Annotated in this window: 52 protein-coding genes (2 of these 52 only partly in view); 24 read left to right on the forward strand and 28 right to left on the reverse strand. The window is 55.0% G+C overall.

Annotated features, from left to right (window positions below; all coding sequences use genetic code 11):
* From BB497_11130 to BB497_11180, 11 genes are all read right to left on the reverse strand, one after another.
* Nucleotides 1-97: the 5' end (the start) of an anthranilate synthase component I gene (locus BB497_11130; protein AVI63208.1), read on the reverse strand. The gene continues 1,325 nt to the left of window position 1, outside the view; 97 of the gene's 1,422 nt are visible here — the first part of the coding sequence; it begins with the start codon at nt 95-97; its stop codon lies off the left edge, out of view.
* Nucleotides 94-372: a transcriptional regulator gene (locus BB497_11135; GenBank protein AVI63209.1), complete on the reverse strand. Its 279-nt coding sequence runs from the start codon at nt 370-372 to the stop codon at nt 94-96. Before BB497_11135 ends, BB497_11130 begins: the two co-directional genes overlap by 4 nt.
* 184 nt (nt 373-556) lie before the next feature.
* On the reverse strand, nt 557-1,126 hold the full coding sequence (locus BB497_11140; protein AVI63210.1) for a hypothetical protein: 570 nt from the start codon (nt 1,124-1,126) through the stop codon (nt 557-559).
* A gap of 43 nt (nt 1,127-1,169) precedes the next feature.
* Nucleotides 1,170-1,994, reverse strand: a complete 825-nt coding sequence (locus tag BB497_11145; protein ID AVI63211.1) for a ubiquinone biosynthesis methyltransferase UbiE — start codon at nt 1,992-1,994, stop codon at nt 1,170-1,172.
* 101 nt (nt 1,995-2,095) lie between these two features.
* Nucleotides 2,096-3,799: an AMP-binding protein gene (locus tag BB497_11150; GenBank protein ID AVI63212.1), complete on the reverse strand. Its 1,704-nt coding sequence runs from the start codon at nt 3,797-3,799 to the stop codon at nt 2,096-2,098.
* A 70-nt stretch (nt 3,800-3,869) separates the two neighbouring features.
* Entirely contained in the window at nt 3,870-4,778 is a 909-nt protein-coding gene (locus BB497_11155) for a hydroxymethylglutaryl-CoA lyase (GenBank protein ID AVI63213.1), read from the reverse strand.
* Nucleotides 4,779-4,788: 10 nt separating this feature from the next.
* Nucleotides 4,789-6,840, reverse strand: coding sequence for a 3-methylcrotonyl-CoA carboxylase (locus tag BB497_11160; GenBank protein AVI63214.1), 2,052 nt, complete (start codon nt 6,838-6,840; stop codon nt 4,789-4,791).
* Nucleotides 6,837-7,670 (reverse strand): enoyl-CoA hydratase, encoded by an 834-nt coding sequence (locus BB497_11165; protein ID AVI63215.1) that lies wholly within the window; start codon nt 7,668-7,670, stop codon nt 6,837-6,839. Before BB497_11165 ends, BB497_11160 begins: the two co-directional genes overlap by 4 nt.
* Nucleotides 7,671-7,682: 12 nt before the next feature.
* Complete coding sequence (locus tag BB497_11170) at nt 7,683-9,290, reverse strand: methylcrotonoyl-CoA carboxylase (protein AVI63216.1); 1,608 nt, start codon at nt 9,288-9,290, stop codon at nt 7,683-7,685.
* A 10-nt stretch (nt 9,291-9,300) separates the two neighbouring features.
* Nucleotides 9,301-10,470: an isovaleryl-CoA dehydrogenase gene (locus BB497_11175; GenBank protein AVI63217.1), complete on the reverse strand. Its 1,170-nt coding sequence runs from the start codon at nt 10,468-10,470 to the stop codon at nt 9,301-9,303.
* Nucleotides 10,471-10,476: 6 nt separating this feature from the next.
* Nucleotides 10,477-10,884: a MerR family transcriptional regulator gene (locus BB497_11180; protein AVI63218.1), complete on the reverse strand. Its 408-nt coding sequence runs from the start codon at nt 10,882-10,884 to the stop codon at nt 10,477-10,479.
* Nucleotides 10,885-11,217: 333 nt separating this feature from the next.
* Here BB497_11180 and BB497_11185 point away from each other — a divergent pair, with 333 nt between their 5' ends.
* From BB497_11185 to BB497_11225, 9 genes are all read left to right on the forward strand, one after another.
* Complete coding sequence (locus tag BB497_11185; protein ID AVI63219.1) at nt 11,218-12,006, forward strand: ABC transporter ATP-binding protein; 789 nt, start codon at nt 11,218-11,220, stop codon at nt 12,004-12,006.
* The gene (locus BB497_11190; GenBank protein AVI63220.1) at nt 12,003-12,752 is read left to right on the forward strand and encodes an ABC transporter ATP-binding protein; all 750 of its coding nucleotides are present in this window, start codon (nt 12,003-12,005) and stop codon (nt 12,750-12,752) included. The genes BB497_11185 and BB497_11190 overlap by 4 nt, the downstream gene beginning before the upstream one ends.
* Nucleotides 12,753-12,889: 137 nt before the next feature.
* Nucleotides 12,890-14,113 (forward strand): ABC transporter permease, encoded by a 1,224-nt coding sequence (locus tag BB497_11195; protein ID AVI63221.1) that lies wholly within the window; start codon nt 12,890-12,892, stop codon nt 14,111-14,113.
* A gap of 145 nt (nt 14,114-14,258) precedes the next feature.
* Nucleotides 14,259-15,146 carry an ABC transporter permease gene (locus BB497_11200; protein AVI63222.1) on the forward strand — a complete coding sequence of 296 codons (888 nt, stop codon included), beginning with the start codon at nt 14,259-14,261 and terminating at the stop codon, nt 15,144-15,146.
* A gap of 2 nt (nt 15,147-15,148) precedes the next feature.
* A complete protein-coding gene (locus BB497_11205) occupies nt 15,149-16,141 on the forward strand; it encodes an ABC transporter permease (GenBank protein ID AVI63223.1) in 993 nt (330 codons plus the stop codon).
* 221 nt (nt 16,142-16,362) lie between these two features.
* The gene (locus BB497_11210) at nt 16,363-17,517 is read left to right on the forward strand and encodes an acyl-CoA dehydrogenase (protein AVI63224.1); all 1,155 of its coding nucleotides are present in this window, start codon (nt 16,363-16,365) and stop codon (nt 17,515-17,517) included.
* Nucleotides 17,518-17,577: 60 nt separating this feature from the next.
* Complete coding sequence (locus BB497_11215; GenBank protein AVI63225.1) at nt 17,578-18,693, forward strand: enoyl-CoA hydratase; 1,116 nt, start codon at nt 17,578-17,580, stop codon at nt 18,691-18,693.
* Nucleotides 18,694-18,729: 36 nt separating this feature from the next.
* Nucleotides 18,730-19,629, forward strand: a complete 900-nt coding sequence (locus BB497_11220; GenBank protein AVI63226.1) for a 3-hydroxyisobutyrate dehydrogenase — start codon at nt 18,730-18,732, stop codon at nt 19,627-19,629.
* A gap of 113 nt (nt 19,630-19,742) precedes the next feature.
* Nucleotides 19,743-20,369, forward strand: a complete 627-nt coding sequence (locus tag BB497_11225; protein ID AVI63227.1) for a glutathione S-transferase — start codon at nt 19,743-19,745, stop codon at nt 20,367-20,369.
* Nucleotides 20,370-20,396: 27 nt separating this feature from the next.
* Here BB497_11225 and BB497_11230 read toward each other — a convergent pair whose 3' ends face one another.
* Nucleotides 20,397-21,317, reverse strand: coding sequence for a 2-dehydropantoate 2-reductase (locus BB497_11230; GenBank protein AVI63228.1), 921 nt, complete (start codon nt 21,315-21,317; stop codon nt 20,397-20,399).
* A gap of 566 nt (nt 21,318-21,883) precedes the next feature.
* On the opposite strand from BB497_11230, the gene BB497_11235 reads away from it, so the two are divergent.
* Both BB497_11235 and BB497_11240 read left to right on the forward strand, forming a co-directional pair.
* The gene (locus tag BB497_11235) at nt 21,884-23,179 is read left to right on the forward strand and encodes a hypothetical protein (protein AVI63229.1); all 1,296 of its coding nucleotides are present in this window, start codon (nt 21,884-21,886) and stop codon (nt 23,177-23,179) included.
* 124 nt (nt 23,180-23,303) lie between these two features.
* On the forward strand, nt 23,304-23,618 hold the full coding sequence (locus tag BB497_11240) for an aldehyde-activating protein (protein AVI63230.1): 315 nt from the start codon (nt 23,304-23,306) through the stop codon (nt 23,616-23,618).
* 241 nt (nt 23,619-23,859) lie between these two features.
* Here the strand turns inward: BB497_11240 and BB497_11245 are convergent, their stop codons facing one another.
* The 3 genes from BB497_11245 to BB497_11255 form a co-directional block, all read right to left on the reverse strand.
* Nucleotides 23,860-24,756 carry a transporter gene (locus BB497_11245; protein AVI63231.1) on the reverse strand — a complete coding sequence of 299 codons (897 nt, stop codon included), beginning with the start codon at nt 24,754-24,756 and terminating at the stop codon, nt 23,860-23,862.
* A gap of 73 nt (nt 24,757-24,829) precedes the next feature.
* Nucleotides 24,830-26,584: a long-chain-fatty-acid--CoA ligase gene (locus BB497_11250; protein AVI63232.1), complete on the reverse strand. Its 1,755-nt coding sequence runs from the start codon at nt 26,582-26,584 to the stop codon at nt 24,830-24,832.
* 395 nt (nt 26,585-26,979) lie between these two features.
* Nucleotides 26,980-27,984: a hypothetical protein gene (locus tag BB497_11255; GenBank protein ID AVI63233.1), complete on the reverse strand. Its 1,005-nt coding sequence runs from the start codon at nt 27,982-27,984 to the stop codon at nt 26,980-26,982.
* A 391-nt stretch (nt 27,985-28,375) separates the two neighbouring features.
* On the opposite strand from BB497_11255, the gene BB497_11260 reads away from it, so the two are divergent.
* The 4 genes from BB497_11260 (at nt 28,376) to BB497_11275 (ending at nt 31,743) form a co-directional block, all read left to right on the forward strand.
* Nucleotides 28,376-28,561: a hypothetical protein gene (locus tag BB497_11260; protein AVI64341.1), complete on the forward strand. Its 186-nt coding sequence runs from the start codon at nt 28,376-28,378 to the stop codon at nt 28,559-28,561.
* Between the two features lie 81 nt (nt 28,562-28,642).
* Nucleotides 28,643-29,050: a hypothetical protein gene (locus BB497_11265; protein ID AVI63234.1), complete on the forward strand. Its 408-nt coding sequence runs from the start codon at nt 28,643-28,645 to the stop codon at nt 29,048-29,050.
* Nucleotides 29,051-29,142: 92 nt separating this feature from the next.
* Nucleotides 29,143-29,739 carry a LemA family protein gene (locus BB497_11270; GenBank protein ID AVI63235.1) on the forward strand — a complete coding sequence of 199 codons (597 nt, stop codon included), beginning with the start codon at nt 29,143-29,145 and terminating at the stop codon, nt 29,737-29,739.
* Nucleotides 29,740-29,763: 24 nt separating this feature from the next.
* Complete coding sequence (locus BB497_11275; GenBank protein AVI63236.1) at nt 29,764-31,743, forward strand: peptidase; 1,980 nt, start codon at nt 29,764-29,766, stop codon at nt 31,741-31,743.
* A gap of 25 nt (nt 31,744-31,768) precedes the next feature.
* Here the strand turns inward: BB497_11275 and BB497_11280 are convergent, their stop codons facing one another.
* Nucleotides 31,769-33,691, reverse strand: coding sequence for a DNA topoisomerase III (locus tag BB497_11280; protein ID AVI63237.1), 1,923 nt, complete (start codon nt 33,689-33,691; stop codon nt 31,769-31,771).
* Nucleotides 33,692-33,918: 227 nt separating this feature from the next.
* Between BB497_11280 and BB497_11285 the strand changes: the two genes are divergently transcribed.
* Nucleotides 33,919-35,166: an ABC-1 protein gene (locus BB497_11285; protein ID AVI63238.1), complete on the forward strand. Its 1,248-nt coding sequence runs from the start codon at nt 33,919-33,921 to the stop codon at nt 35,164-35,166.
* Between the two features lie 98 nt (nt 35,167-35,264).
* A complete protein-coding gene (locus tag BB497_11290) occupies nt 35,265-37,085 on the forward strand; it encodes a zinc chelation protein SecC (GenBank protein AVI63239.1) in 1,821 nt (606 codons plus the stop codon).
* Nucleotides 37,086-37,092: 7 nt separating this feature from the next.
* On the opposite strand, the gene BB497_11295 is transcribed toward BB497_11290, so the two are convergent.
* Nucleotides 37,093-38,460, reverse strand: a complete 1,368-nt coding sequence (locus BB497_11295; protein AVI63240.1) for an AmpG family muropeptide MFS transporter — start codon at nt 38,458-38,460, stop codon at nt 37,093-37,095.
* A gap of 127 nt (nt 38,461-38,587) precedes the next feature.
* Between BB497_11295 and BB497_11300 the strand changes: the two genes are divergently transcribed.
* The 4 genes from BB497_11300 (at nt 38,588) to BB497_11315 (ending at nt 42,672) form a co-directional block, all read left to right on the forward strand.
* Nucleotides 38,588-39,106 (forward strand): peptidylprolyl isomerase, encoded by a 519-nt coding sequence (locus BB497_11300; protein ID AVI63241.1) that lies wholly within the window; start codon nt 38,588-38,590, stop codon nt 39,104-39,106.
* Nucleotides 39,107-39,824: 718 nt separating this feature from the next.
* The gene (locus BB497_11305) at nt 39,825-40,982 is read left to right on the forward strand and encodes a transposase (protein AVI63242.1); all 1,158 of its coding nucleotides are present in this window, start codon (nt 39,825-39,827) and stop codon (nt 40,980-40,982) included.
* Between the two features lie 266 nt (nt 40,983-41,248).
* Nucleotides 41,249-41,527, forward strand: coding sequence for a hypothetical protein (locus BB497_11310; protein ID AVI64343.1), 279 nt, complete (start codon nt 41,249-41,251; stop codon nt 41,525-41,527).
* An 89-nt stretch (nt 41,528-41,616) separates the two neighbouring features.
* Complete coding sequence (locus BB497_11315; GenBank protein AVI64342.1) at nt 41,617-42,672, forward strand: diguanylate cyclase; 1,056 nt, start codon at nt 41,617-41,619, stop codon at nt 42,670-42,672.
* On the opposite strand, the gene BB497_11320 is transcribed toward BB497_11315, so the two are convergent.
* The 6 genes from BB497_11320 to BB497_11345 all read right to left on the reverse strand — a co-directional run bounded on the left by BB497_11320 (nt 42,656) and on the right by BB497_11345 (nt 49,642).
* Complete coding sequence (locus tag BB497_11320; protein ID AVI63243.1) at nt 42,656-43,105, reverse strand: cyanoglobin; 450 nt, start codon at nt 43,103-43,105, stop codon at nt 42,656-42,658. The genes BB497_11315 and BB497_11320 overlap by 17 nt on opposite strands.
* A 56-nt stretch (nt 43,106-43,161) precedes the next feature.
* The gene (locus tag BB497_11325) at nt 43,162-43,998 is read right to left on the reverse strand and encodes a hypothetical protein (protein ID AVI64344.1); all 837 of its coding nucleotides are present in this window, start codon (nt 43,996-43,998) and stop codon (nt 43,162-43,164) included.
* 38 nt (nt 43,999-44,036) lie between these two features.
* The gene (locus tag BB497_11330; protein ID AVI63244.1) at nt 44,037-46,382 is read right to left on the reverse strand and encodes a diguanylate cyclase; all 2,346 of its coding nucleotides are present in this window, start codon (nt 46,380-46,382) and stop codon (nt 44,037-44,039) included.
* 38 nt (nt 46,383-46,420) lie between these two features.
* Nucleotides 46,421-47,101: a Cupredoxin gene (locus BB497_11335; protein AVI63245.1), complete on the reverse strand. Its 681-nt coding sequence runs from the start codon at nt 47,099-47,101 to the stop codon at nt 46,421-46,423.
* 222 nt (nt 47,102-47,323) lie between these two features.
* Nucleotides 47,324-47,896 (reverse strand): lytic murein transglycosylase, encoded by a 573-nt coding sequence (locus tag BB497_11340; protein ID AVI63246.1) that lies wholly within the window; start codon nt 47,894-47,896, stop codon nt 47,324-47,326.
* 12 nt (nt 47,897-47,908) lie between these two features.
* Nucleotides 47,909-49,642, reverse strand: coding sequence for a proline--tRNA ligase (locus BB497_11345; protein AVI63247.1), 1,734 nt, complete (start codon nt 49,640-49,642; stop codon nt 47,909-47,911).
* 266 nt (nt 49,643-49,908) lie between these two features.
* Here BB497_11345 and BB497_11350 point away from each other — a divergent pair, with 266 nt between their 5' ends.
* On the forward strand, nt 49,909-50,343 hold the full coding sequence (locus tag BB497_11350) for a hypothetical protein (GenBank protein ID AVI63248.1): 435 nt from the start codon (nt 49,909-49,911) through the stop codon (nt 50,341-50,343).
* 114 nt (nt 50,344-50,457) lie between these two features.
* Here the strand turns inward: BB497_11350 and BB497_11355 are convergent, their stop codons facing one another.
* Together BB497_11355 and BB497_11360 are read right to left on the reverse strand one after the other, a co-directional pair.
* Nucleotides 50,458-51,681: a hypothetical protein gene (locus BB497_11355; protein ID AVI63249.1), complete on the reverse strand. Its 1,224-nt coding sequence runs from the start codon at nt 51,679-51,681 to the stop codon at nt 50,458-50,460.
* Between the two features lie 114 nt (nt 51,682-51,795).
* Entirely contained in the window at nt 51,796-53,214 is a 1,419-nt protein-coding gene (locus BB497_11360) for an amidase (protein AVI63250.1), read from the reverse strand.
* Between the two features lie 159 nt (nt 53,215-53,373).
* On the opposite strand from BB497_11360, the gene BB497_11365 reads away from it, so the two are divergent.
* The gene (locus BB497_11365; protein AVI63251.1) at nt 53,374-53,961 is read left to right on the forward strand and encodes an XRE family transcriptional regulator; all 588 of its coding nucleotides are present in this window, start codon (nt 53,374-53,376) and stop codon (nt 53,959-53,961) included.
* On the opposite strand, the gene BB497_11370 is transcribed toward BB497_11365, so the two are convergent.
* Both BB497_11370 and BB497_11375 read right to left on the reverse strand, forming a co-directional pair.
* Nucleotides 53,931-54,791 (reverse strand): deoxyribonuclease IV, encoded by an 861-nt coding sequence (locus tag BB497_11370; GenBank protein ID AVI63252.1) that lies wholly within the window; start codon nt 54,789-54,791, stop codon nt 53,931-53,933. The two genes, BB497_11365 and BB497_11370, sit on opposite strands and share 31 nt — an antisense overlap.
* Before the next feature lie 8 nt (nt 54,792-54,799).
* Nucleotides 54,800-55,567 (reverse strand): glycerophosphoryl diester phosphodiesterase, encoded by a 768-nt coding sequence (locus BB497_11375; protein AVI63253.1) that lies wholly within the window; start codon nt 55,565-55,567, stop codon nt 54,800-54,802.
* Nucleotides 55,568-55,727: 160 nt separating this feature from the next.
* Here BB497_11375 and BB497_11380 point away from each other — a divergent pair, with 160 nt between their 5' ends.
* On the forward strand, nt 55,728-56,705 hold the full coding sequence (locus BB497_11380; GenBank protein AVI63254.1) for a quinone oxidoreductase: 978 nt from the start codon (nt 55,728-55,730) through the stop codon (nt 56,703-56,705).
* Between the two features lie 80 nt (nt 56,706-56,785).
* Here BB497_11380 and BB497_11385 read toward each other — a convergent pair whose 3' ends face one another.
* Nucleotides 56,786-57,671: the 3' portion of a silent information regulator protein Sir2 gene (locus tag BB497_11385; GenBank protein AVI63255.1), read on the reverse strand. 11 nt of this gene lie beyond the right edge of the window; 886 of the gene's 897 nt are visible here — the last part of the coding sequence; its start codon lies beyond the right edge, outside the window; its stop codon occupies nt 56,786-56,788.

Raw genomic sequence — 57,671 nt, forward strand, 5'->3', positions numbered from 1 at the left:
AGAAATCGCAGTCCGCCGCCAGCGTCACATAGTGAGGCTTGCGCGGTAGCGTAAACGGCTGCGGGCCTTGAGTAGAGTGCGTGTTAGCAGTGCTCATAAGTCATCATTCCGTGAAGAGGGTAGCGTCGTTAAAGCGCGTGACCCGCGTGAAACCGTAGCAATACCCACGCCGAGAGTTTCGGCAATTTTGCGGTGGGGCACGCCTTCGCGCAGCAGCTTAAAAATCTGCAGACGTTTACTGATTTCTTGGTACTCCGCGGGTGTCAACAGGCTGGCAAGCGCTTCGTGCATTGCCTTAGGCGAGTCAATGGCGAGCAAATGACGAACCAGCTCTGCTTGGAAATTATCATTTAAAGAAACGTTTGCAGGCACTGTTTATCACCGAGCCGTTATTTAATGTACTAGCGTACTAGTACATTAACAGCGTGAGATAAAAGGTCAATGCCTAATCGATGTCAGCGCTATGTTTTTGACGTTAGCGGGTTACAGAAGATGCTGAAAAGAGGGCTTTCTGGAAAAAGCGTGCTGACCAACACGGTTAGCAGATTTCTACACGCTAAAACGGCAGATGCAGCGAAGCGCTCATCATATTGAGATGGCTGAGGGTGGGGGCGTCGATACGTTCGTACTCAAGCCGACTCACTAACCGGTTAATTGTCATCGTCGCACCGAACCCTTGCAGTAGGGCAGTGCCACCGCTGTCGGCTAGGGGTTGGTCGGTTTCACCCCGCCACTCGGTAAAGCCGGATTTAGCATATACGCTGAAAGACCCCATGCGAACGCCGGCAACAACAGCACCGCCTAGACTAAGGGTGTCCATTATCAGTGGGGAAACGCTGTTAGAGATGGGGACTTCTTCACTTTCCCGGTAGGCAATCTCAGCGCCAATATCCAAACGGGGCAGGTGTGATGGGCTAAACCCAGCGGTGAGGCGAAAACCCGTGGTGTAGGTATCCAAACTGTTTAAGTCGCTACCTTCCAGTACCACACCATTGGCGAGTGTGATGAGTTCGCTTTCAGTGGCGGCATAGGCCATAACGGGAGTGCCGTCATTGGCAGCGCAGTTCATAAAAGGGAGCATGGTGCCAAAAGCGCTAAAGAGCAGGGTGCTTGCCAGGCGATTCATTGGCGTTCCTCTGTCCTTTTACATGGAAGTCATCCTAACCAGCCTAGCAACGGGCGCTAATTTCCACCACGTTAATTGCGTTATTAGCCAAATTTTCTAGCAGATTTTTTCCCATTTTCAAAAAGCGCTCGCCAAATATCCACTGAGGAGAGAGCACGGCCGTGTGTGGCGTTTGCTCTTTTTGTCGCTGCCGCTGTCGCCATTCAAGCGCGGTTCTGCTCCAATCTTCGCAATGTGATAGCTGAAAACCGTTCGTCTCAAGTAGCTTGGTTAGCTCGGCTATGGTGAGTAGGTGCGAATGTTCTGGCGTTGCCGCCCACGGCACGGGGTAGCGGAGGTCGGCAATGTTTTCGCCACTGACCACCTCGTGCATTACGAGCTTTCCGCCGGGACGAAGAACGCGGCGGCACTGCGCAAGCACGTGGGCAGGGGCAGGCATGTTCATTAAGCTGTGTTGAAACAGGACGGCATCGAATGTGTGTTCTGAAAAGGGCAATGCGCATGCATCTCCGGTCACACAGCGAAGGGGCGGGTTGGCCGAATGAAGCGATAAATCAGTCAGCGCCTGGTTAAGTACGTTAAAGCGGTAGGTGATATCCAGCCCGGTGATATGAAACCCAAGCGCTGCCCCTTGACGCATTAACCCGCCTACGCCTGAACCAATATCCAGCACGTGTTTATGCGTTTGTGGGTCAAGCAGGCTAAGCAGTTTTTTTGACGCGGCGATACCGCCAATATGCAGCTGATCTAACGGGGCGAGCTGGTGCAGGGTAGGGCCATCGGGGTAGTGAGTGCGAATTTGAGTGAGAATATCGCCATCGCGCAGCCCTTGGTGGTAGTGCTCGGTTAGCGGCTGGTGAGTGGCCATGTCAGTGTCTCGTTATAGAGGAAGTTATATGAATAAAGTGAAACGCCGACCGGGGGCCGGCGTTCATTAAAACGATGTTTGAAAAACAAGGCTTGATGGAATTATGTTTGATCCTCAAGCCCAAGCTCTTGGATAGAAATTTCGCGCATTTTGAATTTCTGGATTTTACCCGTTACTGTCATGGGGAATTCATCGACAAACTTAAAGTAACGCGGAATTTTAAAGTGGGTGATTTTGCCTTTGCAGTAGTTACGCAGCTCTTCACCGGTGACGTCACCTGAGCTGCTGTTGAGCTTCACCCAGGCGATTAACTCTTCGCCATATTTCTTATCCGGCACGCCGGTAACCTGTACTTCAGAGATTGCCGGGTGAGCGTATAGAAACTCCTCAATTTCTTTGGGGTAAACGTTCTCGCCACCGCGAATCACCATATCTTTAATACGGCCGACGATTTGGATATAGCCCTCTTCGTCCATGGTGGCTAAATCACCCGTGTGCATCCAGCCCGCTTCGTCAATGGCCTCGGCAGTGGCTTTTTCGTTTTTCCAGTACTTGAGCATGACGCTGTAGCCACGGGTACACAGTTCGCCAATTTCACCGCGGGGCAAAATACCGCCGTTGCCGGGGTCGACAATTTTGCTTTCCAGATGGGGCTGAGTGCGGCCTACGGTGGAAACGCGCTTGTCGATGCTGTCGTTGGCGCCTGTTTGGGTAGATACAGGGCTTGTTTCGGTCATGCCGTAGGCGATCTGCACACCTTTCATGTTCATCTTGTCGATGACCTGCTTCATGATTTCAGCAGGGCAGATAGAACCCGCCATGATGCCGGTGCGTAGCGATGAAAAATCGGTGCTGGCAAAGTCCGGGTGCTCCAGCTCGGCGATAAACATGGTCGGTACGCCGTACAGCGCGGTAGCTTTTTGCTCGTGTACCGCCTTTAGCACCTTGCCAGGGTCGAAACCCTCATCCGGGTAAATCATCGCCGCGCCGTGGGTCATACAGCCCAGGTTACCCATCACCATGCCGAAGCAGTGGTAGAGCGGTACCGGGATGACCAAACGGTCTTCGCTGGTAAAGCCCATGCTTTCCGCCACAAAAAAACCGTTGTTCAGGATGTTGTGGTGGGAAAGTGTGGCGCCTTTCGGGAAGCCGGTAGTGCCCGAGGTGTACTGGATATTGATCGGGTCATCGAACTGCAGCGTGGCTTGTAAATCGTTGACGTCGGTTTGGCTGACCTTGCTGGCTTCATTAATGAAGTCGGCCCAGCGCCACATGCCGCTGTGCTTTTCGCTGCTTAAGTTAATCACGCACTCAAGCTCTGGCAGCGTTTTTGACTGAAGCTGGCCTTCCGCGCTGCTGTTGAGCTCAGGTGCTAACTCATAAAGCATGGCGGTGTAGTCGGAAGACTTGAAGCTATGGGCAGTGACTAGAAAACGAGCGCCCGACTGGTTCAGCGCGTACTCCAGCTCATGGGTGCGGTAGGAAGGGTTGATGTTGACCAGAATAGCGCCAAGTTTGGCGGTGGCGAACTGGGTCAGCGTCCACTCGCTGCAGTTGGGCGCCCAAATGGCAACGCGGTCACCTTTTTTAACGCCAATCGCCAGCAGGGCGCGGGCGCAGCGGTTTACCTCTTCCTGAAGCTGACGATAGCTCCAGTGGATGTTCTGATGCAGCGCAATCAGCGCGTCGTTATCCGGGTACTGTTCAGCAATTTGGTCAAACTTATCGCCAATGGTCATGCCCAGCAGCGGTTTATCGGCGGTGCTGCTGGTGTAACTGGGTAGGGTAAGAGCAGGTGATGCCATAATGTGTCTCTCCGATGTCTTTTTTTTATCTAAGCGGGACGTCAGGCGGTTCTTATTTATTATTGGACGGTTATTGGCGGCTAATGCCTTTTGCGAGAGCGACCTTTGCGCTTGGCTTGCGGCCTAACTCGTTGGTAATCCAGTAGCCCGTGTCGATCACCGCCTGAAGGTCGATGCCGGTGTTAATGCCCAGGCCTTCAAGTAAATAGAGTACGTCTTCGGTGGCCACATTGCCGGATGCGCCTTTAGCGTAAGGGCAGCCGCCAAGGCCAGCGGTCGCTGCGTCAATTACGCTGACTCCTTCTTCCAGTACGGCATATAAGTTAGCCAGGGCCATGCCATAGGTGTCGTGGAAGTGGGCGGCCAAGTGCTCAATAGGCACTTGCTGGCGGGTGGCTTCAATCATTCGCTTAGCCGCAAGCGGCGTGCCCACGCCGATGGTATCGCCCAGGGAGATTTCATAGCAGCCCATCTCATAAAGCGCCTTGGCCACCTCGGCCACTTTTTCGGGCGAGATGTCGCCTTCATAGGGGCAGCCCAGCACGCAGGAGACATAGCCGCGTACTCGAACGCCTGCCTCATTGGCCCGTGCGAGCACGGGTTCAAAGCGCTCAAGGGACTGCGCAATCGAGCAGTTGATGTTCTTTTGCGAGAACGCTTCTGAAGCGGCGCCAAACACCGCGATTTCCTCAACGCCCGCTGCCAGTGCGCCTTCCAAGCCTTTTAGGTTAGGCGTGAGTGCTGAGTAAACCACGCCGGGTTGGCGAGCAATGCCGTTCATAACGTCGGTGGCATCGCCCATTTGCGGCACCCACTTAGGCGAGACGAAGCTAGCCGCTTCAATATGGGTGAGGCCAGCGTTGGCTAGCCGTTCGATCAGTTCGATCTTGGTAGCGGTGGGCACCAGGGTGCCCGGTTCATTTTGAAGGCCATCGCGAGGGGCCATTTCAAACAGCTTAATTGACGTTGGCAGTGCCATAGTTCTGTTCCTATTCGCTGGGGGCGAAGTCGAGCAATACATCGCCCTGGCTTACGGTATCGCCGGCCTGGAAATGGAAAGACTCGACGCTGCCATCGGCAGGCGCGGTCATGGTGTGCTCCATTTTCATGGCTTCCATGACCATCAGCGGCATGCCTTTCTCAACTGCTGTGCCGGGTTCAACCAGCAGTGCTACCACGGTGCCATTCATGGGGGCGGTCAGGGTTGATTCCGCCTCATGGTGGCCGTGGTCGATGGCGTCAATGCGGCGCCAGAACAGGCGCGTTTCGCCGCTTGGTTCTGCCATCACCACAACATGCCCATCGCGGCGCGCTTGAAGGCGGCGACGGTGGCCGTTTAGCGTGACGGCAACGGCATCGCCCGTCAGCGATTGGAGGCTAGCGGTGAGCGTTTCATCACCAATGGTGAGGTTCCAAAGCGATTCGCCGCTCTCGCGCTTACCTTCCACAATCACCACCGCTTCGTCGCTGTCAGCCGCCTGAGCACTTGCCGGGTCACACAGCGCAATGCGGATGGTATGCGGGGCATTCAAACGGAAGCCGTCATGACGATCCCAGGGGGAATCACTTTCACACTCCTGCGCCAGCTGGTTTAAACCGATCAACGCAGCGCTGGCGTAGGCTTCAGTAGAGTAGCTGCGCGGGGCAAATAGCGTGGCTTCGTTGCGCTCGATAAAGCGCGTGTCCAGCTCGACATTTTTAAAGCCAGGGTGATTCGCAAGGCGCTGCAGGAATGCGCGGTTAGTCACCACGCCCTGTACATCCAGTGCGGCTAAGGCACGGTTCAGCGTGGCAAGCGCGGCGTCACGGTCAGCACCGTGAACAATCAGCTTGGCCAGCATGGGGTCGTAGTGCATGGAAACTTCGTCGCCGCTCTCTACGCCGCTGTCTAAACGCACCTGATCGCTGTCTAACCCTGCGCCCTCTAAATCCAGTGCAAAGCGAGTGAGCAGGCCGGTGGCGGGCAGGAAGTCCTGCTCTGGGTCTTCGGCGTAAATCCGCGCTTCAAAGCTGTGGCCGGTGATGGTTAGCTCGTCTTGGGTGCAGGGGAGTGGCTCGCCCATCGCCACGCGCAGCTGCCATTCAACCAAGTCTTGGCCGGTGATCATTTCAGTAACGGGGTGCTCAACCTGCAGGCGGGTGTTCATCTCCATGAAGTAGAACGAGCCGTCAATGTCTAACAGAAACTCGACGGTTCCCGCGCCCACGTAACCAATCTCTTTGGCGGCGCGAACGGCGGCATCGCCCATGGCCTGGCGCAGCTCCAACGTCATGCCGGGGGCCGGAGCTTCCTCAATGACTTTTTGGTGGCGGCGCTGAACGCTGCAGTCCCGCTCGAAGAGGTAAACGCCGTTACCATGGCGATCGCAGAACACCTGAACTTCCACATGGCGTGGCTGCACCAGATACTTCTCAATGAGCATGCGGTCGTCACCGAAGGCAGCCTTAGACTCTCGGCGGCAGCCATCAAGTGCTGCTTTGAACCCTTCGCCGCTCTCTACAACGCGCATGCCTTTACCACCACCACCGGCGCTGGCTTTGAGCATCACGGGGTAGCCGATTTTGTCGGCCTCTAAACGCAGCAGGTCATCGTCCTGATCATCGCCATGGTAACCCGGCACCAACGGTACGCCAGCGTTAGCCATGCGTGCTTTGGCGGCAGATTTGTCGCCCATGGCGGCAATCGCCGAGGCCGGCGGGCCAACAAAGGTAATGCCTGCCTGTTCAAGCGCTTTTACGAAGCCACCGTTTTCAGATAGAAAGCCGTAGCCGGGGTGAATAGCGCCTGTGCCGGTTCGCTTGGCGGCTTCAATGACCGCATCGACATTCAAATAGCTTTCGCGGGCGGCGGCGGGGCCTAAGCGCACGGCTTCATCGGCTTCGCGCACATGGCTAGCAGAGGCATCGGCATCTGAATAGACAGCGACGGTTTTAAGCCCCATGCGGCGGGCGGTGCGCATTACCCGGCAGGCAATTTCGCCGCGGTTGGCTACCAGCAGGGTATCGAATTTATGTGTTTCAGCGTTGTTTTCAAGCGTCATGAGCGTGGCTCCGCAGCGTTGTTCTGTTCTTGAAGGCTGGACGGTTGCGTCCAGGCGGGGCGGCGCTTTTCAAAAAAGCTGGATAAGCCCTCTTGGCCCTCGTGGCTCACCCGTAATTTAGCAATCACTTGGCAGGTGTGCTCCCGGGTGGTATCGCTGTCGGGCGCTTGGGCGACCCTTGCCAGTAGTGCTTTGGTGGCGCGTTGTGCTTGAGGCGAGCCGGCGAGAAGCGTATCCAGCATGGCGTCTACCTCGCCGTCCAATGCTTCGTGCTCTACAACCTTATGGGCTAAGCCGAGTGCCAGCGCCGTTGGCGCATCCATGACTTCTGCGGTTAAGGCGTAGCGGCGCATTTGGCGCTCGCCCAGCGCACGCTGAACGTAAGGGCTGATGACCGCAGGAGAGAGGCCAATTTTGACTTCTGAGAGGCAGAACTTAGCCTTATCAGAGGCGATCACCACATCGCAGCAGGCAGCTAACCCTACCGCGCCGCCAAACGCCGCGCCTTGAACCCGGCAAAGCGTGGGGCAGGGCAGGGTATCCAAGCCGTGCATTAACGCTGACAGCTTGCGGGAGTCAGCGAGATTATCTTCCAGGTCGTAATCGACCATGCGCTTCATCCAGTTCAGGTCAGCGCCTGCGGAGAAGCTTTTTCCCTCAGAGCCAAGTACCACTGCCCGAACATCGCCCGCATTGGCCAGTTGATGCAGTTCTTCAAGGTGCGCGTTTAGCTCGGCGATTAGGCTGTCGTCGAAGGCGTTATGCACCTCTGGGCGGTTCAGGGTCAGGCGCGCGATGCCGTTTTCAATCAGTAGCGTTGAGTAAGCCATGGTGTTCGCCCCTTACATCCGGAACACGCCGAAGCGTGTCTCTTCGACTTCGGCATTCATCGCGGCGGCTAAAGAAAGCCCCAGCACATCGCGGGTTTGCAGCGGGTCGATGACGCCGTCATCCCACAAGCGGGCGCTGGCGTAGTAGGGGTGGCCCTGGTGCTCGTACTGATCGCGGGTGGGCTGTTTGAACGCCTCTTCTTCTTCTTTCGTCCACTCGCGCCCTTCGCGTTCGTGCTGTTCGCGCTTCACCTGGGAAAGCACGCCTGCCGCCTGCTCGCCACCCATTACGGAGATACGCGCATTGGGCCACATAAACAGCAGGTTGGGATCATAAGCCCGGCCGCACATGCCGTAGTTGCCCGCGCCGAAGCTGCCGCCAATCAGCACCGTGAATTTGGGTACTTTGGCGCAGGCGACCGCCGTTACCAGCTTGGCGCCGTGCTTGGCGATGCCTTCATGCTCGTATTTAGAGCCGACCATAAAGCCGGTAATGTTTTGCAGGAACACCAGCGGGATCTTGCGCTGAGCGCATAGTTCAATAAAGTGCGCACCTTTTACAGCGCTCTCGGAGAACAGCACGCCGTTGTTGGCCACAATGCCCACCGGATAGCCGTGGATATGCGCAAAGCCGGTAACTAAGGTGTCGCCGTAGTAGCGTTTGAACTCGTCAAAGTCAGAGTCATCGACAACACGGCCAATCACTTCGCGCACGTCATAAGGTTTTTTAAGGTCGGTACCCACAATGCCGTAAAGCTCTGCTGGGTCGAGCTTAGGTGGTTTAGGCGCTTGCATGGCCAGCTTGCCGCGTTTTTGCCAGTTCAGGCGCGACACACAGGCGCGGGCTAGCTGCAGCGCGTGGGCGTCGTTTTCGGCGTAGTGGTCCGCAACACCGCTTATTTTGGCGTGAACATCTGCACCACCTAAGTCTTCAGCGCTGATACTTTCGCCAGTAGCTGCTTTTACCAAGGGCGGGCCGCCTAGGAAAATCGTGCCCTGCTCTTTAACGATGATGGATTCATCCGCCATGGCGGGCACATAGGCGCCACCCGCGGTACAGGAACCCATCACCACGGCGATTTGTGGAATACCTTCAGCGGACATGGTGGCTTGGTTATAGAAGATGCGCCCGAAGTGGTCACGGTCGGGGAACACTTCGTCCTGGCGGGGCAGGAAAGCACCGCCAGAATCGACTAAGTAGATGCACGGCAGGCGGTGCTTGCGGGCAATTTCCTGGGCGCGCAGGTGTTTTTTCACCGTCAGCGGAAAATACGTGCCGCCTTTTACCGTGGCATCGTTAGCCACAATCACGCACTCAACGCCAGATACCCGGCCAATGCCCGTCACTACGCCTGCTGCGGGTACGTCGCTATCGTAAACATGATGGGCTGCCAGTGCGGAAAACTCTAAAAAGGGCGAGCCTTCGTCAATTAAGTGGTCGATGCGATCACGCACGAATAGTTTGCCGCGGCTTTCGTGGCGCTCACGAGCTTTAGGGCCACCGCCTTGGGCGACGGCGGCGGTTAACTCGCGTAGCTTGGAAACTTCCGCCAGCATTGAGGCCGCGTTGGTTTGAAAGACATCGCTGCGGGGATTGATCTGTGTAGAGAGTGTGCTCATGGCGCGGCCCTTACTTTGTTTCGGTGAAGAGTTCGCGGCCAATCAGCATCCGGCGAATTTCGCTGGTGCCCGCGCCAATTTCATACAGCTTCGCGTCGCGCAGCAGACGTCCGGTGGGATACTCATTGATATAACCGTTACCACCGAGTAGTTGAATAGAATCCAGGGCGACTTGGGTGGCTTTTTCGGCACAGTATAGAATCACCCCAGCGGCGTCTTTGCGCGACGTTTGGCCGCGATCGCAAGCACCTGCGACGGCGTATAAGTAGGCGCGGCACGCATTCAGCGTGGTGTACATATCGGCTACTTTGCCTTGTACCAGTTGGAATTCACCGATGGATTGGTTGAACTGCTTACGCTCATGGATATAGGGCATCACCACGTCCATGGCGGCTTGCATAATACCGATGGGGCCAGCGGCCAGAACGGCGCGTTCATAGTCCAGGCCGCTCATCAATACACGCACGCCTTTACCCACGTCGCCCAGCACGTTTTCGGCCGGTACTTTGCAATCTTGGAACACTAGCTCGCAGGTGTTAGAGCCGCGCATACCCAGCTTGTCGAGTTTTTGAGCGGTGGAGAAACCTTCCATGCCTTTTTCGATAATAAACGCGGTAATGCCTTTAGAGCCTGCGTCCGGGTCGGTTTTGGCGTACACCACCAGCACATCAGCGTCAGGGCCGTTGGTGATCCACATCTTATTGCCGTTAAGGATGTAGTGATCGCCATCTTGTTTTGCGCGCAGCTGCATGGACACCACATCAGAACCCGCACCGGGCTCAGACATTGCCAGTGCACCCACGTGGTCGCCGCTGATCAGCTTGGGCAGGTACTTCTCTTTTTGTGCAGCGGTGGCGTTAATCTTAAGTTGGTTTACGCACAGGTTAGAGTGCGCACCGTAGGAGAGCGCGACTGAAGCGCTCGCCCGGGAGATCTCTTCCATGGCAATGCAGTGAGCAAGGTAGCCCATGCCGCTACCGCCATCCTCTTCAGACACGGTAATGCCTAATAGGCCCATATCGCCGAACTTCTTCCAGAGGTCGTTAGGGAATTCGTTGGTGCGATCAATTTCAGCAGCGCGGGGGGCGATCTCGCTAGCGGCAAAGGCATTGACCTGCTCGCGCAGCATGTTCAGTTCGTCGTCCAGGCCAAAATTAAGTTCTGAATAGTGTGAAAACATGGTCAATTACCTTGTCGTTGTTAAGGGATGCTTTTCGTTAAGTTCTTCAAGTGCTTGTCGACAGCGGATTTCGGCGCTTTCGAGCTCTAGCTGCACCATGGTGATGTCTTTCATTTGTTGTTCGAGAGCGGCGCGCCGCTCACCAATCTTGCTCAACATTAGGTGCAGCTGCTTTTCGCTGCCGCTACGGGTCTCATCCCATAGCTCAAAAAGTTCTCGAATTTCAGCGAGAGAAAACCCCAGCCGCTTGCCGCGTAGCGTTAGCTTTAGGCGTACACGATCTTTACTGCTGTAAATGCGCGTTTGACCCCGGCGGGCGGGGTGTAACAGCTCTTGATCTTCATAAAAGCGAATGCTGCGCGTGGTTACGTCAAACTCACTGGCAAGCTCGCTAATCGAGTATGTTTTGCTCATGATCGTTATTCTCGTCGATAGGGGGATGCCCCTATGGAACACTGACCATGAGGCTAAAACAAGTTTACGTTAACGTAAAGCTGGTATTGCTAAACGTCGATTACCGTTGAATCTGCATAAGTATCTGAAAAATTTATATATAAAGCGTTTAAAGCAGATTAAATTGAGTCTGCGTAGACCAAAGTTGTAATTGTAATACCCTGCAAGTGATTGCTAGTTTGCACCTACACCTTACGTTCAGGTAAGGGTGCGTCGCCGGCTAACGATTTTCCGCTCCAGAGTAAACTGGCTGGTGCAAAGTCAGCACAAGAACAACAAGAGGCTTACCACTTCATGCGTGCAGACGATGTAATTAATGGGCCAGTACTCGAAACGCGAGGACTGACCAAAGAGTTCCGCGGCTTTACCGCCGTTGATGACGTGAACCTTCAGGTTCAGGAAGGGCACATTCACGCCCTAATCGGGCCTAACGGTGCAGGTAAAACCACGGTATTCAATCTGCTTACCAAGTTTTTACCGCCTACCCGTGGTGAGATTCTCTATCGCGGGAAACCCATCACCAGTAAAAAATCCAACGAGATAGCCCAGCTTGGGTTAGTTCGTTCATTTCAAATCTCGGCGGTGTTCGCTCACATGACGGCGTTGGAAAACGTTCGTGTGGCGCTGCAGCGTCAGCTTGGTACCTCCTTCCATTTTTGGAAGTCGGAGACGTCGCTTAATCATCTTAACGACCGAGCCATGGAGCTACTCGATGAAGTAGGTCTAAGAGAGTACGCCGACACCCTAACGGTAGAAATGCCTTACGGTCGCAAACGTGCCTTGGAAGTTGCCACTACGCTGGCGCTTGACCCCACTATGATGTTGCTGGATGAACCTACCCAGGGCATGGGCGCTGAAGATGTTGACCGCATCGTGGCGCTGATTAAACGCGTCTCACAAGGACGCACGGTACTGATGGTTGAGCACAACTTAAGCGTGGTAAGCCGGCTATGTGACCGCATTACCGTGTTGGCGCGTGGCGCCGTGTTGGCGGAAGGTGACTATGAAGAGGTTTCCCGTAACCCGCTGGTGCGAGAAGCCTATATGGGTAGCGAAGCCGCTGAAGAGGAGGCTGCCGTATGAACACCGCCGAAGCGTATGAGACCAACGCTGCTACCGAGTCGCAAACCCTAGAAATGTTGCGGGTTAGTGATCTGCACGCCTTTTATGGCGAGTCGCATATCCTGCACGGCGTTAACTTTGATGTTAAACGCGGTGAGCTAGTGACCCTGCTAGGGCGCAATGGTGCGGGGCGTAGCACTACGCTTAAATCGATTATGAGTATGGTGGGTCGGCGTACCGGCTCTATCGTCATTAACGGTAACGAAACGCTGCGCATGAAGCCGCACCATATTCCTCGGCTGGGTATTGGTTACTGCCCGGAAGAGCGGGGGATTTTTGCGAGTTTGGATGTGCACGAAAACTTATTGCTGCCACCTACCGTGCGCTCAGGCGGCATGAGTTTAGATGAAATCTACGGCATGTTTCCCAACCTTTATGAGCGGCGCAGAAGCCAGGGGACAAGGCTTTCCGGTGGTGAGCAGCAGATGTTAGCCATGGCGCGTATTTTGCGCACCGGGGCAAGGTTATTGCTGCTTGATGAGATTACCGAAGGGTTAGCGCCGGTTATCGTGCAGAAATTAGCTGAGGTACTCATTCAGCTGAAAGAGCGCGGCATGACTATCGTGCTGGTCGAGCAGAACTTCCGCTTTGCGGCCCCCTTGGCAGACCGCCACTTCGTAATGGATCACGGCCAGATTGTTGAAGAGATCACCGCCGCACAGCTGCCTTCACGCCGTGATCACCTCAACACGATGCTGGGGGTGTAGCAAAGACCGGGGTTGGGGGTAATACCCACCAAGATTAATAACGTAGTAGCAAAACCTAGTACCAAAAACGCTGAACACTAAAGCACTTAAAAACGTCGTAACACAAAAACAAAGGCCTTAAGGGCCAGGAGACGAACATGACCTTCATTAAAAAAACACTCGCTACTAGCATCGCTGTTGCCGCTGCTTCCACCATGGCTATTTCAACCGCCCAGGCTAACATGAGCGATGGCGAAGTTCGCATTGGTTACTTGGCCGATATGTCCGGTACCTACCGCGACCTCGCGGGCCCAGGCGGCCAGCGAGCGTTGGAAATGGCCGTTGCGGATTTTGGTGGCAGCGTGAATGGTGCGCCCATCGTTGTCTTTAGTGCCGATGACCGCAACAGCGCAGACGTAGGGGCTAACACCGTACGTGAGTGGATTGACCAGCGTAACGTCGACATGGTGGCAGGCATGGTGGCGTCTTCGGTCACTATCGCGGTTACCCGCGTGCTAGAAGAGAACAACGGCCTGGGCATTATTTCAGGCTCTGCGGCGTCCAGTATCACCAACGAGCACTGCACGCCAAACCACATTCACTGGGTATATGACACGTATCCGCTGGCCAACGGCACGGCACAGGCCGTTGTAGAGCAGGGCGGCGACACCTGGTTCATGCTGACCGCGGACTACGCCTTCGGCCACGCGCTGGAAGGTGACGTAACGCGCGTCGTAGAAGAGAGTGGTGGTGAAGTAGTGGGCGGCGTTCGCCATCCGTTCCCCACCAGCGATTTCTCCTCTTACATTCTCCAGGCGCAAGGCTCTGGTGCCAAAATTGTGGGTCTGGCTAACGCGGGTGCGGATACCGTCAACGCGATTACCACAGCCAGCCAGTTTGGCCTTGTTCAAAGCGGTCAGCAGTTAGCGGGTCTGCTTATCTTCCTGAACGACGTTCACGCCCTAGGGTTAGAGGCTACCCAAGGCCTGCTGCTGACCACTGGCTGGTACTGGGACATGGATGAAGAGGCCCGCGAATGGTCTGAGCGTTACTACGAAGAGATGGGCCGGATGCCGACAATGGTGCAGGCAGGTATCTACTCCAGCACCATGCATTACCTAAAAGCGGTAGAAGCGGCAGGTACTGATGATCCTGAAGTTGTACGTGCGCAAATGGCTGAGATGCCCGTTGATGACTTCTTTGCCCGCAACGGCAGAATTCGTGAAGATGGCCGCATGGTTCACGATATGTACTTGGCCCAGGTGAAAACCCCCGAAGAGTCCACTGGTGAGTGGGACCTTTACGAAATCCTTAGCACTATTCCCGCCGAAGAAGCCTACCGTCCGCTTTCTGAGAGTCAGTGCAAGCTGGTTCAAAACTAAAACGGGCCTAGAAACGTTTGAAAGCATAGGGCCTATGGCAGCGGTTCAGGCTAGCCATTAAAAGCCTTGAAGCGTTATTACATAAGCAATATCCACGGGTGGCAGCAGGTGCTGCTACCCGCTTGGCGGCGAGGAGAGTCATACCATGACGATGATATTCGGCGTGCCACTGGCCGTGTTCATGGGCCAGCTAACGCTTGGGCTTGTGAACGGTGCCTTTTACGCACTGCTTAGTTTGGGCCTGGCGGTCATCTTCGGCCTACTGAAGATCGTCAACTTTGCCCATGGGGCGCAATACATGCTGGGGGCCTTCGCCGCGCTGTTAGGCTTTCGCTACTTAGGCATTAACTACTGGCTAGCACTGTTCTTAGTGCCGCTGGTGGTAGGTGGTTTTGGCATGCTGATGGAGCGCTTCTTGCTGCGTCGTATTGCCCATTTGGATCACCTTTACGGGCTACTGCTAACGTTCGGGTTAGCGCTGATTTTTGAAGGCACGCTGGTCAACTTCTTCGGGGTTTCCGGCGCGCGTTATGCCACCCCAGAGGTGCTTCAAGGGGGGCTCAATCTAGGCTTTATGTTCCTGCCTACTTATCGCGCCTGGGTGCTGGTAGCGGCATTGGCAATGTGTCTATTCACCTGGTTCATGATTGAGCGCACTCGCTTAGGCGCCTACCTGCGGGCGGGTACAGAAAACTCCCAGCTTATGCAGGCGTTTGGGGTTAACGTTCCGCTGTTAATTACCCTTACCTATGGGTTTGGTGTTGCACTGGCTGCGTTTGCGGGTGTTCTGGCAGCTCCGCTATATCCGGTTTCACCCACTATGGGCTCAAGCCTATTGATTGTGGTGTTTGCCGTGGTGGTTATCGGGGGCATGGGTTCAATCCTGGGTGCGATTCTTACCGGCCTAGGCATGGGAGTTATCGAAGGCTTAACCAAAGTGTATTACCCGGAAGCCTCCAATACTGTGATCTTCCTGGTGATGATATTAGTGCTCATGTTACGCCCCGCTGGGCTGTTCGGTAAGGAGGCTTAACCATGGCAGATTCTCAAGCAATCAAAGCACCCTCTGCGGTGCTGGAACGCCAAAAACGTGCCAATATGCGCCGCAATCTCTTCTATATAGCGCTTGTGGCACTGGGGCTGGTGGCGCCTTTCTTGGCGTACCCAGTGTTCTTAATGAAGGTTCTCTGCTTTGCGCTATTTGCCAGCGCCTTTAACTTGCTGCTGGGCTATGCGGGACTGCTCTCGTTTGGGCATGCCGCGTTTCTCGCGACAGGCGGCTATATAACCGGCTACTTACTGGCAAGTTACCCAGGCTTAACGCCTGAGCTGGGCATTATTGGTGGCACCCTGATGGCTACGGTGTTAGGGCTGCTATTTGGCCTGCTGGCAATCCGTCGCCAGGGTATCTACTTCGCCATGGTAACGCTGGCGCTAGCGCAGCTTGTTTACTTCATGTTTGTACAGGCGCCCTTTACCGGTGGTGAAGATGGCTTACACGGCGTGCCACGGGGTGAGCTGTTTGGTTTCATCAGCCTGCGCAGCAACTTGGCGATGTACTACTTCGTGTTTGCGATCTTCTTATTCGGTTTTGCGCTTATCCAGCGCACCGTGCATTCGCCCTTTGGGCAGGTGCTGAAGGCGATTCGTGAAAACGAACCCCGTGCGGTCTCGCTAGGCTACAACGTTGATGCCTACAAACTGTTGGCCTTTGTACTTTCTGCTGCCATCGCTGGGTTAGCGGGCTCCACCAAAACCGTAGTATTCCAGCTGGCTTCGTTAACCGATGCCCACTGGCACATGTCCGGTGAAGTTATTCTGATGACGCTACTGGGCGGTGTGGGTACGTTGTTAGGCCCACTGATGGGCGCGGGCATTGTGGTTAGCCTGCAGCATGTGCTGGCGCAGTCGCCACTAGGCAACTGGGTAAACGTAATATTAGGGATTATTTTTGTGGTCTGCGTGCTTAGCTTCCGCAGCGGTATTGTGGGTGAGCTTGGCAAGATGTATCGCAAAAACTTTAAGTAATGGGTTGAACCGGGTCTGTCCGTTGGGTGCCTATTGGCACCCTTTTTTTGCCCTTAAAATACGTCTACTCCAAAGGTAGTGGGGCTAAGCGGTTGCGTAGGTTAAGCTAAGTATATAAGTTAACGTAAACGTCAACATTGCCAATAACGACAAATAGCAAAGCCTGTGCCGTCCAACGCCGAATAACACGTTGCCCAGCCATGCTTGTACGGAGGAACGCTATGAATTTTGAGCTAAGCGAAGACCAAGTTGCCTTTTCCGATATGGCGCGGGCATTTGCCCAAAACGAGTTAGAACCCCATGCAGCAGAGTGGGACGCCGAATCCTTCTTTCCAGTGGATGTCATTCGTAAAGCGGGCGAGTTGGGCTTTTGTTCGCTGTACGCGCCGGAAAACGTTGGCGGGCTGGGGCTTTCCCGGCTGGATGCCAGCATTATTTTTGAACAACTTTCCATGGGCTGCACCTCTACAACGGCCTACCTCACCATTCATAATATGGTGACCTGGATGCTGGCGGACTTCGGCACGCCGGAAGCGGTGGAGCAGTGGGGTGAAAAGCTTGCGACGGGTGAGCTACTGGGCTCGTATTGCTTAACCGAACCCAATTCAGGCTCCGATGCCGCATCGCTTAAAACCACCGCTAAGCGCGACGGCGACGACTATGTGCTGAATGGCAGCAAAATGTTTATTTCCGGCGCGGGCAGCACCGATTTTCTGGTGGTGATGGCGCGTACCGGTGGCGAAGGCCCCGGCGGTGTTTCCGCGTTTGCGGTGGATGCCAAAGCCAGCGGCATTAGCTATGGCCGTAAAGAGGAAAAAATGGGCTGGAACAGCCAGCCCACCCGCATGATCACCTTTGAAGACGTGCGCGTGCCTGCTAACCACTTGCTGGGCAACGAAGGCGACGGCTTCAAAATTGCCATGAAAGGGCTAGATGGCGGGCGCATCAACATCGCTACGTGCTCTATCGGCACCGCCCAGCAGGCGATTAATAAAGCCCGGGAATACATGCTGGAGCGCAAGCAGTTTGGTAAGCGTCTAGCGGATTTCCAGGCGTTGCAGTTCCGCTTGGCAGATATGGTGACGGAGCTTGTAGCAGCCCGCCAGCTAGTACGTATGGCGGCCGCTAAGCTGGATTTAGGCCACCCGGATGCGACGGCGTATTGTGCTATGGCCAAGCGCTTTGCGACCGACGTAGGCTTTAAGGTATGCGACGAGGCACTCCAGCTTTACGGCGGTAACGGCTATATCAAGGAGTACCCCATGGAGCGCTACGTGCGCGATACCCGTGTGCACCGCATTTTGGAAGGCACCAACGAAATCATGCGGCTGATTATTTCTCGCCGCGTGCTGGCAAGCGGTGCCGCCGAGCTATAGTTAGCCACAAGGGCAGCCAGTCACAAGGACAATCATAAGGGCAATCACAAGGACAACGGAATGAGTTGCGTACTGTTTGCTGAACACGCCACCCAAGATGGCCATATCATTGGTGAGATCACCCTCAACGCTGAACGCTCTCTTAATGCGCTAACGCTTGAGATGATCGAAGAGATCCTGCCACGGCTGCAAGCCTGGCAGGCTGATGAGCGCATTGTAGCGGTACTGCTGGATAGCGCCGGTGAGAAAGCGTTTTGCGCCGGTGGCGATGTGGTCAACCTCTATAAAGCCATAACCGGCGACGGCGACCCGGATTTTCCTCAGCGCTTTTTTGATACGGAATACCGCCTCGACTACCTGCTACACACCTACCCAAAACCGGTGATTTGCTGGGGTAACGGCATCGTCATGGGGGGTGGTATGGGGCTGCTAAGCGGCAGCAGCCACCGTGTGGTCACCGAAACCTCCCGCCTTGCTATGCCAGAAGTCACCATTGGCCTCTACCCGGATGTGGGGGCAAGCTGGTTCTTAAACCGCCTGCCCAACGGCACCGGGCGCTTTTTAGCCATGACCGGCAGCCAAATCAATGCGCCGGATGCGGTGCACCTGGGTTTGGCCGACCGTGCCATTGCCAGCCAGCATCGCGAGGTGTTGGCCGAACAGCTGCTAGCAGCTACCTGGGGTGAAGGTAGCCAGACCGACGCCCACGGCGTCGTAAACAGCATTTTGCGCGAGCTAGAGCAGGCCTCCCAAGGTGTCTTTGCCGAGCTTGACACCCCGGTTTACAAATCCACCGCGCTAATCCGCGAGTTAATGGATCACGACACCATTGAGCAAGTCGTCGCGGCGATTTTGGCGGTAAACACTGACGACAAATGGTTCAGCAAGGCCCAGAAAACCTTGGCTCACGGCAGCTCCGTCTCCATCAAGCTGATTGATACGCAGTTAAAGCGCGCCAAGCACATGTCGCTTGCAGAAGTGTTTCAGTCGGAGTTGGCGCTCTCCGTGCAGTGCTGCCGCCACCGTGAGTTCCCAGAAGGAGTGCGTGCCCTGTTGGTAGATAAAGATGGCCAGCCAGCCTGGACGTACCCGGATGTCGCCTCCGTAGAGTCATCGTTTATCGATGGGCTGCTAGCGTCACCTTGGGAGGAGAGCCCCCTCGCGGATCTTCGCTAACGCATTTTCGACCACTCTCTAATAAGGACAACAATGATGACCACCGTCGCGTTTATCGGTTTAGGCAACATGGGCGGCCCTATGGCGGCCAACTTAGCAAAATCGGGCTTTCAAGTGCGCGCCTTTGACCTTTCTGAACAGGCCCTGGAAACCGCCAAGTCTCACGGTTGCGACGTGGCGGCATCTGCCAAGGACGCCGCCACCGATGCAGACTTTATTATTTCCATGCTTCCCGCAGGTAAGCACGTACGCGGGCTGTATGTAGATGGCGATACGCCACTGTTTGATGTGATCAAACAGAGCGCCTTAGTGATCGACTGTTCCACCATCGACGCTGATACCGCCCGTAGCGTGGCCGCTGCGGGGGCTGAAAAAGGCATTGGCTTTGTGGATGCGCCGGTGTCCGGTGGGGTAGGCGGCGCCCAGGCAGGTACCCTGACGTTTATTGTCGGCGGCTCTGATGCCCAGTTTGAGCAGGCCAAGCCCGTGCTAGACGTGATGGGTAAAAATATCTTCCACGCGGGCGACCACGGTGCGGGGCAGGTAGCTAAGGTGTGCAACAACATGCTGCTATCTATCTTGATGGCAGGCACCTGTGAAGCGATCAACATGGGCGTGAAAAATGGACTGGACCCAGCGGTGCTTTCCGAGATTATGAAGCAAAGCTCAGGCGGTAACTGGGCGCTGAACGTTTATAACCCTTACCCCGGTGTAATGGAAAACGCTCCGGCCTCTAAGGGCTACCAGGGTGGCTTCCAGGTTGACCTGATGATTAAAGACCTGGGCCTTGCGATGGATGTTAGCCAGCAGAGCGCCTCGCCCGTTCCCATGGGGTCTGCTGCCCGCTCGCTGTTTACTCTGCACAAAGCAGGCGGTAACGGAAACCTGGATTTCTCAAGCCTGCTAACGTTTTATCAGGATAAAAACAGCGCCTAAGTGGTGTAGCGCGTGATTAAGCGTAAGCAAGAGGGCGGCCTATGCCGCCCCTTGTTATAGGGGGCAAGGGTGGGCAAACTCAATCTCTTTATTATGCTCAAAAAGGGACTTCTATGATTACGCTTTGGGGCCGCAACAACTCTACCAATGTTAAAAAAGTCCTTTGGGTATTAGAAACCCTGGCGCTGCCTTACGAGCAAATTCTGGCAGGGCGGGAGCATGGGGTTAATAACACGGCCGAATACCTGGCGATGAACCCCAACGGGCTGGTGCCGCTGTTAAAAGACGACGCCACCCACACCGTGCTCTGGGAGTCCAACGCCATTATTCGCTACCTAGCCGCCCAGTATGGCCAAGGGTCGCTGTGGATTGACGAACCCGCCAAGCGTGCCCAAATGGAAAAGTGGATGGACTGGTCAACCAGTGCGCTCACGCCGCCACACCGTGCACTCTTGTTGGGCTATGTAAGAACTCCCGCAGAGCAGCGCGACATCGACAGCTTAGAACCCATCATCGCCACCTGCGAAAAGCTATTTGTTCAACTGGACAACGCCCTTGCCGATCAGCCCTGGTTCTCTGGTGACGCGTTTGGTCTTGGCGATATAGCCCTGGCCCCGTTCGTTTATAACCTGCGCAATAGCGGCATAACGTGGCAACCCCGCCCGCACCTAGGGCGCTGGTCTAAGCAGCTTGCTGAGCTACCCGCCTACCGCAAAGTCGTGATGATTCCTGTCTCTTAAATAGGGCGCTTGAAGCCAAACCGATAGCTAAAAGCGTGCTTCCAGGGCCGCTAGCTCTGCATCAAGCGCTTGCAGTACCTCATGCGCCAGCCCATGGCGTTGGGCGCTTTCAATCAACGGCCCAAAAATCGCCCCGCGCTCGGTGGGGCGTTTGGCTTCAACATCCTGAAGCATCGATGCCTTGTTGTGCGCGGTGTTCTCCACTACCTGCCACACCAATGCCAACCAGGCTTCCTTACCTTGCCTGCCCGTAGGCGGTTGAATGCCTTCAGCCTGCAAAATCGACGCGACTTCCGTTACTACCGCTGCCACGCGGCCTGCATAGGCTGTTTCCCGCAACTCGCCGTTACGCACGCCATGCAGCGCCACCAGCGGGTTAATCGCTGCATTCACCGCTAGCTTTTGCCACAGGCGTTGGCGAATATCGCCTACCGGTGTAGCGGTAAAGCCTGCCTCACCTAACGTCTGCGCGAGTGTTGCTGACAGCGCACCGCGTTGGTTATTCAGGTCGCCAATAAATGTTGGCCCACGCCCCGCGTGCACCACGCCCTCATCCCCCGTTAGGTAAGCGCCTTGGGTAGTCGTGGCACACAGCACTGGCCCCGGCCACGCCTGGGTAATACGCGGCTGCGCTAAAAAACCGTTTTGCCACAGCACCAGAGGCGTAGCAGGGGGGATAACGCGTGAAAGGCTTTCAAGCGCCGCCTCAGCCGCCATGGCTTTGGTGGTGATATGTACAAAACCGGGCGGTTCATGTGTGTTAGAAGCTAACTGATCAACCGTGAACACATTGAGACGCTGCGAGTGTTGCTCGCCTTCAGGCGTGGTAAGCACTTGCTGCTCAGGCAGTGCTCGGCGGCTAATCAAAGCAACCTCGGTAAGCGGTGCAAGCGAATGGGCTAGCAGGCGGCCAATAGCGCCGGGGCCAAGTATCCAGTGGGTAGTCATTGTTGGGTCTTTAATCAGCAGCGAGAGTGCTGCCTAGCTTACCGTGTTCGTCACAAGGAAATGAAGGCGAGGGTAACAATGCCCAGAGGGGCGGCTAATAGATAGTGACGGCACTAAGCATAATCTGCTAGCGTTAAGGCTAAGCATATTTTGTTAAGGTTAATGAGTTTTCAGTGCACAAGGTAGGGCAGGTACGCATGGCAAACGTAGAGGCAACGAAGTGCTATGCAGTATGAATAGGGATTGTCAGCCAGGAATGCGCGGTTTTCTGGCAAGCCCAATGGGAAACGTGCTCAATCTTGCGGAATTTTTTTATAAAAATGCTTTAAAACAATATGTTGAGAGAGTTGTGCGTATGTTTATACGCAATTCGTAGAGATAACGAAGAATGATAACGCGCATGCGCATTTTTCCAGCTAGCTTTAGAATGAGAATTGATATTTTCCCCTTTATATCAATATATTGGGATGATTTGGCTGGATTGAGGTTTCCAGGGAAACGCGCATGCGCATTAATAAACTGTTAGCGAGCGCCCCGCGGAAAGTTTCCAATTATGGGAGTCAACCTTGAGCGATAGGAAAGGCGGAAAACAATCCCAACTTACTGGCGAGCGAGCTGAAACCAAAGTTCGGGATGCCCTACTGGATGCTGAACTCTTTTGTTCAAAGTATGAGCATGACCGTGGCGAGGATTTACTAGTCGAGCTTGAGGGCTACATTGGACAATCAGATGTTGGTAGCGGACCGAGAATTGGCTTACTTCAGATCAAAGGTCATGAGGCCGAGTCTGCACTTGCCTTTGGAGAAAGTGTTGCGAAGAGGCGGCTTGAGCTGAATCATTTACGACGATGGGCTGCCATACCTCTCCCAGTCTTTGTTGTGGCGGTTGAGCTTGTCGGGAATACGCCGGTGTTCTTTGCAAACTCAGTTGACAAGTTGGTTGGGGAGGTCGCACCAGACGGGCTTGCCGCACTTGAGCAGAAAAAAGTAACAATATCGCTCCCACGGATAGATGAGTTACCTTCATTTCTGAGAAGCGAAATCGCCGAGTTCTATTCGCTTCATGCCTTTCAGCTTTCAGACGTTTCTGAGAATGTAATTGCCAGAAACCATTATGAGATCATTTCCACAAAAAAACCTTTTGTCCTTCCTCAGGCAAATGTGTGGCAGAAGCACATCCGAGTGTTGTGGAAAGGTCCGTGGCGCCCAGCGCATTTCTGGGCAACTCTGAACCATATTGCAGATCAGCTCCAAGAAAAAGATGGGGGGAGGAGAGTCCCTCTGTTGGCAACTGTACATGTATATCGGAGCCTAAAGGACGATCGAGATAACAATGCTATTGCTCATGCATCTTGGCTTGAAGACAAGCATCCAGCTGCGGATCAACTTAGAGAGCGCATCAATTGGCCCAGGGCAGCGCATTGGGCTCGGTTTCAATTTCATGGTAAGTCGGCTCTTGAAGAGCGTCCTGAGTCAGTGAGTATGGAGGAAGACGACGATACATTCATTGCCAAAGCGGAGGAGATTTTTGAGCAGCTTGATTCCATCTGCTTAGACATAATGAATTCATTGACAACTGATTTAAGGTTGCCTGAGCAAAAGCTAGAACGTCTGGAAAGGTTGCTCCATAAGCTTGACGATACTGTTATTCAAGAGCTTGGTCGTCCATCGCCGCAGTTTACCGTGCTCGAAAGGATGATTGATCAATACAGTTTTGTTTTATCAGGGGTTTTTGCTTGGCTAAAAGGAAAAGAAGACGTGCCTGAGGTTAGGAGAAAGCGGTGGCTTGGCCAGGACTTGGAGATGGCGCAGGGCTATTATCGGGCCTACCATCCGATGGCGAAATTGTTACTGGACCGATAGGGGATCTGAATGCTTTACGCTAACAAGTGCAGGCACGGCGACGCCCTTTCCATTGCGCCTTCGGCTCCATTCCAAGGGCGCGCGTGCTGCAAGCGTTAAACGATCAAGAGCAATGGAGGGCTGGATGCATAAAGGCAGTTGTCTTTGCGGGCGCGTCCGCTACGAGTACAGCGGTGGCATTGATGAGGTGTCCATGTGCCACTGCAAACAGTGCCAGAAGGCGCAGGGCAGCGCTTTTGTGGCCGTTGCGCCCATCCTGTCAGAAGGGTTCCATATTACCGAAGGCGCTTGCTATTTAAAGGAGTATCGCGCCAGCCCCAATAAGTCGCGGGTGTTTTGCGCAGAGTGTGGCAGTCCACTGTGCAGCGCGAGAGATGATCGTCCTGAGGTGAAACGATTACGGCTTGGCACGCTTGGATACCCCCGTGCTGCCAAGTAAGCGTTACCACGCATGGGTATCCTCGAAAGCGGATTGGTTTGAGCTGGCAGATGACCTGCCAGCATTCACTGAGCTGCCAACGTCATAGTAAAAGCGCATGCATCTGCACTACAACCGTGCCGCCTGAGAGACCATGGTTGATCGTTAAGTGCCGCAACGGCCAGATTAAGCAGCATTTTCTCTTTAAACACTACAGCGGGGCTGTGAGTAGCCCCGCTGATGCCATGGCTGAAATAACTACCTACGAGGGTTCGACCTTGGCTTGGTCGCGGGCAAGCTCTTCTTGTTTGGTTAGCTTGCGATAAAGTACCGCTACTGCGGTGGAGTTCAGAACGATAAACAGCGAGTACATGACGGGTATCAGTAGAATTAACTGCTGTGTTTCGCCGCTAAAGGTCATGATCACGATTAACGCGGCCAGCGGGCCGTTCTGAATCCCCGTTTCAAGAGACACCGTGCGGGCTTTTTGTGGGTTGAGCTTAAGCACGCGGGAGAACAGGTAACCGAACAGGAAGCCCACTAAACCCAGTAGAATCACCGCCGCATATACCTGCCAGCTGGTTTCCATCAGCAAGCGCCAGTTGCGCGGCGCCCACGTCACCACCAGAAACACAATCACGATGGCACCCAGTACGCCGCCTACCAGCTCGATCACGGCGCCAATATTGGCATTTTTGCGCCGTATCCACATGCCTAGCAGCGTCGGAATCAGCAGCACAAACAGCAGGCGGGCAATCTGGTCGGGGGGAATACGGAAGGCGTCATCAATCCCTTGGGTGTAAAACGCCATCCACAGCGGTACCAAGATAAAGCCCGCCAGCGTAGAGCAGATGGTCATCATGATGCTGAGGCTGAGCAAGCTTCGCGAGAAGTAGGCAAAGATGTTGGAGGTGGTGCCGCCAGGCATACAGCCCATCAGCACTAGCCCAACTGTCTGTTCAACCGAGAGGTTGAGAAGGCGCGCCAGGGCAAAGGCAATAAACGGCATCAGCAAATATTGCGATGAGAAGCCAACCCCAATGGCCTGGGGGTGGCGCATGGAGAGCTTGAAGTCCTTAAAGGTGAGTGATGCCCCCATGCCGAACATAATGATAACCATCATGATCGACAGTAAACTCTCTTCCAGTGAACTCAACATAGTTTTGTACTCAACATAGTGCTGTAACTCCGTGAGCGGCCGCTGTTGTTATGCGGTTATTATTGTTACGCGATTATTGTTGTTTAGCCGCTGCGCGGCTGGCCTTAACAGTGGCGCGAACTTCTTTGCGCAGCACCTTCCCAACAGGTGTTTTCGGTAGCTCATCCCAGAACACGACTTTTTTGGGCACTTTGTAGGCAGCTAGCTCTGTTTTGCAGTGCCGGATGATGTCCTTGGCACTCAGCCCCTGTTCACGCAGTACCACGTAGGCGTGCACCGCTTCGCCGGTTTGGTCGTCGGGGATACCAATTACCGCAGACTCTTGCACCTGGGGTAATCGCGCAATGCTGTCTTCTACCTCGTTGGGGTAGACGTTAAACCCGCTGACCAGAATCATGTCTTTTTTACGGTCGACGATTTGGAAATGCCCATCTTCGGTCATGGTTCCGATATCGCCAGTGTAGAGCCAGCCATCTTTTAAGGTTTTGGCCGTCTCTTCAGGGTTATTCCAGTAGCCTTTCATGATTTGCGGGCCGCGGGCGATAATTTCGCCGGTTTCTCCCTGTGGCACGGTGATGCCTTGTTCATCGACGATGCGAACCTGGGTAAACGGTGCGGGGATGCCGATGCTGTTAGCGCGCTCGTGCCCAATGGGGTTGAAGCAGATAACCGGCGAGCTTTCCGTCAGGCCGTAGCCTTCCGCGATGGGCGTGCCCACTACGCTGCGCCAGCGCTCAGCGACGGATTTATGCAGCGCAGTGCCGCCCGCCATCGCCACTTTCATGCTTTTAGGCGGGTACACCGTGAACCACTCTTCATTTAGCAGGGCGTTGAACAGCGTGTTAACCCCCGATATCCAGGAGATCGGGTAGTTATCAAAGGCCCGCTGGCAGTTTTGAATAGGGCGAGGGCTGGGCACTAGAACGTTGTGCGCGCCTTTGCTGTAAAACGCCAGCAGGTTCACCGTAAACGCGAAGATGTGATAGATGGGTAGCGCGGTGAGAACGCACTCTTTGCCAGCTTCGATATGGCTGCCGACCACTAAATCCACCTGTTCTAAGTTGCTCAACAGGTTGCCGTGGGCAAGCTCCGCCCCTTTGCTAACGCCAGTGGTGCCCCCGGTATATTGCAGCAGCGCGGTGTCTTCACGGGTGATGTCCTGCCAGTAACTGGCCACATCAATATGTTGTTTGGCTTGGGTGGCTTGGCCCGTTTGAATGGCCTGCGTGAGCTGAACGGCACTTAAAGAGTGCTTGGGGATGGCTCTGTTCCAGTACTTCAGCACGGCATCCAATACCGTGCGAACCACCGGTGAAAACCACTGTGAGAGTGAGGCCAGCACCACGTGCTTAATCTGGGTGTTAGGGAGCACATCTTCTAGTTTGTCGGCGAACATATCCATGATCACCAGCGCTTGCACACCAGCATCGTTGAACTGGTGCTCCATTTCCCGGCGCGTGTAGAGCGGGTTGACGTTCACCAGTACACAGCCCGCTTTTAGAATGCCAAAAATGGCCACGGGCAGAGCTAAACAGTTGGGCATTTGCACCGCCACGCGGTCGCCTTTGGCAAGGCCTAGGGTCTCGCGCAGGTAAACCGCAAAGGCATCGGAGAGCGTGTCCGCTTGCTGGTAGGTAAGCGTGCCATTCATGCCGTTGGGCATGCAGGTGGTGAAGGCGGTATGAGTGCCAAACTGCTTGGCCGCCGCGACGATCATGGCGGGAATATTCGCAAAGCGTTGCTGCTGCGCTTGATCCTTAATCGCGTCATTAGTGGTGCCATAAAGATGTGCCCACGGCGCGCCGTCATAGACGTGATCATTTGACATGCACATTCTCTTCGTTGGGGCCCTTTAACGAAAGTGGCCGTTGTTTTTGTTAGCTGCCTACACGCTTATTTCACGCATTGGCACTTCTATGGAATAACGCAGCCACTGAGTTTAAGTCAACCGTTTTAATTTATGCTCTGAGTAGGCAAGGCGTTTAATGAGGTGGCTATCAAAAGCGGGCGAAGCACGAAAGAGGTGGGATGCCAAGCAATCGGCCGTCGAGAAAGTCAAAGCAAGCATTCGGTGATGGCATGGTTCGCGATCTTAGGCTTGCAAAGTGGGTCGAGGGTTTCGATGATTTATATTTGGCATTGATTTTAGTGGTCAACAAGCAATGCGGGGAGCTGCGTAGCCGCGTTGACAGCCTTTAAGTGGGCGGCTACATCAGCAATTCCCTACGTCACTTTATCTCCCAGCGTATGCTCCACCCAGAGCTTTTGAACCGTGATCATTGCCACGATGGCGAGCGGTGCGGCGAGTATTAGCCCAGCCGCCCCGAAGATAAGGCCGAGGAGTACTTGCACAGTGATGAGAAGCGCAGGGGCGAGTTCGACCGCCTTGTGTTGAATCATTGGCACCAAGACGTTTCCCTCGATGTTTTGAATCACGATGTAACCCACCAGCACAATCAACCCTGTTTGCATTCCTTCTGTAAATCCCACCGCCACGATGGGCACTGCCGCAATAAGTGGGCCGATGAACGGGATGAAAGTAAGCAGCGCCGTTAAGACCCCGAGCGCAAACCAGAGCTCGATGCCGAGCAGGAATAGCCCGAGCCCAACGGTGACCCCAAGGAGCGCCATTGACACGAGTTGCCCTAGAAACCACCAGCGCAGGGCATGGGCGAGGGAGGATAGTGTGTCTTCTGCTAGGGGCCGGCTGTTGGGTGGTACAAGGCGCACCGCTCCCCGCCGATAAAGCGCCGGTTTTGCTGCCAAGAAAAGTGTAAGTATGACCAGGATGATGAGGCTCGTTAAGGCGCCGACCGCCGTCATGACATGCCCGGCTATTTCGCCTACGGCATCGGCAAGGTCGCCGTTCTCGGCGTTCATCTCCTCCAATATGTTTATGTCGGTGTGCTCCGTGAGCCAAGCCTGCACTTTCTCACCAAAATCGACCACCGTCTCGCCTAGTTCCCGAAACTGCTGCACGAGGCTTGCCGCCGTAAGCCCCAGTGAGCCGATGAGGATCGCTGTAATGCCGGTCGCAACGCCGACAAGCGCCCATCCGCGAGAGAAAGGCAGCTTTCTTGCGATTGCCTGCGCAAGCCCGTCTAAACCGACCGCAAGCAGAACGGCCGCAAATACGAGAAGGAGTACCTCCCCGAGGAGGTAGCCGATCAACATAAGTCCTGCTGTCAGTAGTATCGTGTCGGTTCTGATCAAGCGTTTTGATTCCATGCGTTTCTCTCTCCATTGTCGCCACTACACAAGATACAACAACATGAAGAGTCGCACCGACGAACGTGAACACGCCAAAGGTTAGGGCTGGGGCTGTTTTTTCATAATGACGTTAACACCCTGGCATAAAGCGCGGAGTCTTCTTTATAGTTATGTTTGCTGCCTTGGTTCAGGCGCAGCGATTACGTTGCCACATTTTTATCTTTCAGCAAGGGAGCACACACTTCGGAGGCTCCTGGCCGAATCGAGTGCTTTCTTCCATATTTTAACGCCTACGATTATGTCGGTGGCATCGCTTGACCCGAACTTAAGGCCCTCCAGCTTTTCGAACTTTGGGAAGGTCGATATTGCGGCACCAGGGCGCGATGTATTTTCGTCATGGCCCCGGCCGATTAATTTCAAGACGATTAGCGGTACCAGTATGGCAACACCACGCGTTGCGGGTGATATTGGCTGCATAACCGGATCAGCAGATACCGCCACGGCGGATCGGTTAAAGAAGATTGAAGGCGTTGTGGATATTGCACCCGATATGCAAATCGAGATTGGGCCGCCAGACGCTGGAGAAACCTGGTAAGCCCACTGATGTCCGTATGGGAAGGCTGTCAATGTCTCAAAAACACGCCACTTATTATTTAGTTGCCCAGGGTGAGTGTCCATGTCCCCGCAGTTGTTGCTCCTGCTAGCTGATGCCATTTTGTTCATCCACGTGCTGTTTGTGGCATTTGTGGTACTTGGCTTGGTGGCCATCTATGCGGGGTATTTTCTGGGCTGGCGGTGGGTACGCAACAGTTTCTTCCGCATTACGCATCTATGCGCCATTGTCTATGTCGTCGTGCAATCCTGGTTAGGCATGGTGTGCCCTTTGACGATTTGGGAGATGGCGCTGCGGGCCAAGGCGGGCGTAGACACCTATGGAGGCTCCTTTATTCAGTACTGGCTGCATAACCTTTTGTATTTCACCGCGCCGGAGTGGGTGTTTATGCTGGTGTACACCCTATTTGGTAGCTTAGTGGTGGCGAGTTGGTTTGTTGTACGGCCCCGTCCACGTCCGCGCCATCACTAATACGTTTAAAGCGCTTAAGTGCTACTATTTTTGCTATTAGATGAAATGCAGCTTGCTGCACTCTCGCTCCCATCTCCCAACAAGGAAGGATCATGACGATTACGCTCATCATTGTTTTAGCGATTCTCGCGGCTGTTGTTTTTTATATCGTTGCCATCTACAACCGCCTGGTGGCATTGCGAAACCGGTTCCAGAACGCCTTTGCCCAGATTGAAGTGCAGCTGAAGCGCCGTCACGACCTGATTCCTAATCTGGTAGAGACGGCAAAGGGCTACCTCAGCCATGAGAGGGAAACGCTTCAGGCGGTCATTGAGGCCCGTAATACGGCGTCGGCGGGCTTGAAAGCGGCCGCTGCAAACCCGGGTAGTGCCAAGGCAATTGCCGATTTAGGCGGTGCTGAAGGCGCGCTGACACAAGCCATGGGACGGCTTAATGTGGTGATGGAAGCCTACCCAGATTTGAAAGCCTCGCAGAACATGCAGCAGCTCTCTGAAGAGCTCACCAGCACTGAAAACAAAGTGGCGTTTTCGCGCCAAGCATTTAATGACTCCGTAATGCACTACAACACCTACAAGCAGAGTTTCCCCCAGGTGGCGGTGGCCGGTATGTTCGGCCATGGCGAAGATGCTGCGTTGCTAGAGTTTGAAGACAGCGCCCAAATTCAGGTGGCGCCTAAGGTGTCGTTCTAAGTAACCGCGGAGTGGATAGGGCTAATGGATTTTTTTACTGCACAGGATCACGCTCGCCGCAAAACCGGGCACTTGGTTGTTTTACTCATACTCGCCGTGCTCGCCCTGATTATTGTCACCACGCTGGTCGTTGTCCTTACGCTGCATTTTATGGGGGGAGAGCAATCTGCTGCCCAAACAGATCTCTCGGTTGACGGGGTAATGTCCGCTTTATCCCTCGAGCTTGTGGCGGGTGTGGCAGCGGCGGTGATTGTTGTTGTGGTGTTAGGTGGGTTGTTCAAGCAGCACCAATTAAGCCGTGGTGGCCGGGCAGTGGCGGAAGCGTTAGGTGGGCGCGAGATCAATCTAAATACTCGCGATGCTGACGAGCGCCGAATCCTCAATGTGGTAGAAGAGATGGCCATTGCCTCAGGAACGCCGGTGCCCTTGGTTTACGTGCTAGAGGAGGAGGGCATTAATGCCTTTGCGGCAGGCTATCGGCCCAGCAATGCGGTGATAGGTATTACCCGTGGGGCAATTCGCAGCTTAAACCGCGACGAACTTCAAGGCGTGGTCGCCCATGAGTTCAGCCATATTCTGCATGGTGACATGCGGTTGAATATTCGCCTGGTGAGCATACTGCACGGCATCCTGTTAATTGGCCTGCTGGGCGGAACACTGCTGCGCAGCATGCGTTTTCGTCGAGTGGGAGGCAACAAGCGTGATAACTCGGCAATGGTGGTGCTGGCGCTTGGGGCCTCGCTAATGCTGATCGGCTACGCGGGCACCTTTTTTGGTAATTTGATCAAATCAGCGGTCAGCCGGCAGCGGGAATATTTGGCGGATGCCTCCGCCGTGCAATTTACCCGTAATCCCAAAGGCATCGGTAACGCACTGGTGAAGATTGGTGCACATGCGCAAGGATCTAACCTGCAAGCGGCCCATACGGCAGAGTTCAGCCATCTGCTATTCGGCCAGGGGATGCGGTCAGGGTTTACGCAAATGATGGCGACCCATCCGCCACTTAACGACCGTGTCCAGCGGGTAATGCCTGACTGGGACGGCCGCTTCGAGGTCGAACCGCCCCCGCAACAAGCCGAAAGTGACACCTCACGCGCAGAAAGCCAAGCACGGCCGGGAGCAGGGTTTAGAGCGGGTATTCGAACAGGCATGCAAGATGCTGATATGGCCGGTGCGGGCGTCATCTCGGCTATATTAACCGGCGCTTCTGCTCAAACCGCCATTGGCGCCATGGGCAAGCCCGATCAACGCCACCTAGCGCATGCGCAGTCAGTGCTCAACGCCTTGCCAGCGCCGATAAAAGAAGCTGCCCATGAGCCTTATACCGCTCGTGCACTGATCTATGCGCTGCTGCTAAGCGATGAGCAGGCGGTGCGAGAGCATCAGCTAAAGGCGTTAGAGCAAGCGGCCCTGCCCGATGTGTACCAAGCATTACTGGCGTGTGGGCCTGAGGTCTCAAGGCTGGATGTACACATGCGGTTGCCGCTGATCGAGCTGACACTGCCCGCGTTACAGTCACTTTCCACCGAGCAGGGCCAGCACTTTCGCCTCTGTATGGAGCGGCTGATTGATGCGGATGGCAAGGTTAGCCTGTTTGAATGGACGCTCTACCAGCTGGTGTTAAACAATTTGGGTGAGCAGCATGGCGGGCCTTCTAACCTCAAGTTAAGCGACCTTAAAGGGGAGTGCCAGCAGCTCCTCGCGGTGCTGTCTGCCGCCGGGCAGGATGACCCCACAGAGATTAGCGCCGCACTGACAGCGGCTGGGAATGAACTGCCTTTTGACTTGGCGGAGGTAGAGGGTGCCAGCGACATGCAGGCACTAAGCCTTGCTGTTGAGCGTTTGCGGCGCCTTAAACCATTGCACAAGCCAGCGTTGCTGCAGGCTATGGCACGCTGTATTGAGCATAGCGGGCGCATTCTGCCTGCCGAGGCTGAGCTGTTCCGGGCAATGGCCGATATCCTCGACTGCCCCATGCCGCCGCTGCTTTCAGACGAGTCTTAGGCTTCCACCGCGTTTAAACGCTTTTTTACTTTCCAGCGGTGCGTTTCCGGGTCGTTGTATTTTTTTTTCTTGTATAGCTTTTCTTGGTTGCCGCCCCGCGCTTTGCGGGTGCGGCGGCCTCGCCTTGGGCCGTTTGTAGGCTTTGGCGCAGCTTGTGGGCATCGCTTTGCTGCAGCAGGGCGTGGAGGTCATCAAGCAGGGCGTGCTGAAACGCGCCGGGGTCGTCTTGTTGCTCTGAAATAGCCCGTAGGCGCTGCTCCCATAGGGCGGTGCGCTCCGGTGTGCTTACCGCGCTGGGCAGGGCGGCGATCAGCGCACAACCGAGTTTGGTGGCGCGCAGGGCTTTTTGCTTTCGCACCAAGTAGCCGCGCTGCACCAGGGTTTCGATAATGCCTGCGCGGGTAGCTTCGGTGCCTAGGCCGTCGGTGTCGCGTAGGGTGCGGCGTACGTTTGGGTTGTCCACGTAGCGGCCAATGTTCATCATTGCTTTGATTAAACTGGCATCGGTGAACGGTTCTGGTGGCCGGGTCTCTTTTTCCTCCACGCCTGCGCCAAGTGCCTGGCAGGCTTCGCCTTGGGTGAGCGGTGGCAGCGGCGGGGTATCTTCGCGGGTGGTGAATAACGGCTTCCAGCCGGGGTCGAGAATACTTTGGCCGCGAGCGCGGAAGGCTTCATCCAGCAGCGTGAACTCGGCTTTCACTTCAAAGGTGCGCAGCGGGCGGTAGAACTGCGCCATGACGTTGCGCACGATCAGTCGAAACACGTGGCCTTCGGTGGCGGAAAGCTGGCTGAAATCGGCGGGCTTGCCGGTGGGGGCCAAGGCGTGGTGCGCGCCGACCTGCTTATCGTTCCAGGCTTTCGAGCGCAGAGTGAAGTCGGCCCCGTTGAGCCATCCACATAGTGTGTCGTCATTCTGGCAAGCGCTGGTCAAGCTGCGCTGGGCAAGCGCTAGGTGCTCTTCGGGCAGGTAGCGGCAGTCGGAGCGGGGGTAGGTAATCAGCTTGTGCTGCTCGTAAAGCCGCTGGCAAATATCCAGCACCATCTGGGCGGAAAGGCCGTGGCGGCGGGCGGCATCGACTTGCAGGGCAGAGAGCGCGTAGGGCAGCGGGGGCGCTTGACGTTTTTCCTGTTGGTCGAGTGTCGTCAGCGTGCCGGTTGCGCCGGGAAGCTTCGCGGCCAGCGCATCAGCAGGGGTACGTTCAATCAAGCGGCCTTGATCATCCAGCGGTTCGTGCTCTTTGGGCGCCCACCAGGCGCGCAGCTGGCCTTGAGTAACCTGTAGATCCACCCATAGAGGGTAGAACGGGTGGGGTACAAAATCGCGTATGGCGTTGTCCCGGCGAACAATCAGCCCGAGTACCGGCGTTTGAACGCGGCCCACAGAAAGTACGCCGTCGTGCCCCGCTTGTCGGCCGGTTAGGGTCCAGGCGCGGGTGAGGTTAATCCCGTACAGCCAATCGGCGCGGGAGCGCGCCTGGGCAGCCTGAAATAGTGGCTGATACTCGGCATTCGGCCGCAAGCTGGCCAGCGCGCGGCTGACGGCTGGTCGGTTAAGGTCGCTAATCAAAAGCCGCTGCACCGGGCCACGGTACTTCAAGTGCTCGATCACCTCTTGTACCAGCAGCTGGCCTTCTCGGTCTGGGTCGCCTGCGTGCACGACACTGGTGGCTTGCTTAATCAGCTTGCGTATGGCTGCCAACTGGCTACGTGCCTTGGGCCGGGGTATCAGTTTCCACTGTTGGGGAACAATGGGAAGTCGATCCAGCCGCCACTGTTTATCGGCGGGGTCATACGCTTCTGGTGGCGCTTGTTCCAGTAAATGACCAAGACACCAGGTCACCGTGGTATCGCCGCACACAATTGCTCCTTCCTGGCGTTTGGCACTGCCGGGCAGCGCGTCAGCAATGGCGCGGGCAAGGCTGGGTTTTTCGGCGATAATCAAGCGCATGCAGTCAAAGGCCCTAGCGAGTGGTGGCAAGTGATAAGGTGCAAACGGCCACTATAGTAGCAGAACCCGCAAGGCGGATATCGTGCGGCCTATGTTGGGGCCTGTGATTGCGGAGTAGCGCTAAGTAATTGGCTTGAAAAATAGCATTGATACTTTATTCGTATAGTTTTTGTATAAATTTTGCGAATTGAGTAAGCTGTCTGAAAGTATTCAACGAGGCGGTTTCCATGCGCGAGCGCGGTAGAACACGACGTTTATTAGGGTTGGGCGCCCGCACGGGCGGGGCGCTGCTAAAAACCCGCTTAGGCGGTCAGGCTGATTGGCGGGCTCTGGGTGAAGCTCTATTTGAAGGGCTTTCTGAATTAAAAGGCCCCGCGATGAAGCTGGCGCAGATTATGTCCCAGTGGGATGACCTGCTGCCGCCTGACTTAGCCAACGAGTTGGCGCGTTTGCAGCGGCAGGCAGAACCCATGCCCTGGCCGCGTATTCGCGAAGCGCTGGTGTTGCAGTATGGCGATATTGATACTTATTTTAGCGACATCGAAGAGCGCCCCTTTGCCAGCGCGTCTATGGGGCAGGTGCACAAAGCGGTCACTCATGGCGGAGAAACCGTGGTATTGAAAGTGCAGTATCCTGGCTTGGCAGATGTGCTGGAAAGTGACTTAAAGCAGGTAAAGAGAATCATGAGCTTGGGCCGCTGGTTCAAAGTGCCCCAAGCGCGATTAGATGCGCTATTTGATGAATTGGCACAGGGCCTGCGTGAAGAGCTTGATTACCATGCAGAGGCCCAAGCGCTGGCCCGCTATCGCGAGCGCTACCAGAATAACCCGCAGTTGGTGATCCCTGAGCCACTGTTCGAGCTTTCCGGCCAGCATGTGCTGGCTATGCGCTATGTGGGCGGTACACCGCTACGCGATTTAGAGAGCGCCGACGACACTACCCGCCAAAACGTTGCGATGGCACTGGCCGACTGGATTACCGAAGAGCTATTTACCTATCAAGAGCTTCACGCCGACCCCCATGCGGGCAACTTTGCCTGTGATGACCAGGGCCGTCTGGTTATTTACGATTTAGGGGCCGTGATCCCTGTGCCTGAAGCGCGCCTAAAAGCCATGATGCAGTTATTGGATGCCACGTTAACCAAAGACCCCATGGCAATGGACGACGCGCTAATGAAAATGGGGGGGCGCCAAGGGCAGGGTGCGCCGCTGGCGCTCTATAAGGAGTCGGCTGATTGCGTGTCACCGCTGTTCGCCCCCGGCGAGCAAGACTTTAGCGATGTACGGGTTCACCGCCGCCTGCGTGAGCTAACCCCCAAAGTGTGGGCCGCCATGGATCGCCTTCAACCCCCTGCCGATACGCTGCTGCTTTCCCGGGCGCTAAACGGTCACTACTGGAACTTGGTGCGCCTTAAAGCGCGGCTGGATATGTATAGCCGCACCGAACCGCTGCTTGAATGGGCGCGTAAGCCCTAAGCGATTGCCGCTGCGAGAGCGCTGCCAGCCATGCTAGACTATTGCGCTTTTCAATTGGGTTATAAAGATTAATAGTCTTGAAGACAGTGGAGACGGCAATGCTGGCGGTATGGGTCGATCAACTGCTGGGATTTGCCTCTGGGGCACTCTCGGCAATCAGGCAGCAGGAGCACTACCCCGATTTTATGACCTGGGTACGTGGCAAAGGCGCTGAGGCATTTAATGGTAATGTCGCCACCGCTCAGGCGTTAGCGCCCATTTTATGGTCACAAACACCGTTAGAGCGGTTGGATTTTGCCAGTGAACCCTTGGCCACCCCTGGCCGTAACGAGCCCTGCTGGTGCGATTCCGGTCGCAAGTATAAGCAGTGCTGCTATCGCGTTGAGTTCCCAACAGATATCCCCGAACAGATGATGTGGATGCTGTCACTTCGCGAGTGGAAAGGAGCAACGCTAAAAGCGGCGCTTGAGAGCCAGCAGGCGCCTCCCCAGGCGCTTCTAGAAGCGGGGCTCATTGCTGCCGAGAGTGGCCAAACCGGACGTTCAATGCAGATTCTTGAGTCGCTGTTTGATGGCAGCGACTGGTCGCGGCTGCCGGAACAGGCAGAGCCTGCCTTTGAAATCCTCTTGGATATCTATCAAGAGCGGGGCTTTACCCGCAAGCGTGCCGACCTGCTTGACGAGGTAATGGAGCGCGGGCCGCTGTTTTTACGCGGCGTGGCCCTTGAACGGCTCTGCCTCATGCACTTGGACAATGACGACCTGGATAGCGCCCGTGGTGCCTTTGTGAAAGCCCAGCAGGCGCTGCCGGATTCCCCCACGCTTGCCTACATCGAAGCGATGCTGCTGCTGCATGAAGGGCACGAGAGTGAAGCCAAAGAGCGCGCTGATTTTTGGTATCGTCGTTTGGTGCGTCAGGGCGATTTGGATGAAGAACAGCTCGATTTTCTTGCCGCATTGGCTGAAAACCCTGGCGCAACGCTGGCCGACCAGCTGCTTAGCGCTGAAGAGGACATGGCAACACCGCTGGTGTCGTTGCAGGCGCTCTTGGCCGCGCTGCCCACTGCCCCTAAGCTCTCTTTTGAACAAGATGGCGAAACCGGTAGGCTGCTCTACACCACCACCGCACGAGAAGAGTCGCTGTTTGCCGCTTGGCACGAGCAGTTTCAGGTGTTGGTGGATGAAGATGTAGCGTTAGGGTTTCGGGACGACCCCTGGGGCAATGCCATCGAGTGGATGTCGGCGCTTTGTGCCCATCCAGAGTGGTTGGATGCCCCTCAGGTGGTGCAAGACGTAACCCTTGCGCTCACCAGTCGCTTTGGCAGCCTGCCGTGGATGGCGCCAAGCTTGCTGGCGCCGCTGGCGCTTCGCCTTTCTCGCTGGCTGGAGCAGGCACGTGCTGCGGGTGACGGTAGCTTGTGCTGGGATGATGCGGATAACGCCATGCTGCTACGAACAGGGCTGGCGCTAGTGGTGGGTATGGAGCGCGGCGCGCGCCAGCACTCCCGCGAGCTAGCCGAAGAGCTGCTCGCAATAGATCAAGAAGATAGCCTGGGCCTAAAAGAGCTGGTGCTTGACCAACTGCTGCGGGATGACCGCAACGAAGAAGCACTGGCGCTTACCGAGGAGCCCCATAAAGACGACGGCTCGCTCGTGTTAGGGTTACTGATGGGGCGTACCTTGGCACTTTACCGCCTTGAAAAACACGATGCCGCCGAAGCAGCGCTAACCGAGGTGGTTGGCCATAACCGCCACGCCCTGGAGCTGATTTGTGCCGAAAGCCCTCGGCCCTCCTTGCCTTACGCCGATGGCCAGGTTGACCCTGGCTCCCGGGCAGAAGCATGGCAATACCGCACGCTAATGCGTGACCAGTGGCGCACCACCCCAGGCGCTCTGGAGTGGCTGAATAATCACCGCTAGCCGCCCGTTAGCCTGCTTTTACCAGGGGAGCGGGTACCAATTGCTTGTCTCGGCTTATCCAGATGGCTAAAGCGATCGCGGGTAGGCCGAGCAGGGTAGCCACTACAAAGAACGTGGCGTATCCCTGAGCGGTGACGACTAATCCACCAAAACCGCTGAGAAACTTGCCGGGTAGCGTCATTAGCGATGAGAACAGGGCGTACTGAGTGGCGGTATACGCGCGCGAGGTAAGGCTTGAGAGAAACGCGATAAACACCGCGCTCGCCAAGCCGTTAGCCAAGTTATCCCCGACAATGGCCATGACCAGCATCGGCAGTTGCTGACCAGCAAGTGCTAGCGCCGCGAACAGTAGGTTTGTGAGGGTAGCGACCGCAGCGCCGAAGACCAGCAGCGGCCCAATGCCATAGCGCGCTACCAGCAGCCCGCCAAGAATACCCCCAGTGATGCTCATGGCGATGCCAAATACGTTAGTCACATTAGCGATGGTCGCCAGGGAAAAGCCTAAATCGATGTACAGCGGGTTAGCCATGGACGCCATGGCCAAATCGCTAATTCTAAACATTGCAATAAACACTAAAATGCCCAGGGCTTTTACACCGTAGCGCCGGAAAAAATCGGTGAACGGGCAAACAATAGCGCCGATTGCCCAGGCACCAAAGCGGCGCAGCATTTTGGGTTTGCCGCGGCTGGCACGGATAAAGGCCCGCACTTTAGGCTCATGAATAAGTTGAATTGAGAGTGAGGCGCGCTTTGGCTCAGGGCGAATCAGCACGGTAATTACGCCAATACCCACCAGCGCCGCCATGGTGAGGTAGGCGACATTCCAGGAAACTGCTGAGGCGACGTAGAGCGCCCCGGCACCGGCCGCCAGTAGGCCCGCGCGATAACCAATAATATAGGTAGAGGCCATGGCGGCCTGCATATCGTCATCCGCAGACTCGATCCGGTAGGCGTCGATGGCAATATCTTGCGTTGCAGAGCCAAACGCCACCAGCAAGGCAAATGCCGCTACCCAGCCCAGGTTGCCCACGGGGCTTAAGCCCGCCAAGCCAATCAGCCCGGCGGCAATCATCCCCTGGGCCAGCAGCATCCAGCCGCGTCGTTGTCCAAAGGTCCGGGTCAGCAGTGGTAGCGCTAGGCGATCCACAATCGGTGCCCAAAAGAACTTGATGGAGTAGAGCATGCCAATCCAGGCAAAAAAGCCGATGGCGGCTACTTCGACGCCGTCGCTTCGCAGCCACGCTGAAAGGGTGGAGAAAACCAGCAGAAAAGGCAGGCCAGCAGAAAAGCCCAAAAACAGCATGGTAATGACAGGCGCACGCAAATATATAGCAAGCGCAGCAAGCCAACTGCGCTGGGGCGTGGGGGTGGGCATGTTACATAAACTCCAAGAAAATCGGGGCAAAGGCCTGCTGTAAAAAGGCCCGCTATAAAAACGGTCAGTGATAGACTAGGCCAAACATCCATGACAACGCCGACAGCTTACCGGAGAGGAGTTTTCCATGTCGATTACGGCACATCAGGTAGTGACCTTACACTATGTACTTAGCGACGTACTTCACGATGGTAGTACCCACGTGTTGGATGACTCCCAGGCGCGCAGTCAGCCGCTGGAGTACTTGCACGGCCATAATAATATCTTACCCGGTTTAGAACGCGTGCTAGAGGGAAAAGAGGCAGGCACAGAGCTTCGCGTGACATTAGCCCCCGCTGAGGCTTACGGGCTGCGCAATGAAGATTTGGTGCAAGAGGTGAGCCGAGCGTCTTTTGGTAGCGCTGAGCTTGCGCCTGGCAGTCGCTTTCAAACCGAAGGAGAGGCAGGCCCGCAAATTGTAACTGTGCTGAGTATTGACGGTGACCGCGTCACGGTGGATACCAACCACCCCTTAGCAGGTCATACCCTTCGCTACCAAGTAACCGTGTTAGACGTAAGAGAAGCGACCCGGGCTGAACTGGCTAAAGGACATCCGCTTCCTCCCGGAACAGAGCATAGCAAGGTAGAAGATCGCAAAGTGTTGTGAGTGTATGACGTTCAGTTTGCAACTTAAAAGCCCCCTCCACGAATACGACTGCCTCGATAATAAGCGATGAGCATCCTAAAAAATGACATGTATCAAGTTCTTTACCGGCCCGGTTTTGGCTACTTGTAAAGCTTGATCTAGGTCAGTTTCCCCTAACGCTTACCCAGTATGATGAAGTCATACATCACGGCGGGAGGGGAAGCCATGTACTGGGATGATACTGTTATTTTTAGCTTAGTCACTATCGCGTTAGTGATCGCTTTTATGATCGGCTGGGCAGGCTTTGTTATTCGCGATCATCTTCGTAAGGATGAGCGAAAAAAGCCTTAGCGCAATCGGTTGTTACCATCGTCAGGGGAGGGGGCTTACTGTTATCAGTAAGCTTCCTGTTGCCGGCCCATTTGGGTCGGCTTTTTTGTTTTTCGTCTTTTCGTCTTTTCATCTTAAGTTAATATGCGTTGAAAACAGGTGTGTTAATGCCCTGGTATAGTGCTTTTACCATAATAAGTGCTTACCACTGGGGATTCTCTGCCATGAACGCTGCTAGTTTACGTGTTGCGTATGCCCAGCGTTTCAAAAAGCAGGTAAAAACGGGCTTCGCGTATCTATTGATCAATTTGCGCGTCAAACCTCGTATCTTCTAGTGCGAGGAAGGATAGCACGAGGCGCACAGCGCCTCTTGATTGACAGACTATTTTTACCGCGCTAGATTTTGGGAATGAATACCGTACACCGCGCCTATCGTTATCGGTTCTACCCCACACCTGAGCAGGCCGACCAGCTTGCTCGGACGTTTGGCTGTGTGCGGTACGTCTACAACCATTTCCTGCGCCAGCGCACCAATGCTTGGTTTGAGCATCAGGAGCGCATGGGTTACACCGCCACGGCCAAAGCACTCACTACCCTCAAGAAACAGCCGGACACTGCGTTTCTGGCTGAGGTGTCCAACGTCTGTTTGCAACAGTCACTCCGGCATTTGGATCGGGCGTTTAGTAACTTCTTCAAAGGCCAGGCGCGGTATCCCACCTTCAAGAAAAAACAGCGCAAGCAGTCAGCCACCTACATGGCCAACGGCTTTCGCTGGCGCGATGGCAGGCTGTGGCTGGCCAAGCACAGCGCTCCACTTAACATCCGCTGGAGTCGCTGTTTTACCGGCACACCGAGCAGCATCACGGTGAGCTGTGACACGGCTGGCCGTTATCATGTCAGCTTTTTGGTCGAAGAAGCGGTAACGCCGCTGCCGGTGACACCGAAGATGGTGGGCATTGACCTGGGGCTAACCCACCGCGTTATCACCAGCCACGGCGATAAAATCCCCAATCCACGCTTTCTGCGCCGCACTGAACGCAAGCTGGCAAGAGCGCAGCGCCGGTTATCGCGCAAACAGAAAGGTTCTAACAATCGCGCCAAGGCGAGGCTTCGGGTCGCTAAGGTACATGCCAAGCTGGCGGATCAGCGACGCGATGCCACCCATAAACTCTCTACGCAGCTTATTTACGAGAACCAAGTCATTGCTGCCGAGAGCTTGCAGATTAAGAACATGGTCAAGAACCGCGCACTGGCCAAGGCTATCAGCGACGTGGGCTGGCATCAGCTCACACAACAACTGGCGTACAAGGCCGAGCGGTACGGGCGCGATTTCGTTCAGATCGACAAGTGGTATCCCAGCTCGAAACGCTGCTTTCACTGTGGTCATATCACCGACAAGATGCCGTTAAATGTCCGTACCTGGGACTGCCCACGCTGCGGCACCCAAGGCATTGACCGCGATGTAAACGCCGCTTGCAATATTTTGCAATCCGGCAAGGCGATGCTGGCGGGGGCCGACAAGCTCCGTCAGCATGAAAAGGCTACCGTAGGGCCTACGGGACGTTAAGCCTGTGGAGCGTGTGTAAGACCTAAGGTGCTATCACCAAGGGCAACGGGCTACGAAGCAGGAACCTGGAAGGTGACAACCAGGAATCATCGTCTCTTTAGGGCGGTGAGGAGGTCAAAGTCAGTTTTCCATTAGCAAGTGTACATGCACGAGAATTAACCCTCATCAATGGCGATGACACCCGTCAGATCGCTACCGCTTCGCTAATCCAACAGGCAGATACCACTTTCACCCTTTTTGACCCATACCAGGGGCGAGACGTGGAAATGCGAGGCTTTGAATTTCGCGATTTCCTGATTGAGCAGTTTGGCGAGATACCACCTGCGTTGCACTTCACTGCTTGGGATGACTATGACGTCACGCTGAGCGGGTGGGACGACCCCAATTGGTACATGATCGTAGAAGAGGATGGCGAGCCACTGACCCTTCGCTCCCGCGGGCCGCTGCGCCTGGTAGAGCGAGACTATGGAGCACGCGATGTCAATTCACTGCGCGAATTTAACGACTGGGTTTGGATGATTCGTAGCATCGAGGCTAGATGGTGAGTGCTAATGAGCCTGTCGACCCCCCGGCTTCTGCGGAAAAGCGAAGCAGGGGAAAGCGGCACTATATAACCTGGCTTTCATTGAGCCTGATGGGCTTTATGGCGCTGATGATGCTGATTATTTACGAATCGCGCTGGGTGTATCCAGAAATTCAGGCCTATTTCAGCCAGACGGGTAGCTTAACAGGCCAGCAGTTGGCCACTCGTTCCCGCGCCTACCTGCAGCGTGCCCAGCAAACACTGTTTAACGAGCAGACAACGAGCGTGGAAAACATTGAGGCTGTTTCGTTGGATTTGGATCTCGCCTATGGGCTAATGGACGTGAGTGTCTACCATCAAGAATACGCCTGCACGGCGCCTAGTATTTCGATTGTTGGCTCCCTTGCGCCGCGTCTATCACAGGGTGACATTTCAGCGATTGCTGCCTCCAGGGAGCTGTTAGGGCCTATTAACTGCCTAACGCACATTGAGATGGATCAGTTAGATCGCCGCGGCATGGCGATCAGTAACTTCTCAGAAAGTACCCGCCGCCATAACCAAGTGCTTACCTACACAAGCATGGTGATTTTTATAATGGGGCTTCTTTTTTGGTTGATGCATGAGCGTCAACTGCGCCGCACCGAGCTTGCTACTGAGCAAAAGCTTGCTTGGATGAAGCGTGCCATGCGTGACCCGCTCACCGGGATTGGCAACCGCAGCGCACTTCACCAAGAGGTGATGGCAAGGGCAAACGAATCCCTTGGGCTGATCTTGGTTGATATCGATTTTTTTAAGCAGTACAACGATGCGCTGGGCCATCCTGAAGGCGATCAACTATTACGCCGTTTGGCTAACCTGCTGCAAAATCAGTTAGGCCCAGAGGCCAAGCTATACCGGCTAGGGGGCGATGAGTTTGCTGCCGTGTTGCCGTGCCCCAATGATTCCGTCCTTACCCAGTACTGTGAGTCGTTGCTGTCACGTCTCGCGGCAGAGCAGTTTAAGCATCCTGCCCACCCGGATAATAAAAGCGTCACGCTGAGTGTTGGAGCAGTGCGTTTTGTGGCGGTTGAGACAACCTTCGCCTATGCCTATGAAGTTGCCGATAAAGCGCTTTATCGCGTAAAAACTGCTGGACGTGATGGCTGGCAAATTAGCGCAAGCGCATAACCTCTTTATAGAGGGGGGCTAAGCGGCCTAGCATGTCATTGCGGGCGGCGAGCGTTACCCCCTCTTCCTGCATCGCGGCATCAAGATATTCCACCACGCGGTTAAAGTGCGCGTCTGTAATGCCCATGGTTTGGTGGGCACGATCCATGGGTGGGCCGTCGTAGGTGCAGGGGCCATCGCTAATTTCGCACAGCTGAGTAGCCAGGGATGCGGCAAATAAATCAATGTTACTGTTGGCAAAGTAGACCACTACTTCGTCGTCATCGGCAATGCGGTAAAGCAAGTTGTCTACTACGGCATCAATAGTGGGCTGACCGCCCATCCGCTCATAAAGCGTGGTATGCGAGTTGTGCTGGGCGCAGCCCGTCAGCAGCAGCGTACTTGTCAATACGCCCGCAATGAATTGGCGGCGCAGCGTCAGCTTAAACATCATTCTAAATCGTCCCATGGCGGTTTCCTTTAGTAGCCTTGTTGAAGGGCATGAGCGGTTTAAAATGCCGCCTGTAACGAGATATAGCCGCCGCGCTGGGAGGGCAGGCCGGCAATATCGCCTAAATCGAGCCACGCCCCTGTCACCGATACGTGCTTGTTGAAGAAGTAGGCGCTGTAGAGACTTTGCCAATCATCTTCCTGGGCTACGCTGAGGTTGTCCGGTTTTTGGCGATACTCTGTGCCCACTACCCAGTTCGGGGTAACGAACACGCCTAGGCTGCCTTCTGCCATCCACGAGCGCCCGCCCTGGTCTCCGCCAAACCCAAGCAACCCACCTTGATTTGCAGCTGTATTACGCAGCGTACCGTTCAGTAGCACGTTGCGGCCAAAAAAAGCGTTAAAAAGCAGTTTACTGGCGCTTAGGTACGCATCAGTGCCGTTAATGTCATGAGCCCCCAGCGCGGTGGGTACGCTGCCATCAACAAGGCGTTTATGCATGACGCCTGCGCTCCAAATACCTAGCGGGTGATACAGCACGTCGCCGAATAGGCGTGCTTTTGCCCCGTAAATATCCTGTTCCAGCTCGCCGCCTAGTGTAGAGAGTTCAAGGGTTTGGCGAGCAATAGAGAATTCCAGCCGATCGTGTAGGTTAATGCTGGCACCTTTCACGGTAAGCCGGTAATCGTCGAGCCAGGCGCGGGTAGCGGAGGCAGTAATGCCGATTTCATCGTCGCTGGCGGTGCTGGCGAGAACAGCCCAAGGCGACAAACCACCCCCTGCCGCGCCTTCAATTGCACTGACTGCTCCAGTGCCTAGAATGCGGCTGCCTGCCATACTGGGTGTCGCTGCTAAGAAAGCACCCAGTGCGGCGGCAGCTACGATGGCGAGCCGCATTGATGAGCCGGTATTACGCATGTGGTTCCCTTTTTTAATTAGTGGTCTGACATAGGGGAGGCAAGGGTGAGCGGTGTGAATGCCGTTAGCCAGTGGGTAACCTCATCGGCGGGCATCGGTTTAGCAATCCAGTAGCCTTGGAGGTAGTCGCAATGCAAATAGCTAAGCAGCTCAGCGCTTGCGCGATTTTCAACGCCTTCTGCAACGATTTTAAGGCCTAGGTTGTGGCCCATCTCAATGGTGGAACGGACAATGGTGAGGTCTTCTTCTTGGGAATCGAGTTTAAGTACAAACGACTTGTCGACTTTTAGCTCATCCACGGGCAGACGTTTTAACTGCGCTAGGGATGAGTAGCCGGTGCCGTAATCATCGATGGCAATGGTTAAGCCCATTTGGCTGAGCGCCATGAGCGTTTCCATAGCGGCTTCGATATCTTGCATCACGGCGCTTTCAGTGACTTCCAGCGCAAGCTGGTCGGGGGTTAAAGCGTAGCTTTCGAACAGCTCGTTGATGAGGTTGGGAAGCGCCCCATTAATCACGTCGCTGGCGGAAAGGTTTATAGCCACCGATAAGTGGTGACCGGCACATTTCCATAGATGTAGCTGCTCACAGACGTGGGCCATCATCCATTTTGAGAGCAAACCAATATTGCCTGAGCGCTCGGCAAGCTCGATAAACTCGTCTGGCGGAATAAACCCAAGCGTTGGGTGCCGCCAGCGCATTAGCGCTTCAAACTGGCAAACGCGGCCTGTTGTTGTGTCTACTTTTGGCTGATAAGCCATCCAGAGTTCATCTTTATCAACGGCCTCCTGCAAATCCCGGATCAACATGAGCTGGCGCAGGTGCTGCTCCTCCTGGCCCTCTTCGTAACGCTTGTGGCTATGGTGTTGACGTTGTGCCTTATCAAGCGCGATATCGGAACGCCGCAGCAGTAATTGTGCGGTGTTACCATGGTCTGGGTAGCTTACTTCACCCGATGATAGAGAAGGCGTTATCAGTGATTTATCTAACCTGACGGGGCCGCCAATCAGCACCAGCATCTCTTCGCGCTGGGCGTCATCAAAACATGCTTGGCTAATCAATATCATGAGCTCATCGCTATCTAGTCGATAGGCTTTCATGATGGGGGCTGGCAACGCCTGCACACGTTTCGCGAGCGTGATGAGCAAATGATCCCCTAGCTCATAGCCAAAGGTGTCGTTGATATCGCGGAAGTCGTTAATAGAGAAGCGCAGTAGGGTAAACGCTCGGCCTTGGTGGATAAACTGCTCGATATCCTCAAACGCGCTCATGCGGTTGGGTAAGTTAGTTAATAGGTCGTGACGGGACTGATGCAGCAGGGTGGCCTCGCGTTTGGCGATGTCCTGCTGCATGGAGAGTAGCGTGGTGGCGAGCTGTTTGGTTTCAGCGACGGTTGAGCCTTCAGGAATGTATTCGATACGCTCACCCTGACCAATGCGCTTGGCTGCCTGGGCCAGCGCAATCAGTGGTTTGCTGATGCTGCGAGCACTCCACATAGCCGCCGCTAAGGTTAGAATCAGCATAAGGGCAACAATGCTCAATAATTGCCATTGTAGACGGCTGTAAGCGCCTAGCAGCTCATCACGGGAAAGCTGAATGAATGCAAAAGATTGATACTGGCCGTCGGTGAGCAGGGGCAGTGAGTAAGATAAATAGCGATTATCGTCGCTCATCAGGCTACGGTTGGTATAGCTGCCGCTCCTCAGTTGCTCTTCGCTGTCGTCCATCAGCTGCATTGCTAGCTGTTGATGGTAGGAGCTTGCCAGATAGCGCACTTCACCAGTGGCATCGTAGGTTACGATGCTGACATCTAGCCCGGTAAGGGCGTGGATTTCCTGTGTCACCTCTTCATCAATTAAAAACCCCATGCCAACCCAGCCAATTAAGTTAGGGGCACGCACCGGTAGCAGTGCAAACTCATAGGGTTGGCCCTCGTCAATCACTACGCCAACGCCGCTCCCTGTTTGCCGAGCGCGTTGAAATAGCTCGGGAAACGGTATTGCGCTCTGCTGCTCATGGTGGCTGCTGGCCAGCACGTTACCGTTTAAATCACTAAGCATCACCATGTCGGCACTGGCTCGATCACCGTGATTGGCCAATACCGAGTAGAGCGTAGCCGTGTCTTGGGTAGCGACAGCGCTCTTAAAGCCAAAATCGTCGGCCAAGATAGCCACGTTATCGCGCAGCTGTTCGCCGCGGATATCAAGCAGCTGTTCCAGCACGCGAGCGCCTACTTCTAAGCGCTGATTTCCCTTCGCTAACGCATCATTTTGGGTGGCACGCAAAAAAGCCACCCCCGTGGCCAGCTGCGAAACGATCACCACTGTCAAAAGCACTAGCATTAAGCGCGTGCGAAAACGCATCGTTACCTCAGTACCAAAGATGTGAACAGCAGTGCCCGCTACTGCTGAGTATGCGTGGCATTACGAAAGCGCTGCTGCAGTGGCGACAGCGTGGGAGGTTCTGGTGTGAGGGCATTGAGCTCAAGGCTAACGGTTAGTGTGTCTGCATCACTGATATCGCCTTCCCACCAAACGTTTTGGCGGTCATCCATGCGGCTGTGCCATACCCGCATGTGGTGACGGCCTTCTGGGAGGTCAGGGACGTCTAAAGTACCGTCAGCATTCGTGAGCGCAGCGTAGGGGGCATCGCTTACCACGATGAACGCCTGCATTTGGTCATGAATATTGCAGCCCAATACCACCACACCCGCTTGATCAAAGTGAATAGGCGGCGGCGTTTCATTTAAAAAAAGTTCCAGGTCAAAGACTTTAGCTGGAGAAAACGAAAAGACATGGTGTCGCGTCGTGTCTTCATTTGGAAATGCGACATGGCTGCCAGTAGGGACTGTTGTGACGGTAGGGTGGAAGGCAGCGTCCCGTTGGATAATGTTTTTATCGGTGGCTGGTGGGGTGGCTGTACCCTCAATATATAACTCTACAACAGCATGCTCTAAAGGGGAGCCCTCAGTATCTGTAACGCTTACTGTGGCAGCCTGAGCTTGAACGCTAAGCAACGTAGCCAGAATACTTAGCGGCCATGCAAAATGGCGTAGACCAGCACTTTTACACAACAGGGGCATAGCGGTAGACCTAATTAACGACAATAAAGGCCTTGATCATGTATCTATTACGTCGAAAAGTCATGTTATCGCATTAACGATGTACTCACAGATGCTGGTACACACAGCTTAACTGTTTTGGGTGAGTGCTTTTAATCACGTGCTTTAAGGTCTCTCTCGGAATTTTACCCAGCAGGACCGATGGATGAAGTCAGCGCTAACGGATGAAGTCTAAAAGCTGCGTTAGCGCCAATAGTCACGCCATGTTTTCAGCACCCGTTCAGGGTACCAAGTTTGCCCAAGGCTACCGTTATAGCGCGCCAGTGCACGGGTGAAATCGCCGCGTTCAACGGCTAAGTAGTGGGCCAAAATAGTACAGCCGTAGCGTAAGTTACGGTTAGGTTCGGTGAGGTCATCAATGGGCAGGCCTAACTCTTCCACCCAAAAGGGCATGATCTGCATTAAGCCGACGGCACCGGCAGACGACACCGCGTCTGCTTTAAAGGCGCTTTCCACTTGAATGAGGGCTAATACTAAGTTGGGGGGCAGCCCCGCTAGGTGGGCTTCGTGGTAGAGGCGTGTTAACAGCGCATAGCGCCGGTCTGGATCGCTGATAAAGCGAGACAGTGGCGCATCCATTCGGCTGCGCCACTGTTCCAGCTGCCACTGATGATAGGCGGTTTGTTGGTACCTGGCTTCTAAGGTTAAGCGCAGCGGTGGCTCTGCTGCGCTTTGCAGTGGCGAGGCGACGAATATGACGGCCAGTGCCCACCTTAGCATCCGCTGCAAACGGCCTATTGTTGCGCTCAGCGACATCGTCGTAAGCGGTTACTGTGCGTTGCTAAAGCCCGCTTGTTCGCGCAGAAAATCAACGATTTTCTCGGCGGGGATCATGGTGGCTTCGCTGTCGCGACGGCCTTTGTACTCCAGTTCGCCGTTGTCCAAACCGCGGTCACCGATGACCAAGCGGTGAGGCACGCCCATAAGCTCTAAATCTGCAAATTTAACGCCTGGACGCGTGTCGCGGTCGTCTAATAGTACGTCTAAGCCTGCCGCGGTGAGCGCCTGGTAGAGGCGTTCAGACTCTTCACGCACCCGCTGAGATTTATGTGCGTTCATGGGAACGAGTGCGACCTGGAACGGCGCGATGGCGTTGGGCCAGATGATCCCGGATTCATCGTGATTCTGCTCAATAGCGGCGGCTACTACGCGGGTTACGCCGATGCCGTAGCAACCCATCCAAGGGTGGCTGGTTTTGCCGTTATCGCCCAGTACGCTGGCATTCATTGCCTGGGAGTACTTCTGACCAAGCTGGAAAACGTGGCCCACTTCAATGCCACGCTTGATGGAGAGCGTGCCTTTACCATCGGGTGAGGGGTCGCCTTCTACCACGTTACGCAGGTCGGCTACCTGGGGAAGGGCAGCATCGCGCTCCCAGTTAATCCCGAAGTAGTGCTTGCCATCGACGTTAGCGCCGGCGCCAAAATCGCTCATTAGTGCGACGCTGCGGTCAATAATCACCGGGAGCTTGAGCCCAACCGGGCCAAGCGAGCCTGGGCCTGCGCCGACGGCCGCGCGAATCTCTTCTTCGCTGGCCATGGTCAGGGGGGGGTTAACCTGGGGCAGGTTTTCCGCTTTTACTTCATTAAGTTCGTGGTCGCCACGCACCAGTAGGGCGATCAGGCCACCTTCAGCTGCGTGTACCATGAGTGTTTTAACGGTTTTTTCAATGGGTAGCTTAAACTGCTCAACCAGGGCGGCAATGGTCTTGGCATCGGGCGTGTCGACCAGGCGCATCTCTTCGCTAGGGGCGGCGCGTTCAGGGTTGCTGCCCAGCGGTGCAGGCAGTGCTTCCGCTTTTTCGATATTGGCTGCGTAATCGGATTCGTTAGAGAACACGATGTCGTCTTCACCCGAGTCGGCCAGCACGTGGAATTCGTGGGAACCCGTGCCACCAATGGAGCCGTTATCGGCAATGACCGGGCGGAAATCGAGACCCAGACGGGTAAAGATGCGCGTGTAGGCATCGTACATACCTTGGTAGGTCTCTTTGAGGGAGGCTTCGTCCAGATGGAACGAGTAGGCATCCTTCATGATGAATTCACGTGAGCGCATCACGCCAAAACGAGGGCGGATCTCATCACGGAATTTAGTTTGGATTTGGTAGAAGTTAATCGGCAGCTGTTTATAGCTGGCGATCTCTTTTCGCACCAGATCGGTAATTACTTCTTCATGGGTGGGGCCAACGCAGTAGTCACGGTCGTGGCGATCTTTTAAGCGTAAAAGCTCAGGGCCGTACTGTTCCCAGCGGCCAGACTCCTGCCACAGGTCGGCAGGTTGGACGGCAGGCATTAAGACTTCCTGGGCGCCGGCGCGGTTCATCTCTTCTCGCACAATGGCTTCCACCTTGCGCAGAGTGCGCAGGCCAAGGGGTAGCCAAGTGTAAAGGCCCGACGTAAGACGGCGGATCATCCCGGCGCGCAGCATTAACTGGTGGCTGATGACTTCAGCGTCGGCCGGGGTTTCTTTTAATGTCGCAATCAATAATTGGCTGGCGCGCATGGGCGTGAGCATTCCTTGGTTGTAGGGGTAACGCTGGTTTGTTGGGTCGTCATTAACGCTGACATTAGCACGTTGATGTGCGTTTAAAGCGGCATTGTACGGTGAAGCGGTTAACGCGGCAAAATCCTGCCGCTATTTGCTTAGCAGCGCTTAGGTTGAATTGTGTTAAACTTGTCGGGATTTGTGGGTCGATAGCGTCTGTTAATTCAAACTCTACGTGGCATTGCCACCGGCTATCGGTACTTTGGAACAATGAGGTAACCTTCATGCATCAAGCATTGCGCCGTTGGCTAGCGGGGGCGACGGTGGGTGTCTCCATCGTAGCACTCAGTGGGTGTGGAACGCTTTTTTATCCTGAGCGAAAAGGGCAGTTAAGTGGCGATGTAGATCCTGTAGTGGCCATCGCCAACAGTGTTGGTTTGCTGTTCTTTATTGTGCCGGGCGTCATTGCTTACGCAGTTGACTTCTCTAATGGCACTATCTATCTGCCTAGCAACAGCAGCGCATCAGTAGATGTGCATAAACTGGATGATGCCATGGACGTCGCATCACTAGAAAAGTTGCTGTCAGATAAAGCCGGTCAGCCTGTTAGCCTGGAAAATGAGCTGGTCATGATCGAAGAGGTGGACAGCTTAGACGAAGCGCTTGCGATGGTGCGAATGTCTGGCGTGTTGGATGAAGAGCGTCTTTCGACGATGTAAGCGCATCACTACGTAGATTAATACAAGGGTAGGCCCACCTCGTTGAGCTTTCCCTTCGTTTGAAATGCCCCCTGCCGTCAATGAGCGCCTGGGGGCGTTTCATTTTAAAGCACGTTAGCCAAGGCTCTTTTTCTTGAAAGTGGTAAGTTTCAGCACGATTAAGCCCGCCAACAGCCCCCAAAAAGCACCACCAATCCCCAGTAGTGAAATGCCTGACCCGGTTAGCAAAAACGTCACGATAGCGGCATCGCGCTGTTCGCTTTTCTCAAAAGCACCTGCCAGGCCGCTACCTAATGTGCTCAGGAGTGCGATACCCGCCAGTGCCATCACTAAAACGCTAGGTAGGGCATTAAATATGCCGGTGACCGTTGCGCCGAAAATGCCCATTATGATGTAGAGCACGCCAGCGGCGACGCCTGCGGTATAGCGGCGCTGTGGGTTAGCATGAGCATCTGGCCCCATACACACCGCTGCGCTAATAGCGGCCATGTTAAGTGCGTAGCCACCGAAGGGTGCCAGAAGCAGAGTTGCGCCACCTGTCCAGCTAATTAAGGGTGAGCTGTTAGGCTTATAACCTGCTGCCCTTAAGACTGCTAGAGCAGGTAAGTTTTGGGTGGCCATGGTAATCACAAAGAGCGGTATGCCAATTCCTATTAACGTCGCAGGGTTAAAAACGGGCGCGGTAAACACCGGTGCGGTAGGAGTGAGCGGAAGCCCCTGTACATTTATTTGCCCCTGAAACATGGCAATCAGCACACCGATTAGCAGCACACAAGGCACTGCGAGCGTCGGCCATAAACGTCGGCCAGCTACCCATGTGGCCAGCATAGCGAGAGGTAGCAGCCATTGGCTCTCCATAACGTTAAACAGCTCTAACCCAAAGCGCAGCAGAATACCCGCCAGCAGCGCGGATGCAATGGCGCCAGGGATATGTCGCATTAAGCGCTCAAACAACCCAGTGACTCCACAAAGTGTGAGTAGCAGCGCGGAAAATAGAAATGCCCCAATAGCTTCTTCAATGGGCACGCCGGGTAAATTGATGGCTAAAAAGGCAGCCCCAGGAGTAGACCATGCGGTGAGCAGCGGCATGCGGTAGCGGAGCGAAAGTCCTAATGAGGTAAGCCCCATACCCACCCCCAAGGCCCATAGCCAAGAGCTAATTTGTGCAGCGCTAGCACCGGCAGCGGCCGCTGCCTGAAAGATAATCGCCGCTGAGCTGGTATAGCCAATAATCACCGCTACGCAACCAGCGGTAACGGTCGACAGGCTCACGTCGCCCCAAAATGCGGTTTTTGGGGTGGTGATAGCTGAAGGCTTAGTGGTGTTTGGCGCTTCCATAGGGACCTCACTTACGCACATAAATGTGCGCTATAGCGCACAAAGCGTAAGGCTACCATTGTGCGTCATAACGCACAATGGCAGTGTTGGAAGCTTGATGGCGGCTAGGTGCGATTAGCTTGCGAAGTGAGCGGGGTTCGGGATGCTAGGGAAGCGAGGTGGATGCGCCTGCATATAGGCGTGGCAAGCTCTCAGCACGCGTTTATCGTCATATTTACCACCTGCTAGTTGAAAACCTACGGGTAAGCCTTGTTCGGTAAAGCCGCAGGGCACTGAAGCGGCGGGTTGCTGGCTTAGGTTAAACGGATAGCTAAACGCCGCCCACTCTTCCCAGTCGCGCATTTTACTGCCTGGAGGGACTTCATGGTTAATTTCAAATGGAGGAAGGGTCACGGTGGGGGTCATCAATAGGTGGTATTGCTGATTAAAATACTCTAGTCGCTGGGTGAGTGTGGCACGGTCGGCAAGGGCGCGAAATAACTCAACCGCTGACCAGCTTTCTGCTTCTTTAGCATTGGCAACTAAGCCTGGGTCTAACAGTTCCCGCTGGGCACTGCTCATTTGTGACCACTGTTCTAACGAAGCGGTAAACCAGAGCTTGCGGAACGTATCCAGCGGCGATTCGAACCCCGGATCTACCTCAACCACTTCCGCGCCAAGTGCCGCAAGTTTATCGGCAGCTTCTCGCACTCGTGCTGCTACTTGCGGGTCAACTTGGGCATAGCCTAAGTCGCTTGAAAAGCCAATACGCAAACCTTCCAGGCCTTTATCCAAGTCCTCACCCCAGCACGCTGGCTGGCCTCGGGTGGCGTAGGGGTCGCGATAATCGTAGCGGCCCATAACATTGAGCATGCTGACCGCATCTTTCACCGAACGGGTAAGTGGCCCTAAATGCGAAAGGCTGGGTTCTTTAGAAGGCGGCCATTGGGGTGTCCAGCCGAACGTGGGCTTAAAACCAAAAACGCCGGTAAATGATGCGGGAATTCGGATAGATCCCCCAGAGTCACCCCCTTGGTGGAGCACGCCCATATTTAGCGCTGCCGCCGCAGCGGCCCCACCGGAAGAGCCGCCCGCTGTTAGTCGTGTATCCCAAGGGTTAGCGGTAGCGCCAAAGACCCGGTTATCAGTGACAGCCTTCCAGCCAAATTCAGGGGTGTTGGTTTTACCAAGAATAATTGCGCCTGCTTCTCGTAACATTCTGGCGGGTGGTGCATCGGTATCGCAGAGCGCATCTGAGATGGTGAGCGACCCCTCTCGACAGGGCATATCCGCCACCTGGGTAAGATCCTTAATGGAAACGGGTACACCGTCGATAGGGCTCAGCGGTTTTCCTTGCCCCCAGCGCCTTGCTGAAGCCTTGGCAGCGTTTTCGGCGCCCTCGTTATCTACATACACGTAAGCATTTACTTGGTTGTTAAACCGCTCAATACGCTCTAGTGCAGCTCGGGTTGCCTCTAAGGGTGAGGCTTTGTGTGTTTCATAGAGCTGGGCCAGCGAGCGTGCGTCCATTAGGCCTAGGTCGGTATCGCTCATTAATCGCTCCTTGCGTTTCGTTAATACAATAAACCTCATGTAAGCCTAGGCAAGCAGGCGTGAGTCTGCAAAATGGGGGCTAAAACCAAGTTGCCAATCGGGCCATGCTGTAAGGGCAAGTAGTCGGTAAACTAACTAACCTCATTAAAGGAGAGCCCAATGGCAAGCGCGCCCCATACTATTGCTGAACATATCGCAGGAACCGTTAAACAGCTTCGCAAAGAGCGTGGCTGGAGCCTCGACCGTGCTGCTGGGGCTACCGGAGTAAGCAAAGCGATGTTGGGTCAGATTGAACGGGGGGAATCTAGCCCGACGGTGTCTACCCTCTGGAAAATTGCCAGCGGTTTTAAAGTCTCGTTTTCTAGGTTATTTGATGGTGATAAGCCCGCGCTGGGGGAGCTGCATAGGGATGGTTGGGAGTCGGTATGGGGGGAGGATAGCGTGGGGATGCAGGCGCGGTTGCTCTTCCCTTACGATCCGCTACTGGGCTTTGAAATGTTTATGATTGAGCTAGCACCCGGAGCAATCAGTGAGTCATCTGCTCACGCCAGTGGGGTCGTGGAACATATCGTCGTGGTGGAAGGCGAAATGGAGCTGCGCATTGATGAGCGCTGGCAAACCCTTCGAGCGGGCGAGGGGCTGCGCTTTTTTGCCGACAGGCCCCACGCCATGCGTAATAACACCGCCACGCGGCTACGCTTTCACGATGTGATTCACTATCTACCTGGGGCCGCTTCCGGCGCCTGAGCGCGCAGCCAGTTAAGCTCATCGGCCCAAATGTCAGGTTCAACAGTTTCTAAGATCATGGGAATGCCGCTAATGCGTGCGTCTTGCATGATAGTGGTAAACGCAGCTAATCCGATATTGCCTTTCCCTAGGCTGTGGTGGCGGTCAACGCGGCTGGCAAAGGTGCTTTTGGCATCGTTGAGGTGCATACCCCGCAAAAACTCAAAACCCACCACCTTGCCAAGCTCATTCAGCGTATCTTGGGTGGCGTCCGCGGTGCGTAAGTCATAGCCTGCCGCGAAGGCGTGGCAAGTATCAATACAGACGCCAACCCGGGTTTTATCGTCGACGTGTTCGATAATTTCCGCGAGATGCTCGAAACGCCAGCCAAGGTTAGTACCTTGGCCTGCGGTGTTCTCGATGACTGCTGTGACGCCTTGAGTATGGCTTAGCGCTTCGTTGAGCGACTCAGCAATCCGCTTGAGGCAATCGGACTCGCTGATCTTATTTAAATGGCTGCCGGGGTGAAAATTGAGCAGCGTGAGTCCCAACTGCTCACAACGCTGCATTTCGTCTAAAAACGCAGCGCGGGATTTTTCCAGCCCCTCTGTTTCTGGGTGGCCAAGGTTAATCAGGTAGCTGTCGTGGGGCAAAATTTGCTCGGGGCCAAAGCCGTGCCTTTTGCAGGCTTGCTTAAACGCCGAAATGGCTTCGTCGGTAAGCGGTTTGCCTTTCCACTGACGCTGATTTTTAGTGAACAGAGCAAACGCCGTTGCACCGATTTCCACGGCACGGGTAACGGCTTGGTCAGCACCGCCTGCGGCACTGACGTGGGCGCCTAGGTATTTCATTGTTTTCCTTAGCCGTGCTGGCGTTGGTTATTAAGGTAGCGCTGGAAGGCGGCGGGTTCATCGGTAATAGCGCTGGCGACCCCCCATGCCCAGCGGCTATCAAAAGCACTGGGGTCGTTGGGTGTGTAACACAAAACTTGATAGCCATTTTCTCGCATGGCGTCGGCCTGGGAGCGCTTTAAATGCGGCCAGTGCGCATGAATGCTAAAGGCTTCTACCGCTTCGCATTGGGCGCGCCACTCTTTTGGTGTGCTACCGAACAGCACCCCAAGCGCAAGCGCTTCTTTAGGCGCAAAATGGCGGCAGTGGGCTAGGGCAGCGGGGTCAAATGATGAGACGATTAATCGCTCGGCGGGTAACGCCGCCAATACACTTGGCATTACGGTGTCGACGAGGGCGATGGGGTCGCGGCCTTTATTGACCTTAATCTCTAAATTCACCCCCATGTTTAGCTCGTTAAGTAGCGCAAGCATAGCCTCTAGGCTGGCCATTTTCTCCCCAGAAAAACCATCGCCAAACCAACTGCCAACGTCTAAGTGCTGGACTTGCTGCCAGGTTATCATGGCAAGCTCTCCACGGCCGTCGGAGCAGCGGCTAACATCGCTATCGTGCCAAATAACCGGTGTACCATCGCCAAGCAGTTGAACATCCAATTCTACCCAGGTGGCGCCTGCATCATAGGCGGCACGAACCGCCGTTAAGGTGTTTTCTGGCGCCGCGGCTGAATAGCCACGGTGAGCAATAAGAGTGGGCAAGTTGATTGTGGGATGCATCATACAACAGCCTTCTAAAAGTGACCGATTAGATAGCGAAGTTTAGCATGGCTGCATGACACGGATGTTTCTCCACAGATGGGCTATTGCTTGATTTATCGGTTGTGACGCGGTTGGATAGCGACACAAAGTACGGCCAATGAATAATAAAGGAGCCTTGAGTATGACTAAGCGCATTGAGTTTTCAAAGACGGGTGGTTCAGAGGTGTTGGAATGGGTAGATGTTGAGCCCGCAGCGCCTGGTGCCGGTGAGGTGCGTATTGCCAACAAGGCGGTAGGGCTTAACTTTATTGATATCTATTTCCGCACCGGGCTGTATCCCGCGCCGTCTATGCCCTCAGGCTTAGGCACTGAAGGTGCGGGCGTGGTAGACGCGGTGGGCGAAGGCGTGACGCACCTGAAAGCGGGTGACCGAGTTGCCTATGCCCAAGGCCCGCTGGGCGCCTACGCTGAGGTACATACGCTACCGGCTGCTAAAGTGGTCAAGCTACCGGACTTTATTGATTTTGAGACTGCCGCTGCCAGCATGCTGAAAGGCTTAACCGTGCAGTATTTACTTCGCCAAACCTACGCGTTAAAAGGCGGTGAAACCATTTTGTTCCACGCGGCGGCAGGGGGTGTTGGCTCTATTGCCTGTCAGTGGGCTAAAGCGTTAGGCGTTAAGCTAATCGGCACCGTTAGCTCTCAAGAAAAAGCGGATCTTGCTATGGCGAACGGCGCCTGGGCGACGATTAACTACACCGAAGAGAACGTCGTGGAGCGGGTGCGGGAGCTGACTAACGGCGAAATGTGTGATGTGGTCTATGACTCTGTAGGTAAAGATACCTGGGAAATGTCGCTGGACTGTTTAAAACCCCGCGCACTGATGGTGAGCTTTGGTAATGCTTCTGGCCCTGTGGATGGGGTGAATATCGGCATTCTTAACCAAAAAGGCGCGCTGTTTGTGACCCGGCCAAGCCTGAATGGCTACGCCGATACCCGCGAACGCCTAGAGATGATGTGTGAAGACTTCTTTGCCATGATTGAGAGTGGCAAGCTTAAGATTGATATTGCAAACCGCTACTCGTTACAGGATGCGGGTAAAGCGCAAGATGCGCTGCAGAGCCGTAAAACGACCGGTTCAACCATCCTGCTTCCTTAGCCGTCCATGATGGGCATGCGCTCCTAGCACTCAGCGGCACCCGCTTCTTATGGGAGCGGCTGCCCTGGGTGATTACCTCTTTATTCCACTTCCACGTAAGCCCCCATTTTGCGCATCCGGCTCTCAAAACTGGCGACGTTATCAACCAGTTGGTCCGGGCCAAAGGCCACGCACTCTGCCAATATCGCTTCGCTTAAGGTAATCGCCGAGAGTATCGAGGGGAAAAAGTGCGGCGTGGCGTTGGCAACCGTAAAGGTAACGCTGGCTCCGGGTACCAGGGGTGAGCGCAGCGTATCGGTAATTACGATGGCCTGTACGCCGTTAGCGCGTGTCACTTCTAGTGCTTTTACTGTTTCTGCGCAGTAGGGTTCGAAGCCAAACGCTACCACTATGTCTTGCTCATTGAAATGATCCAGCTCGGTAAGCAAGCCGCCTTCTAATCCCCGGATTAACACCACGTCAGGCATGGCAATCCGCCCTACGTAGGCAAAGTGATATGCGCAGGCAAACGTATCCCGAAACCCGACGACCGCGACCCGACGAGCCGCCAGGATTCGCTGGGCGGCATCCTTAACGCGCGCCTGATTATCAGCCGTAAATAGGCGGCCAATGTTATCGAAAGCGGCATCACCTACCTCAACAAACAGCGCATCTTCAGGCTGGTTGGCCTGATGTTTTAGCTTGCTGGCACGCCCGCTTAGCTCAACGGGTGCTGACTGAACGGCGGACTGAAACACGTCTCGAAACTGCTCATAGCTTTCAAAATTTAACCGTTTGGCTAGACGAACCAGCGTTGACGGCGTTACGTCCGCGGCCGCGGCGGTTTTGCGGACTGATTGAAAGGCGATGCCAATGGGGTTTTCCAGCACATAGCTGGACGCGCGCTTTAGCTGGGGGCTTAGTGTGGGATAGCTTTCAGCAAGCCGCTGATTAATCTCGTCCAAGCCCGTTGGATGTGGGTGGTGG

It is taken from the genome of Halomonas sp. GFAJ-1 (genome assembly GCA_002966495.1).
GTDB lineage: Bacteria > Pseudomonadota > Gammaproteobacteria > Pseudomonadales > Halomonadaceae > Vreelandella.

Excerpts from the sequence above, each read along its gene's own strand:
- BB497_11140 (AVI63210.1), bottom strand. The coding sequence starts at position 1,126 with ATGAATCGCCTGGCAAGCACCCTGCTCTTTAGCGCTTTTGGCACCATG.
- BB497_11145 (AVI63211.1), bottom strand. The coding sequence starts at position 1,994 with ATGGCCACTCACCAGCCGCTAACCGAGCACTACCACCAAGGGCTGCGC.
- BB497_11150 (AVI63212.1), bottom strand. The coding sequence starts at position 3,799 with ATGGCATCACCTGCTCTTACCCTACCCAGTTACACCAGCAGCACCGCC.
- BB497_11155 (AVI63213.1), bottom strand. The coding sequence starts at position 4,778 with ATGGCACTGCCAACGTCAATTAAGCTGTTTGAAATGGCCCCTCGCGAT.
- BB497_11160 (AVI63214.1), bottom strand. The coding sequence starts at position 6,840 with ATGACGCTTGAAAACAACGCTGAAACACATAAATTCGATACCCTGCTG.
- BB497_11165 (AVI63215.1), bottom strand. The coding sequence starts at position 7,670 with ATGGCTTACTCAACGCTACTGATTGAAAACGGCATCGCGCGCCTGACC.
- BB497_11170 (AVI63216.1), bottom strand. The coding sequence starts at position 9,290 with ATGAGCACACTCTCTACACAGATCAATCCCCGCAGCGATGTCTTTCAA.
- BB497_11175 (AVI63217.1), bottom strand. The coding sequence starts at position 10,470 with ATGTTTTCACACTATTCAGAACTTAATTTTGGCCTGGACGACGAACTG.
- BB497_11180 (AVI63218.1), bottom strand. The coding sequence starts at position 10,884 with ATGAGCAAAACATACTCGATTAGCGAGCTTGCCAGTGAGTTTGACGTA.
- BB497_11185 (AVI63219.1), top strand. The coding sequence starts at position 11,218 with ATGCGTGCAGACGATGTAATTAATGGGCCAGTACTCGAAACGCGAGGA.
- BB497_11190 (AVI63220.1), top strand. The coding sequence starts at position 12,003 with ATGAACACCGCCGAAGCGTATGAGACCAACGCTGCTACCGAGTCGCAA.
- BB497_11195 (AVI63221.1), top strand. The coding sequence starts at position 12,890 with ATGACCTTCATTAAAAAAACACTCGCTACTAGCATCGCTGTTGCCGCT.
- BB497_11200 (AVI63222.1), top strand. The coding sequence starts at position 14,259 with ATGACGATGATATTCGGCGTGCCACTGGCCGTGTTCATGGGCCAGCTA.
- BB497_11205 (AVI63223.1), top strand. The coding sequence starts at position 15,149 with ATGGCAGATTCTCAAGCAATCAAAGCACCCTCTGCGGTGCTGGAACGC.
- BB497_11210 (AVI63224.1), top strand. The coding sequence starts at position 16,363 with ATGAATTTTGAGCTAAGCGAAGACCAAGTTGCCTTTTCCGATATGGCG.
- BB497_11215 (AVI63225.1), top strand. The coding sequence starts at position 17,578 with ATGAGTTGCGTACTGTTTGCTGAACACGCCACCCAAGATGGCCATATC.
- BB497_11220 (AVI63226.1), top strand. The coding sequence starts at position 18,730 with ATGACCACCGTCGCGTTTATCGGTTTAGGCAACATGGGCGGCCCTATG.
- BB497_11225 (AVI63227.1), top strand. The coding sequence starts at position 19,743 with ATGATTACGCTTTGGGGCCGCAACAACTCTACCAATGTTAAAAAAGTC.
- BB497_11230 (AVI63228.1), bottom strand. The coding sequence starts at position 21,317 with ATGACTACCCACTGGATACTTGGCCCCGGCGCTATTGGCCGCCTGCTA.
- BB497_11240 (AVI63230.1), top strand. The coding sequence starts at position 23,304 with ATGCATAAAGGCAGTTGTCTTTGCGGGCGCGTCCGCTACGAGTACAGC.
- BB497_11245 (AVI63231.1), bottom strand. The coding sequence starts at position 24,756 with ATGTTGAGTTCACTGGAAGAGAGTTTACTGTCGATCATGATGGTTATC.
- BB497_11250 (AVI63232.1), bottom strand. The coding sequence starts at position 26,584 with ATGTCAAATGATCACGTCTATGACGGCGCGCCGTGGGCACATCTTTAT.
- BB497_11255 (AVI63233.1), bottom strand. The coding sequence starts at position 27,984 with ATGGAATCAAAACGCTTGATCAGAACCGACACGATACTACTGACAGCA.
- BB497_11265 (AVI63234.1), top strand. The coding sequence starts at position 28,643 with ATGTCCCCGCAGTTGTTGCTCCTGCTAGCTGATGCCATTTTGTTCATC.
- BB497_11270 (AVI63235.1), top strand. The coding sequence starts at position 29,143 with ATGACGATTACGCTCATCATTGTTTTAGCGATTCTCGCGGCTGTTGTT.
- BB497_11275 (AVI63236.1), top strand. The coding sequence starts at position 29,764 with ATGGATTTTTTTACTGCACAGGATCACGCTCGCCGCAAAACCGGGCAC.
- BB497_11280 (AVI63237.1), bottom strand. The coding sequence starts at position 33,691 with ATGCGCTTGATTATCGCCGAAAAACCCAGCCTTGCCCGCGCCATTGCT.
- BB497_11285 (AVI63238.1), top strand. The coding sequence starts at position 33,919 with ATGCGCGAGCGCGGTAGAACACGACGTTTATTAGGGTTGGGCGCCCGC.
- BB497_11290 (AVI63239.1), top strand. The coding sequence starts at position 35,265 with ATGCTGGCGGTATGGGTCGATCAACTGCTGGGATTTGCCTCTGGGGCA.
- BB497_11295 (AVI63240.1), bottom strand. The coding sequence starts at position 38,460 with ATGCCCACCCCCACGCCCCAGCGCAGTTGGCTTGCTGCGCTTGCTATA.
- BB497_11300 (AVI63241.1), top strand. The coding sequence starts at position 38,588 with ATGTCGATTACGGCACATCAGGTAGTGACCTTACACTATGTACTTAGC.
- BB497_11305 (AVI63242.1), top strand. The coding sequence starts at position 39,825 with ATGAATACCGTACACCGCGCCTATCGTTATCGGTTCTACCCCACACCT.
- BB497_11310 (AVI64343.1), top strand. The coding sequence starts at position 41,249 with ATGCGAGGCTTTGAATTTCGCGATTTCCTGATTGAGCAGTTTGGCGAG.
- BB497_11315 (AVI64342.1), top strand. The coding sequence starts at position 41,617 with ATGGGCTTTATGGCGCTGATGATGCTGATTATTTACGAATCGCGCTGG.
- BB497_11320 (AVI63243.1), bottom strand. The coding sequence starts at position 43,105 with ATGATGTTTAAGCTGACGCTGCGCCGCCAATTCATTGCGGGCGTATTG.
- BB497_11325 (AVI64344.1), bottom strand. The coding sequence starts at position 43,998 with ATGCGGCTCGCCATCGTAGCTGCCGCCGCACTGGGTGCTTTCTTAGCA.
- BB497_11330 (AVI63244.1), bottom strand. The coding sequence starts at position 46,382 with ATGCGTTTTCGCACGCGCTTAATGCTAGTGCTTTTGACAGTGGTGATC.
- BB497_11335 (AVI63245.1), bottom strand. The coding sequence starts at position 47,101 with ATGCCCCTGTTGTGTAAAAGTGCTGGTCTACGCCATTTTGCATGGCCG.
- BB497_11340 (AVI63246.1), bottom strand. The coding sequence starts at position 47,896 with ATGTCGCTGAGCGCAACAATAGGCCGTTTGCAGCGGATGCTAAGGTGG.
- BB497_11345 (AVI63247.1), bottom strand. The coding sequence starts at position 49,642 with ATGCGCGCCAGCCAATTATTGATTGCGACATTAAAAGAAACCCCGGCC.
- BB497_11350 (AVI63248.1), top strand. The coding sequence starts at position 49,909 with ATGCATCAAGCATTGCGCCGTTGGCTAGCGGGGGCGACGGTGGGTGTC.
- BB497_11355 (AVI63249.1), bottom strand. The coding sequence starts at position 51,681 with ATGGAAGCGCCAAACACCACTAAGCCTTCAGCTATCACCACCCCAAAA.
- BB497_11360 (AVI63250.1), bottom strand. The coding sequence starts at position 53,214 with ATGAGCGATACCGACCTAGGCCTAATGGACGCACGCTCGCTGGCCCAG.
- BB497_11365 (AVI63251.1), top strand. The coding sequence starts at position 53,374 with ATGGCAAGCGCGCCCCATACTATTGCTGAACATATCGCAGGAACCGTT.
- BB497_11370 (AVI63252.1), bottom strand. The coding sequence starts at position 54,791 with ATGAAATACCTAGGCGCCCACGTCAGTGCCGCAGGCGGTGCTGACCAA.
- BB497_11375 (AVI63253.1), bottom strand. The coding sequence starts at position 55,567 with ATGATGCATCCCACAATCAACTTGCCCACTCTTATTGCTCACCGTGGC.
- BB497_11380 (AVI63254.1), top strand. The coding sequence starts at position 55,728 with ATGACTAAGCGCATTGAGTTTTCAAAGACGGGTGGTTCAGAGGTGTTG.